The 56,487-nt window shown below is 67.0% G+C and carries 53 protein-coding genes and 1 riboswitch (2 of these 54 cut by a window edge); of the genes, 28 read left to right on the forward strand and 25 right to left on the reverse strand.

Annotation, left to right across the window (positions count from 1 at the left end; all coding sequences use genetic code 11):
- Positions 1–881, reverse strand: partial view of a CaiB/BaiF CoA transferase family protein gene (locus LFT45_RS01035; RefSeq protein ID WP_236806117.1) — the 5' portion only. Its footprint begins 355 nt before the window's first position; 881 of the gene's 1,236 nt are visible here — the first part of the coding sequence; it begins with the start codon at positions 879–881; the stop codon falls past the left edge of the window.
- Positions 882–1,062: 181 nt separating this feature from the next.
- Here LFT45_RS01035 and LFT45_RS01040 point away from each other — a divergent pair, with 181 nt between their 5' ends.
- Positions 1,063–1,830 carry a lytic transglycosylase domain-containing protein gene (locus tag LFT45_RS01040; RefSeq protein ID WP_236806118.1) on the forward strand — a complete coding sequence of 256 codons (768 nt, stop codon included), beginning with the start codon at positions 1,063–1,065 and terminating at the stop codon, positions 1,828–1,830.
- 35 nt (positions 1,831–1,865) lie between these two features.
- Here LFT45_RS01040 and LFT45_RS01045 read toward each other — a convergent pair whose 3' ends face one another.
- Entirely contained in the window at positions 1,866–2,543 is a 678-nt protein-coding gene (locus LFT45_RS01045; RefSeq protein ID WP_236806119.1) for a DNA alkylation repair protein, read from the reverse strand.
- Between the two features lie 179 nt (positions 2,544–2,722).
- On the opposite strand from LFT45_RS01045, the gene LFT45_RS01050 reads away from it, so the two are divergent.
- Positions 2,723–4,855 carry an amylo-alpha-1,6-glucosidase gene (locus LFT45_RS01050; protein WP_236806120.1) on the forward strand — a complete coding sequence of 711 codons (2,133 nt, stop codon included), beginning with the start codon at positions 2,723–2,725 and terminating at the stop codon, positions 4,853–4,855.
- Between the two features lie 27 nt (positions 4,856–4,882).
- Here LFT45_RS01050 and LFT45_RS01055 read toward each other — a convergent pair whose 3' ends face one another.
- Both LFT45_RS01055 and LFT45_RS01060 read right to left on the reverse strand, forming a co-directional pair.
- Entirely contained in the window at positions 4,883–5,575 is a 693-nt protein-coding gene (locus tag LFT45_RS01055; protein ID WP_236806121.1) for a DUF4386 domain-containing protein, read from the reverse strand.
- Complete coding sequence (locus tag LFT45_RS01060; RefSeq protein WP_236806122.1) at positions 5,572–6,162, reverse strand: hypothetical protein; 591 nt, start codon at positions 6,160–6,162, stop codon at positions 5,572–5,574. Before LFT45_RS01060 ends, LFT45_RS01055 begins: the two co-directional genes overlap by 4 nt.
- Before the next feature lie 89 nt (positions 6,163–6,251).
- Here LFT45_RS01060 and LFT45_RS01065 point away from each other — a divergent pair, with 89 nt between their 5' ends.
- The 3 genes from LFT45_RS01065 (at position 6,252) to LFT45_RS01075 (ending at position 9,410) form a co-directional block, all read left to right on the forward strand.
- Positions 6,252–6,902 carry a TetR/AcrR family transcriptional regulator gene (locus tag LFT45_RS01065; protein WP_236806123.1) on the forward strand — a complete coding sequence of 217 codons (651 nt, stop codon included), beginning with the start codon at positions 6,252–6,254 and terminating at the stop codon, positions 6,900–6,902.
- A 110-nt stretch (positions 6,903–7,012) separates the two neighbouring features.
- The gene (locus tag LFT45_RS01070) at positions 7,013–8,374 is read left to right on the forward strand and encodes a hemolysin family protein (protein ID WP_236806124.1); all 1,362 of its coding nucleotides are present in this window, start codon (positions 7,013–7,015) and stop codon (positions 8,372–8,374) included.
- Positions 8,367–9,410 (forward strand): hemolysin family protein, encoded by a 1,044-nt coding sequence (locus tag LFT45_RS01075; protein ID WP_236806125.1) that lies wholly within the window; start codon positions 8,367–8,369, stop codon positions 9,408–9,410. Before LFT45_RS01070 ends, LFT45_RS01075 begins: the two co-directional genes overlap by 8 nt.
- Before the next feature lie 88 nt (positions 9,411–9,498).
- Here LFT45_RS01075 and LFT45_RS01080 read toward each other — a convergent pair whose 3' ends face one another.
- Both LFT45_RS01080 and LFT45_RS01085 read right to left on the reverse strand, forming a co-directional pair.
- Positions 9,499–11,793: a fibronectin type III domain-containing protein gene (locus LFT45_RS01080; protein ID WP_236806126.1), complete on the reverse strand. Its 2,295-nt coding sequence runs from the start codon at positions 11,791–11,793 to the stop codon at positions 9,499–9,501.
- A gap of 308 nt (positions 11,794–12,101) precedes the next feature.
- Complete coding sequence (locus LFT45_RS01085; protein WP_236806127.1) at positions 12,102–12,500, reverse strand: DUF5997 family protein; 399 nt, start codon at positions 12,498–12,500, stop codon at positions 12,102–12,104.
- 95 nt (positions 12,501–12,595) lie between these two features.
- On the opposite strand from LFT45_RS01085, the gene LFT45_RS01090 reads away from it, so the two are divergent.
- Positions 12,596–13,342, forward strand: coding sequence for a LysR family transcriptional regulator substrate-binding protein (locus LFT45_RS01090; RefSeq protein WP_236806128.1), 747 nt, complete (start codon positions 12,596–12,598; stop codon positions 13,340–13,342).
- 59 nt (positions 13,343–13,401) lie between these two features.
- On the forward strand, positions 13,402–14,856 hold the full coding sequence (locus tag LFT45_RS01095) for an APC family permease (RefSeq protein WP_236806129.1): 1,455 nt from the start codon (positions 13,402–13,404) through the stop codon (positions 14,854–14,856).
- Positions 14,857–14,858: 2 nt separating this feature from the next.
- On the opposite strand, the gene LFT45_RS01100 is transcribed toward LFT45_RS01095, so the two are convergent.
- Positions 14,859–15,071, reverse strand: a complete 213-nt coding sequence (locus tag LFT45_RS01100) for a hypothetical protein (RefSeq protein WP_236806130.1) — start codon at positions 15,069–15,071, stop codon at positions 14,859–14,861.
- Positions 15,072–15,351: 280 nt separating this feature from the next.
- Here LFT45_RS01100 and LFT45_RS01105 point away from each other — a divergent pair, with 280 nt between their 5' ends.
- The 6 genes from LFT45_RS01105 (at position 15,352) to LFT45_RS01130 (ending at position 22,226) form a co-directional block, all read left to right on the forward strand.
- Complete coding sequence (locus LFT45_RS01105) at positions 15,352–17,067, forward strand: multicopper oxidase family protein (RefSeq protein ID WP_236806131.1); 1,716 nt, start codon at positions 15,352–15,354, stop codon at positions 17,065–17,067.
- A 1-nt stretch (position 17,068) separates the two neighbouring features.
- A complete protein-coding gene (locus LFT45_RS01110; RefSeq protein ID WP_236806132.1) occupies positions 17,069–17,914 on the forward strand; it encodes a hypothetical protein in 846 nt (281 codons plus the stop codon).
- A gap of 61 nt (positions 17,915–17,975) precedes the next feature.
- Positions 17,976–18,605, forward strand: coding sequence for a LacI family DNA-binding transcriptional regulator (locus tag LFT45_RS01115; RefSeq protein ID WP_236809489.1), 630 nt, complete (start codon positions 17,976–17,978; stop codon positions 18,603–18,605).
- 361 nt (positions 18,606–18,966) lie between these two features.
- A complete protein-coding gene (locus tag LFT45_RS01120; RefSeq protein WP_236806133.1) occupies positions 18,967–19,875 on the forward strand; it encodes an ABC transporter ATP-binding protein in 909 nt (302 codons plus the stop codon).
- Positions 19,875–20,792, forward strand: coding sequence for an ABC transporter permease (locus LFT45_RS01125; protein WP_236806134.1), 918 nt, complete (start codon positions 19,875–19,877; stop codon positions 20,790–20,792). The genes LFT45_RS01120 and LFT45_RS01125 overlap by 1 nt, the downstream gene beginning before the upstream one ends.
- 33 nt (positions 20,793–20,825) lie before the next feature.
- On the forward strand, positions 20,826–22,226 hold the full coding sequence (locus LFT45_RS01130; RefSeq protein ID WP_236806135.1) for an LLM class flavin-dependent oxidoreductase: 1,401 nt from the start codon (positions 20,826–20,828) through the stop codon (positions 22,224–22,226).
- Here the strand turns inward: LFT45_RS01130 and LFT45_RS01135 are convergent.
- On the reverse strand, positions 22,223–23,260 hold the full coding sequence (locus LFT45_RS01135; protein WP_236806136.1) for a bile acid:sodium symporter family protein: 1,038 nt from the start codon (positions 23,258–23,260) through the stop codon (positions 22,223–22,225). The genes LFT45_RS01130 and LFT45_RS01135 overlap by 4 nt on opposite strands.
- 153 nt (positions 23,261–23,413) lie before the next feature.
- Between LFT45_RS01135 and LFT45_RS01140 the strand changes: the two genes are divergently transcribed.
- Positions 23,414–24,553 carry a GGDEF domain-containing protein gene (locus LFT45_RS01140; protein ID WP_236806137.1) on the forward strand — a complete coding sequence of 380 codons (1,140 nt, stop codon included), beginning with the start codon at positions 23,414–23,416 and terminating at the stop codon, positions 24,551–24,553.
- 192 nt (positions 24,554–24,745) lie between these two features.
- Here LFT45_RS01140 and LFT45_RS01145 read toward each other — a convergent pair whose 3' ends face one another.
- From LFT45_RS01145 to LFT45_RS01155, 3 genes are all read right to left on the reverse strand, one after another.
- Positions 24,746–25,480, reverse strand: coding sequence for an NlpC/P60 family protein (locus tag LFT45_RS01145; RefSeq protein ID WP_236806138.1), 735 nt, complete (start codon positions 25,478–25,480; stop codon positions 24,746–24,748).
- 3 nt (positions 25,481–25,483) lie between these two features.
- Positions 25,484–25,649: riboswitch (cyclic di-AMP (ydaO/yuaA leader) on the reverse strand.
- 180 nt (positions 25,650–25,829) lie between these two features.
- On the reverse strand, positions 25,830–27,332 hold the full coding sequence (locus LFT45_RS01150) for a SulP family inorganic anion transporter (protein WP_236806139.1): 1,503 nt from the start codon (positions 27,330–27,332) through the stop codon (positions 25,830–25,832).
- Between the two features lie 7 nt (positions 27,333–27,339).
- Positions 27,340–28,446 carry a GTP pyrophosphokinase gene (locus LFT45_RS01155; protein WP_236806140.1) on the reverse strand — a complete coding sequence of 369 codons (1,107 nt, stop codon included), beginning with the start codon at positions 28,444–28,446 and terminating at the stop codon, positions 27,340–27,342.
- Positions 28,447–28,649: 203 nt separating this feature from the next.
- Between LFT45_RS01155 and LFT45_RS01160 the strand changes: the two genes are divergently transcribed.
- From LFT45_RS01160 to LFT45_RS01185, 6 genes are all read left to right on the forward strand, one after another.
- Positions 28,650–29,471, forward strand: a complete 822-nt coding sequence (locus tag LFT45_RS01160; RefSeq protein ID WP_236806141.1) for an alpha/beta hydrolase — start codon at positions 28,650–28,652, stop codon at positions 29,469–29,471.
- A gap of 317 nt (positions 29,472–29,788) precedes the next feature.
- Positions 29,789–30,907, forward strand: coding sequence for a ferredoxin reductase (locus LFT45_RS01165; RefSeq protein ID WP_236806142.1), 1,119 nt, complete (start codon positions 29,789–29,791; stop codon positions 30,905–30,907).
- Between the two features lie 14 nt (positions 30,908–30,921).
- Complete coding sequence (locus LFT45_RS01170; protein ID WP_236806143.1) at positions 30,922–32,115, forward strand: fatty acid desaturase family protein; 1,194 nt, start codon at positions 30,922–30,924, stop codon at positions 32,113–32,115.
- 64 nt (positions 32,116–32,179) lie between these two features.
- On the forward strand, positions 32,180–33,145 hold the full coding sequence (locus LFT45_RS01175) for a carbohydrate kinase family protein (RefSeq protein WP_236806144.1): 966 nt from the start codon (positions 32,180–32,182) through the stop codon (positions 33,143–33,145).
- 9 nt (positions 33,146–33,154) lie between these two features.
- Positions 33,155–33,685 (forward strand): YbhB/YbcL family Raf kinase inhibitor-like protein, encoded by a 531-nt coding sequence (locus LFT45_RS01180; protein ID WP_236806145.1) that lies wholly within the window; start codon positions 33,155–33,157, stop codon positions 33,683–33,685.
- A 173-nt stretch (positions 33,686–33,858) separates the two neighbouring features.
- Entirely contained in the window at positions 33,859–34,854 is a 996-nt protein-coding gene (locus tag LFT45_RS01185; protein WP_236806146.1) for a substrate-binding domain-containing protein, read from the forward strand.
- Between the two features lie 33 nt (positions 34,855–34,887).
- Here LFT45_RS01185 and LFT45_RS01190 read toward each other — a convergent pair whose 3' ends face one another.
- The 4 genes from LFT45_RS01190 to LFT45_RS01205 form a co-directional block, all read right to left on the reverse strand.
- Complete coding sequence (locus LFT45_RS01190; RefSeq protein ID WP_236806147.1) at positions 34,888–35,592, reverse strand: cache domain-containing protein; 705 nt, start codon at positions 35,590–35,592, stop codon at positions 34,888–34,890.
- Entirely contained in the window at positions 35,589–36,383 is a 795-nt protein-coding gene (locus LFT45_RS01195) for a FadR/GntR family transcriptional regulator (RefSeq protein WP_236806148.1), read from the reverse strand. The genes LFT45_RS01190 and LFT45_RS01195 overlap by 4 nt, the downstream gene beginning before the upstream one ends.
- A gap of 175 nt (positions 36,384–36,558) precedes the next feature.
- Positions 36,559–37,575: a sugar phosphate isomerase/epimerase family protein gene (locus tag LFT45_RS01200; RefSeq protein ID WP_236806149.1), complete on the reverse strand. Its 1,017-nt coding sequence runs from the start codon at positions 37,573–37,575 to the stop codon at positions 36,559–36,561.
- Positions 37,572–38,750, reverse strand: a complete 1,179-nt coding sequence (locus LFT45_RS01205; protein WP_236806150.1) for a Gfo/Idh/MocA family protein — start codon at positions 38,748–38,750, stop codon at positions 37,572–37,574. The genes LFT45_RS01200 and LFT45_RS01205 overlap by 4 nt, the downstream gene beginning before the upstream one ends.
- Positions 38,751–38,894: 144 nt before the next feature.
- Here LFT45_RS01205 and LFT45_RS01210 point away from each other — a divergent pair, with 144 nt between their 5' ends.
- Positions 38,895–39,899 carry a LacI family DNA-binding transcriptional regulator gene (locus LFT45_RS01210; protein ID WP_236806151.1) on the forward strand — a complete coding sequence of 335 codons (1,005 nt, stop codon included), beginning with the start codon at positions 38,895–38,897 and terminating at the stop codon, positions 39,897–39,899.
- Positions 39,900–39,950: 51 nt separating this feature from the next.
- On the opposite strand, the gene LFT45_RS01215 is transcribed toward LFT45_RS01210, so the two are convergent.
- Both LFT45_RS01215 and LFT45_RS01220 read right to left on the reverse strand, forming a co-directional pair.
- The gene (locus tag LFT45_RS01215; RefSeq protein ID WP_236806152.1) at positions 39,951–40,262 is read right to left on the reverse strand and encodes a putative quinol monooxygenase; all 312 of its coding nucleotides are present in this window, start codon (positions 40,260–40,262) and stop codon (positions 39,951–39,953) included.
- Positions 40,263–40,277: 15 nt separating this feature from the next.
- The gene (locus LFT45_RS01220; protein WP_236806153.1) at positions 40,278–41,327 is read right to left on the reverse strand and encodes a LacI family DNA-binding transcriptional regulator; all 1,050 of its coding nucleotides are present in this window, start codon (positions 41,325–41,327) and stop codon (positions 40,278–40,280) included.
- 184 nt (positions 41,328–41,511) lie between these two features.
- On the opposite strand from LFT45_RS01220, the gene LFT45_RS01225 reads away from it, so the two are divergent.
- From LFT45_RS01225 to LFT45_RS01240, 4 genes are all read left to right on the forward strand, one after another.
- Complete coding sequence (locus tag LFT45_RS01225; protein WP_236806154.1) at positions 41,512–42,864, forward strand: NAD(P)H-dependent oxidoreductase; 1,353 nt, start codon at positions 41,512–41,514, stop codon at positions 42,862–42,864.
- A gap of 47 nt (positions 42,865–42,911) precedes the next feature.
- The gene (locus tag LFT45_RS01230; RefSeq protein WP_236806155.1) at positions 42,912–43,934 is read left to right on the forward strand and encodes a DctP family TRAP transporter solute-binding subunit; all 1,023 of its coding nucleotides are present in this window, start codon (positions 42,912–42,914) and stop codon (positions 43,932–43,934) included.
- 111 nt (positions 43,935–44,045) lie between these two features.
- Positions 44,046–45,965 carry a TRAP transporter large permease gene (locus LFT45_RS01235; protein WP_236806156.1) on the forward strand — a complete coding sequence of 640 codons (1,920 nt, stop codon included), beginning with the start codon at positions 44,046–44,048 and terminating at the stop codon, positions 45,963–45,965.
- Positions 45,966–45,993: 28 nt separating this feature from the next.
- A complete protein-coding gene (locus LFT45_RS01240) occupies positions 45,994–46,905 on the forward strand; it encodes an NAD(P)-dependent oxidoreductase (protein ID WP_236806157.1) in 912 nt (303 codons plus the stop codon).
- A 32-nt stretch (positions 46,906–46,937) separates the two neighbouring features.
- Here LFT45_RS01240 and LFT45_RS01245 read toward each other — a convergent pair whose 3' ends face one another.
- Positions 46,938–47,324 (reverse strand): hypothetical protein, encoded by a 387-nt coding sequence (locus LFT45_RS01245; RefSeq protein ID WP_236806158.1) that lies wholly within the window; start codon positions 47,322–47,324, stop codon positions 46,938–46,940.
- On the reverse strand, positions 47,321–47,788 hold the full coding sequence (locus tag LFT45_RS01250; RefSeq protein ID WP_236806159.1) for an NUDIX domain-containing protein: 468 nt from the start codon (positions 47,786–47,788) through the stop codon (positions 47,321–47,323). Before LFT45_RS01250 ends, LFT45_RS01245 begins: the two co-directional genes overlap by 4 nt.
- 174 nt (positions 47,789–47,962) lie before the next feature.
- Between LFT45_RS01250 and LFT45_RS01255 the strand changes: the two genes are divergently transcribed.
- Complete coding sequence (locus LFT45_RS01255; protein ID WP_236806160.1) at positions 47,963–48,289, forward strand: PepSY domain-containing protein; 327 nt, start codon at positions 47,963–47,965, stop codon at positions 48,287–48,289.
- A 30-nt stretch (positions 48,290–48,319) separates the two neighbouring features.
- Here the strand turns inward: LFT45_RS01255 and nagA are convergent, their stop codons facing one another.
- From nagA to LFT45_RS01275, 4 genes are read right to left on the reverse strand one after another with little or no spacing between them, the layout of a single operon-like run.
- The gene (gene nagA, locus LFT45_RS01260; protein WP_236806161.1) at positions 48,320–49,483 is read right to left on the reverse strand and encodes an N-acetylglucosamine-6-phosphate deacetylase; all 1,164 of its coding nucleotides are present in this window, start codon (positions 49,481–49,483) and stop codon (positions 48,320–48,322) included.
- Complete coding sequence (locus tag LFT45_RS01265) at positions 49,480–50,547, reverse strand: SIS domain-containing protein (protein ID WP_236806162.1); 1,068 nt, start codon at positions 50,545–50,547, stop codon at positions 49,480–49,482. Before LFT45_RS01265 ends, nagA begins: the two co-directional genes overlap by 4 nt.
- Positions 50,548–50,598: 51 nt before the next feature.
- The gene (locus LFT45_RS01270) at positions 50,599–51,618 is read right to left on the reverse strand and encodes an N-acetylglucosamine kinase (RefSeq protein ID WP_236808770.1); all 1,020 of its coding nucleotides are present in this window, start codon (positions 51,616–51,618) and stop codon (positions 50,599–50,601) included.
- Positions 51,618–53,036: a sugar porter family MFS transporter gene (locus LFT45_RS01275; RefSeq protein ID WP_236806163.1), complete on the reverse strand. Its 1,419-nt coding sequence runs from the start codon at positions 53,034–53,036 to the stop codon at positions 51,618–51,620. Before LFT45_RS01275 ends, LFT45_RS01270 begins: the two co-directional genes overlap by 1 nt.
- 128 nt (positions 53,037–53,164) lie before the next feature.
- Between LFT45_RS01275 and LFT45_RS01280 the strand changes: the two genes are divergently transcribed.
- Both LFT45_RS01280 and LFT45_RS01285 read left to right on the forward strand, forming a co-directional pair.
- Entirely contained in the window at positions 53,165–53,881 is a 717-nt protein-coding gene (locus tag LFT45_RS01280; RefSeq protein WP_236806164.1) for a GntR family transcriptional regulator, read from the forward strand.
- Between the two features lie 181 nt (positions 53,882–54,062).
- Positions 54,063–54,542 carry a hypothetical protein gene (locus LFT45_RS01285; protein ID WP_236806165.1) on the forward strand — a complete coding sequence of 160 codons (480 nt, stop codon included), beginning with the start codon at positions 54,063–54,065 and terminating at the stop codon, positions 54,540–54,542.
- Positions 54,543–54,649: 107 nt separating this feature from the next.
- Here LFT45_RS01285 and LFT45_RS01290 read toward each other — a convergent pair whose 3' ends face one another.
- Together LFT45_RS01290 and LFT45_RS01295 are read right to left on the reverse strand one after the other, a co-directional pair.
- Positions 54,650–55,813 (reverse strand): ABC transporter substrate-binding protein, encoded by a 1,164-nt coding sequence (locus LFT45_RS01290; protein WP_236806166.1) that lies wholly within the window; start codon positions 55,811–55,813, stop codon positions 54,650–54,652.
- A gap of 180 nt (positions 55,814–55,993) precedes the next feature.
- Positions 55,994–56,487, reverse strand: the 3' portion of a protein-coding gene (locus LFT45_RS01295; protein WP_236806167.1) for a DUF6919 domain-containing protein. 121 nt of this gene lie beyond the right edge of the window; the window shows 494 of its 615 coding nt (coding positions 122–615); its start codon lies off the right edge, out of view — the gene reads right to left on this strand; the stop codon is at positions 55,994–55,996.

The following is a 56,487-nucleotide window of genomic DNA, read 5'->3' on the forward strand; positions in this document are numbered from 1 at the left end:
CGGGCGCCGCGCGCCTCCGTGGTGAGCAGGGTGGAGTCCTCGGCGAGGTCGTCGCGGCCGATGGCCCGCATGAGCCGGACGAAGACGGAGTTGGAGTTGCCGCCGATGACCACCTCGAGTTCGTCCTGGCAGAGATAGGAGCCGGTAGGTACGACGCCGGGCAGCGCGCCGCCGGTGCGCTGCCGGATCATGCCGTAGGCGTCATAGTCCGGGACCAGCGATTCGAGCAGGCTGAAGACCCCTTCATAGAGGGCGACGTCGACAACCTGGGAAGTTCCCGCCTCCAGTCCGCGGGCTTTCTGGAGCATGAGCATCAGGGCCCCGATGACGCCGTAGAGCCCGGCGACGGTGTCGCCCATGCTGGCCGCCGCACGGCCGGCCGGGCGGTCCGGCTCACCCGTGATGTAGCGCAGGCCGGCAAACGACTCAGCGGAGCTGCCGAATCCGGCGCGGTTTTTGTACGGTCCGGTCTGGCCGTAGCCGGAGATCCGGACCATGACCACCTCCGGGTTGAGTTCCTGCAGCACGTCCGGGCCGAGGCCCCACTTCTCGAGGGTGCCGGGGCGGAAGTTCTCGATGACCACGTCGCACTGGGCGGCAATCTTCTTGACAGCCTCGCGGCCCGCCTCGGAACGGAGGTCCAGGGCCACCGACTTCTTGTTGCGGCCAATAGTGCGGAACAGCATGGAGGTGGTGCCGCGGGTCTTGCGCCAGTCGCGCAGTTCGTCGCCGCCCTGGGGCTTTTCGATCTTGATGACCTCCGCGCCGAAGTCACCGAAGAGGCGGGCGGCGAACGGCGCGGCGATAAAGCTGCCCAGTTCGAGCACGCGGATGCCGCGGAGGGGGAGGGCGTTGCCCTCGATGTGTAGTTCGTCAGTCATGTCATTCCTGCCTGCGCTCCTGGCGCAAAGTTTCACGAGTACCGGATTTCCCATTCTGTGGGAGGGGATTGTCATTAGGCGGAGAAACCATAGCAGTAGGGTGTGACCTGCGCAACAGGCTCGTGGCACTTCTGTGTCCCAGGTGTACAAACCACGGGCGGCCGCCGGGTTAGGCTGGTCCGTGCTTCGTCTGAAACGCCTCGCGGTTCTCAGCCTTTTCGCGTTCTGCGCTATAACCGCGGGCGCGTTCTGGCTCTTGGGCATGGCCGATGCAGGCGTGCCCGGCGCGGGAGTGCACGCGGCCCAGCCGGCTCCGCCGCAGGCGGCGGGGAAGTTCGTGCCGCTGGCCGGTGGCAGTACGCATGCCGTGAACATCACCAGGACTGTCGAACCGGGCTGGCTGGCCCGGACCGCGGTGCAAACCGGAATTCCTGCCCGGGCCCTTCGGGCGTACGTTGCCGCGGCCGGCATGGCCAATGCCGATGCGCCGGCATGCGGGATCGGCTGGAACACGGTAGCCGCCGTCGGGTTTGTTGAATCCGCGCACGGCGCCCTCGGCGGAGGCCACCTCACGGCTTCGGGAGACGTAAGCGGTCCGATCGTCGGCCCCGGCCTCAACGGGGACGGCTTCGCCGCCATTGCCGACACCGATGGCGGCGCGCTCGACGGCGACGCCCTCTGGGACCGCGCCGTGGGACCCATGCAGTTCATTCCCTCCACGTGGAAGCTGGCAGGAACGGACGCGAACGGAGACGGGGTGGCCGATCCGCACAACATCGACGACGCCGCCCTCAGTGCTGCCCGCTACCTGTGTGCCGGCGGCCGGGACCTCGCCTCGGACCAGGGCTGGACCGAGGCCATCTGGTCCTACAACCAGTCCGAGGCCTACCTGAAGCAAGTGGGCGAGCAGGCTGTTGGGTATGCGGAGCAGGCGGGTCCTACCAAGTAGGCCCGGCGCGCCTAACGGTGCATCAGCAGGGGGCCTCAGGCGCCCCGCCGGCTCACCATCTCATTGATCCAGATCGGGGCGAAAGGCGAGGTGCAGTTCGGCGGGGTGGGGTAATCCTTCAGGACTTCCAGCCGTTCACCGATGTCAATGGCCCGGGCCCGGTGGTCTGCGTGCTCGATGCCGATCTGCGCCAGGGTATGGTTCATCGCCCACTGCAATCGATCAGGGGCGTCTTTCATCTCCGCCTCGATGGTGTCCAGTAGCGCTGGCAGGTCCAGGCCCTCGGGCTTCTTCGCGACCCGCTCGGTGGTCAGTGCCCAGCCGGCGCTCGCGACCACCGGGTCCGGGTCGTCAGTCCAGGCGGCCCGCAGCTCTTCGGCGTGCGGGCTCTTCTTCACCACGTAGTTCACCAGCCAGTCATGCACCTTGGGTGCGCGTGCCTGACGCAGCATGGCATCCAGTTCCTGCTGCTCGAAGGCCTTCGGCCGGCAGAGCAGCAGTGACAGCAACCGCGCGGCGGTGTCATCCGTGGCCCACAGTTCACGGGCCAGCTCGTGTTGCGTCTTCAGCCGCTTCGCGACCGCGCGCAACGCGGACAGGTTCACACCGTGGTCGTCGCCGCGCCTCTGGTTCGCCTCGCGCATCTTTGGATCCTCGAGTTCGGCCAGTTCGGCCAGTTCGGCCATCACGGCGTCTTTTGCTGCCTCGGCCATCACTACCCCTGCTCGCTGCCTGCTTTTGCTCGTATTGTAGGACGGCGGCGGGCGAGGGCTGGAATCACGCGGCCCAGCGGCGTAGCGTCATTGAACGAGGGCCGGCCGTCGCATCCGAGCGGTTCCATGCGCGGGCAGCCCTTCGATGTGGCGTTCAGGTCAATTCTGAAGGAGCCCGGATGGCTGGATGGAATGCGGACACTGCTGCAGGGTCGCCGGGGCCGGGCTCGGTCACTCTTGTGGAGGGCTCATCATTTTGCATCTCTGCGGCTAACGGCGATATCCGCACCGAGTACCCCCACGGCGTTTTTGTCGAGGACACCCGAATACTGTCCTGCTGGCGGGTACTCATTAATGGCGCCCCACTGGAGCCGCTCGGGGCGAAGACGAAGGAACCCTACCGTGCCGTGTTTGTCGGCCGTGTCCCCCGGCCCGACGGACACGCGGACAGCCCGCTGATCGTCGAACGCCTCCGTGAGGTAGGCGCCGGCATCCTGGAGCGGATCACCGTCCAAAGCTACTCGGCAGCCATTGCCGAGTGCGTCCTTACCCTCCGGGTCGAGGCGGACTTCGCGGACCTCTTCGAGGTGAAAGAGGCACGCATCCAGCGCCGCTGGAAAGAGTCCCGCAAAGCGCAGGGCGACTCGTTAACCATCCGCGCCGCCTGGGAGCACGTCCGGAAAGGCGTAGTGGTAACGGCCGAGGGTGCCGACATCGCCCAGGAGGGGCTGGCCTACCACTTCGCGATCCCGCCGCACGCACAGTGGAGCACCACCATCAGCGTCGTCCCTACCGACGGCGGAAGCGACTACGCCGCACGCTTCGTCCGGCCCAATGAAGGCGAAATATCGCCCCGCGACAGGCGCCGCCAGGAGTGGGTGGCCAAGATTCCCGTGCTGAAGATGGGGAACCCTTCCATCGAACGAACCCTCCGGCGAAGCTACGACGACCTGGGTGCGCTGCGCATTGAGGACCCCGACCACCCGGACCGCATCGTCGTCGCCGCTGGCGCCCCATGGTTCATGGCCCTGTTTGGCCGGGACTCGCTCTGGGCGTCCCTCATGGCTCTCCCCGTTGACCCGTCGCTGGCTTTCGGTACCATTCAGACTCTCGCCGATCGTCAGGGGCGAATTGTGGATGAAATGAGCGAGGAGGAACCGGGGAAGATCCTCCATGAGGTCAGGCTCGATGTCTCCAGCGGACTGGCCCTGGGCGGAAAGCAGGCCTACTTCGGCAGCGTCGACGCCACCCCGCTGTTCGTGGCCCTGTTCGGCGAAATCAGCCGCTGGGGATTCGCCGCAGAGACCATCTCCGACCTGCTGCCCCACGTCGACCGGGCGCTGGACTGGATCCGCCATTACGGGGACAAGGACGGCGACGGCTTCGTCGAGTATGAGCGCCTCAACGACCGCGGACTCATCAACCAAGGCTGGAAGGACTCTTGGGACGGCATCAACTTCGCCGACGGCAGGATGGCTGAGCCGCCAATCGCCCTGTGCGAGGTGCAGGCCTACGTCTACAGCGCGTACATGGCCCGCTCCTGGATAGCCCGCGACGCCGGCGACATGAAGCTAGCGGGCGAGTACCGGGATCTCGGGGCGCAGTTAAAGAAGCAGTTCAACGAACAGTTTTGGTTGCCCGACCGCGGCTACTACGCCATCGCCCTCGACGGGCACAAGCAACCGGTCGACGCATGCGCATCCAACATGGGCCAATGCCTGTTGTTCGGCATCGTCGACGCGGATAAAGCTCCTTTGGTGGCCGAACGGCTGATGTCCCCGGAAATGTTCAGCGGCTGGGGCGTAAGAACCCTGGCCAGCGACATGGGCGCCTACAACCCCGCCAGCTACCACAACGGATCCGTGTGGCCCCACGACAATGCGATCATCGCGGCCGGCCTCCTCCGCTACGGCCTCGTCGAGCAGGCCCAGCGCATCTCTACGGCTCTTTTTGAGGCAGCAGAGTACTCCGAGGGCCGGTTGCCCGAGTTGTTCTGCGGATTCAGCCGGGAGCAATTCGACGAACCTATCCCCTATCCCACTGCTTGCTCACCACAGGCCTGGGCCGCAACCACACCCATTCAGCTCGTGAAGAGTCTCATGGGCTATTACGCCGACGTAGCCCGCGGCGGCCTGTGGCTGGATCCCGTGCTCCCTAAATCCTACGGCGACCTGCATATCACCAACGCCCCAATGGCAGACGCCAAAATAACCATAGACATCTTCGGTTCCGTTGCGAGCGTTCAGGGACTGCCCGAGGGCATGCTGTTCCACCACGGAATCCGGCCATGGGCTGCCGACCTGGCGCAATAATTCAGGGATTAGTGCCGCCGCTTTTCGTCAGAGCAGCAGGAACACACCGGCTGCCACCAGCCACAATGACCATGCGATGTAGGTCGCCGGCGTCAGCGCCGCGGCCAGCTTCCAGCCGCCGGGTTCGAACGAGCCCACGAATTCCAGTGAGCACACCGCCAGCACCGCGCCGACAATGATGCCCACGATCCCGAGCCAGGCCGGAACGGCAATGCTTTGGATCATGGCCACGCCGGCCAGGATGCTCCACGCGCCGCTGAGCAGGTAGCCCAGGTGCTCGCCGACGGCCACGCCCAGATAGCGGTTGAAGGACTGGAAGACGACGTCGACAGCTTCTTTGCGGGCTGCGGTGGCGTCAGGTTCCGTGGCCGTGCGGGCAAGGTAGGGCACCAGGAACGGCCAGCGGATGAGCCCCAGGAATTGCACGACGGCGGCCAGCACGCCCACCGCGGAACCCAGCGCCAGCAGCGTCGTATCCGCGCCGGCCAGTGCACCGGACAGCAGGACCGCGGCCGGCGCCAGCAGCACTGCCGTCAGTGCAAACGACCACCAGAGCAGCACCAGACCTGGCCCGCCGTCGCGGAAGCGGAGCAGGACTTCCTGTGTGGGCCTGCGGAGGATGTCCGGATAATCGAACTTTGCGGCCAGGGCGGCGAATGCTGCATTGAAGGCCACCGGAAGGACAATCAGCATGATGCCGGCCGCGACGGTGGCGTTCACCGCTGGGTCCCGGCGGCGGAAGGTCCGTCACTCAATCGTCCGACGGCGGCGCTCACCGCCGGGGTAACCAGCCGGCCGCGTCCGGGGCCGAGAAGCCGGCGGAGGGCAAGACCGGTGATGAGAGTGACCGCCAACGCGCCACTGGAGCCGAACGCGGCGTAACCCCGGTCGGCGTCGACGATGACATGGGAGGTTACAGTCCAGCCGAGCATCCATGAGGCGCCTACGGTCACCGTCCACAGAACGGCGACTCGCCATCCGCGGCGGAACGCAATGCCCTGGCCCAAACCCACAGCAGCTCCGGCGATGAGGCCGGTCACGGCCAGGGCGCCTACCGTCGTGGCAGATCCCGTGACGGCGGCAGCGAGGGCGCCACCGACGCCCATGCCGATGGTGCTCACGACTATCCAGTGCCAGCTGACCGCGGGCCGCAGGGCCAGCCACTGGGCAGTGCCGATGAGGGTGCCGGCAACAGCACCCGCCAGTGCCGCGGTGGGCGGGCTGGTGGCCGAACCTACAAGCTGGAACGCCAGCCAGCCGCCTACAGGAAAACCAAGGAATGAGGGTAACCAGCGAAACCACGACATCGGAATCTCCTAGGGCGAAGCGGACTGTGTACGTTGTACGTTACGCATAGTGTACACTGTACGCAATAGCCCGATAGAAAGCTGGAGCCGTGCCTTCAAGTTCTACATCCCGCAGCCGGCGGGCCCGCAACTCGCTCACGGTCGAGGAGATCCTGGATGTGGCCGAGCGGGTTGCGGCAGGCGGGATCGAGACGCTGACCATCCGTGCAGTTGCCACAGAGCTCGAGTCCTCGCCCATGGCGCTGTACCGCTACTTCAGCACGAAGGACGAGCTGGTGGACGCACTGCTGAACCGGGTGCTGGGGCGTATGGAGCCGCCGTCGGACAGCGCCAGCTGGATCGAGGACCTGGGCGGGTTCGCGCGGAACCACCGGGACATGCTCAGCCGCCACCGGTGGGCAGTGACTGCTCTCTTCGCACATCCGGTGCCGGGACCCAACACCCTCCCGATCGGGGAGTGGGCGCTGCGGATCCTGGCGCGCGGCGGGATCACCGGCGACGCGGCCGTAGCGACCTTCAGCGGCATCCTTGGCCTGAACTACGGCTGGGCGTCGTTCGTCGTGGCGCGGGCCGGCGGTGCGGGGGAGTCGCTTGCCGAGGATCTCGCAGATCCAGGCGTGGCACAGGCGTTCCCCCTCACCGCCTCCGTGGCCGGGCCGATGAGCCGCTACGGCAGCGCGGAGCACTACGAGCTGGTGCTCGGCCAGCTGCTCGCCGGGATCCCGGTAGGCGCCCGCTAAGAAACACCCGATATAGTGGAATGCACTATGGACGACCCTCCTTCACATATGCCCTGGCCCCTCACCCACTTGACCGGCACACCGGTTAGCACGGGAGAGGGGCGCCTCCAATGAATGAATGGATCATGATCGGGATCGGCCTGATCCTGACAGTGGGCACCGGATTCTTCGTTGCATCCGAGTTCGCCCTGGTCAATCTTGACCGCAACGACCTGGAATCGCGCCAGGCCCGGGGCGAGAAACGCCTTGCCCCCACCATCAACGCCCTGAAGATCACCTCGACGCACCTTTCCGGTGCGCAGCTGGGCATCACCCTCACCACCCTCCTAACCGGGTACACCTTTGAACCTGCCATCAGCAAGCTGCTAAGCGGTCCACTGACGGCGGCCGGGTTCCCGGAAGGCCTTGTGCCCGGGGTGGGCGCCGTCGTCGCGATTTTCATCGCCACCATCTTCTCGATGGTGATCGGCGAGCTGGTTCCCAAGAACTTCGCGCTGGCGCTCCCCCTGGCCACCGCGAAGGTGGTGGTTCCGTTCCAGGCCCTGTTCACTGCGGTGTTCAAGCCCGTCATCCTCCTGTTCAACAACACGGCGAACGCAATCATCAGGTCCTTCGGGATCGAGCCAAAAGAGGAACTGTCAGGGGCCCGCAGCGCCGAGGAACTGAGTTCGCTGGTCCGCCGTTCCGCGCTGGAAGGCGTCCTCGACCTGGACCACGCCGCCCTGCTTCACCGGACGCTGCGCTTCTCCGAACACAGCGCCGCCGACGTTCTGACCCCGCGCGTGCGGATGACGGCCGTCAACACTGATGACACGGCCGAGCAGATCATCGCGCTGGCCAGCTCCACCGGCTATTCGAGGTTCCCTGTCATCGGCCGGGACCGCGACGACGTGCTCGGCGTGCTCCACGTTAAGCAGGCCTTCGCCGTCGCCCTTGAGGAACGCGCGAACGTGCTCGCCGCCGACCTGATGATCGAACCGCTTATGGTCCCCGAATCCATGGGCGTCGATTCCCTCCTGGTGCTGCTCCGCAAGCAGGGCCTCCAGGTGGCCATCGTCTCCGACGAGCACGGCGGAACGGCCGGCATCGTCACCCTTGAGGACCTGGTGGAGGAGATCGTCGGCGAACTGGAGGATGAGCACGACCGCGCCCGCGTAGGCGTGGTTCGGACCGGACGGTCCATCACCTTCGATGCCTCGCTGCGTCCGGATGAGCTCCTGGACCGGACAGGCATCGCCGTCCCCGACGGCGAGGACTACGACACCGTGGCCGGTTTCGTCGCGGACCGGCTGGACCGCATCCCGGAGCTCGGCGACGAGGTGGCTGTCGACGGCGGCACGCTCCGTGTGGAGCGGGTGGCCGGCACCCACGTGGGGCGCCTGAAATTCACGCCGGAGGAATCGGCAGAGCCGCCCAGAAGCGCACATGACAAGATCATCGACAGCCTCACACAGGAGCTGACCCATGAGTGAGTACCTTCCGGGCATCATCTGGCTCGCCGTCCTGCTGGTGGTCAACGGCTTTTTTGTCGGCGCAGAGTTCGCCGTCATCTCCGCCCGCCGGTCACAGATCGAGCCGAAGGCGGAGGCGGGAAGCAAGGCCGCGAAAACCACCCTGTGGGCGATGGAGCATGCCACGCTCATGCTGGCCACCAGCCAGTTGGGCATCACCGTCTGCTCGCTAGTGATCCTGAACGTCTCCGAGCCGGCGATCCACCACCTGCTGGAAATCCCGCTGGGCCTGACGTCCCTCTCCGGGGAGGCGATCGGAATCATCGCCTTCGCGGCGGCGCTGCTGCTGGTGACCTTCCTGCACGTGGTCCTCGGCGAGATGGTCCCCAAGAACATCTCGTTCTCGGTCCCGACCCGCGCGGCGCTGATCCTTGCCCCGCCGCTGGTGATGGTGGCGCGCATCTTCAAGCCGGTCATCTGGAGCCTGAACGGCATTGCCAACTCGATCCTCCGCCTGTTCCGGGTGCAGCCCAAGGATGAGGCCACCAGCGCCTACACCTTGGACGAGGTGGCAAACATCGTGGAGCAATCCACCAGGGAAGGCGTCCTGACCGACAACACCGGCGCCCTCACCGCGGCCTTCGAGTTCACCGAAAAGACCGTGGCCGACGTCGAGGTCCCCATCGCCGAGATGGTGCTCCTGCCGGCGTCTGCGACGCCGGCAGACATCCAGCGGGCTGTGGCCGAGCACGGCTATTCCCGGTACATCCTGACCGACGACGACGGTGACCCCTCCGGTTACCTGCACCTGAAGGACGTCATGGACCTCACCACAGCGGAGAAATTCACCCGGCCCGTGCCGGAGAAACGCATCCGCCGGCTGGCCTCGACGTTCCGCGGCAGCGAGCTTGAGGACGCCCTTGCGACGATGCGCCGGACCGGCGCCCACGTTGCCAGGGTCTTCGACGCGCGGGGCAACACCACCGGAGTGCTGTTCCTCGAGGACATCATCGAGGAACTGGTGGGCGAGGTGCAGGACGCCACCAGCAGCTCCTAGAGCACGGAAACAAGCGAACCCGGAACACAACGAAGTCCGGTGGCTGGCGGCTGATGCCGCCGGCCACCGGACTTCGGTGCTTCAGGACTTACTTGTTGGATATCGTGACGGGGCCCGCCGTACCGCCTGCGTTCGACTCAACCCATACCGAACCCGGGTTGGTTGTGCCGGCCGCTGCGTTGCGCAGCCGCAGGGAGAAGATGCCGCCCGTTGCCGGAGCCGCAGCCGCCGTGACGGCTGCCTGGCCGAGGACCGGGCCGGTGGCGCTGCCTGTGCGGACGGTGACGGTGCTGCCGACTACGGAGCCGGTACCCGAGAGCTTGAAGTCACCGCTCTTCCACTGGCCGGTGATGGTCACCCGGTCTGCAACCGGCACAACCTGGACCTCGTCCGTCCGGACGGTCGCGCCGGACGTGACCGTCAGGCGGAAGACCAGCGGTGCGTTGGTCATCGGAGTTTTGAAGACCGGGAGGCTGAACGTCGGCTTGAGCGTGGTGTCGCCGGTCAGCGTCACCTTGTTGGGATCGGTTGCCCCACTCAGGACCTGCACCCACTTGTACGTGGCGCCGGTGGCGGTGGACCCGGTGCCGTCGAGGGTTACCGGGGTGGCCGTGGTGCGGCGGACAACGTTCTGGTCGGGTCCGGCAATGGCAACGACAGCGCCCTGGGCCGTGGCGGCTGCCGTCTTTGCTGATTCAGGGCCCATGCCGTTGGTGTTGGAAGCCCGCACAGTGAACTGGTAGGCGGTGTCGCCGTTGAGCCCACCGTAGACGAGGCTCGTGACGTCACCGGTGGTCGTCTTGGGTGCACCGAATGGTGTGCCGTCTGTGGTGTAGGCCTGGACGGAGTAGCCGGTGATGCTCAGGCCAGCAGCGCCGGGGTTCGGGGCGGTCCAGGACAGGCTTGCCGTGCCCTGGCCTACGACCGGGGCGCTGGCGAACGTCGGGGCTGACGGTACCGGGTCATTGGTCACCGTAAAGAGGACCTCGCTGGTGGTGGAAACGTTGCCGGAAGGGTCGAACGCCGCGAACTTCAGAGTGGAGGTGGAGGCGATGTTCATAGGTCCGGTATAGTGGATCACGTTGGTCCCAAGTACGCCGCCTGAGAGGACCGGCTCGGAACCGTCGACGGTGTAGTAGATATCGCTGCCCGTCTCACTGGCGGTGAGCGTCACCCGCTGTGCCACCGGGGAGGTGCCGCCGCTGGGGGTGGCGGAGACGGTTGGAGCTGTGGTGTCCGTGACCGGGATGGCATGGGCGGCGGGGAAAGTCTCACCGACGCTGCTGATGCCCACGACGTAAACGTCGTATTCCTCGGTGGCGGAAAGACCGGTGATCGTGGTGCTGCTGGCCGCCTGGCCGGAGATGCGCTTGCCGATCTCAACCTGCTCGCCGTTGGTCATGGTCTTGCCGACTGCGACGGCGCGGTAACCGGTGATGGCGGGGGTGCCGGGGATTGCTGTAGCCGGCTTCCAGTTCAGCTTCAGCCCGCCGGCGACCTTGGCGGCGGTGATGTCAGACGGTGCCGGTGGGCCGGACTGCAGCGGACCGTTGGGGCAGCCACCCATGCCGGGGCCGCCGGGCTCACCGTACTCGGCGATGGTCAGGCCCTGCCGGTTGGCGTCGGCATCCTCTGACTGCCAGGCCATGGCACGCTCGCCGAGGCCGGCATCGGCCGCCATCTTTGCTGTCGCCGGATCGAGGAACTCGTAAACGGCCGTGAATTCATTTCCCACGACCTCGAGGCTGGACGAGTAACCGCCCTTAGGGGCCGGAGTCATCACGCCGGGGACAGCGCGGATGTCACGGCGCGCGACGTCGGTGTCCTTCAGCGCCGGCTCAATGATCCGCTGTTCCATCTGCGCCGCGTTGACGCTGCTTCCGATGTGTCCCTTGACCGTGAGGGTGCTGCCAGTGAGCACGGAGTTCCCGGTCACATAGACGTCCTGCACCGTTGTTTCGTCGGCCGGTGCGGCGGCTGCTTTGTCGAACTTAATGGAGACGACGTCGCCGGGGCGGATATCGGGAGTGACATTCAGGCCGGTGCCGGCACCCCAGCAGACGCCGCCGGGGTGGTTGACCTCGAAGGCGACGCCGCCGCCGTCGACCAGGGACCGGGCGGAGCCGATGACCTCGTCTGCCCGCTTGACCTCGAGAGTGGCCATATCGCCGGCGTGTCCCTCGTAGCCCTCAACGGAGACGAAGTCGCGGTCGGGGAAGACAACGATGTTGTCCGGGAAAGCAGGTACGGCCGCATTGGCGGCGGGAATGGCAAGCATGGAGGTTGAGCAGAGAACGGCCGAGACGGTGGCGAAGACTCCGGCCCTGCGGGCACCGGGAAGGCGAGAAGTGTGCGCTCCCGGCTCGCTTTGTGCTGATTTCATGATGACCTCATCGATCCGAGGTGCGCGACCTTCACGCACAATCACAGAATCAGTAAGGCCCCTTGGGGAAACGCTGTGCGTTTTGGCTTGTATGGACGGCCTGCGGCACCGATTTGGGGAACACCTTTTGGGCCCCCACATGGAGGGGGCCGTGACGGGGAAGAAGGTGATCTGCCCATGTCAGGGCGGGCATTCCCCGCCGTCAGTCATGAGCGGGACGCGCACCCCCGCGGAGGGGTGGACACCCCCACCTGCCCCCACAGCAGGGGGTTCACAATTCCGGCTTTCCCCAAGGGGAAGGCCGGAAATCAGCCCTGGCGGGCCTTCTTTGCTGCCTTCTTGGCAGCCTCGTCCTTGACCCGCTGCGCCTCGGTGCGGACGGCGGCCTGCGTGGCGCGCTCGGCGACCAGCCACGCGGGGGGAGCCTGCAGCAGCGCGGTGATTTCCGCCGTCGTCAGCGCGTCTTCGACCCCGCCGCGGGCAAGGCCGCTGATGGAGATGTTCAGCTTCTGGGCGACCACCGGGCGGGGGTGCGGGCCGTTGCGGCGCAGTTCGGCCAGCCACTCCGGCGGGTTGGACTGCAGCTCGGCGAACTCTGCGCGCGTGATGGTTGAATCCTGGAACTCCTGGGGCGTCGCAGGCAGGTAGATGCCAAGCTTCTTGGCAACGGTGGCCGGCTTCATGGACTGGGAGTTAGCGGAGGTCATGTATTAAGGGTATCCGGCTGCGCCGCCTCCCCTGACCAAGGATGCCTGCAGTCAAGGATGTCCGTAGTCACGGATGTCGGCAGTACTGTGAAGGTGTGCCCGCTGAAGATGAACCCACCCTGGACCCGGCTCCGCCGGAGTCCCCGCGAGAGCTCCGCTTTGCCTACGTCCCCGGCGTGACGCCAGGGAAGTGGATCCGCCGCTGGGAGGAACGGATGCCGGACGTTCCGCTGCACTCGTTCATGTCCGACGGCGGCACACAGCTTTCCGTGCTGCGGGACGGTTCGGCGGACCTGAGCTTTGTCCGCCTGCCGGTGGAGCGCGAAGGGTTGAACGTTATCCCCCTTTATGAGGAGCTGCCCGTGGTGGTGGCGCCCAAGGGACACGAAATCACCGTGTTTGAGGACGTGGCGCTGGAGGACCTCGCCGAGGAAAACTTCCTCGACGCCGATGAACTGGGCGGGCCGGAAATGGCCCTGCAAGTGGTGGCGTCCGGCGCGGGCCTGCTGATACTTCCCATGTCCGTCGCGCGTCATTTCAATACCAAGGACACTGTGGCCCGCCGCCTCACGGGGGCGCCGGCCACAGAGATTGCACTCGCCTGGCCCAGCGACGCCACGGACGAGGTCATCGAGGAGTTCATCGGCATTGTCCGCGGCCGCACCGCGCAAAGCTCGCGGCAGCCGTCCGCCCGGCAGGAGAAACCGAAGAAGGCACCCAAGCCGGATCTTCGCGGCAGCGGTACCGGGGCCGGCGCCAGGAAGCCGAAAGTGGCCCAGCGTTACGCACCCAATCCGGACAAGGGCCGCGGCAAGGGCTCGCGGAAGAAGGGCAAGCGGTAACTGCTGCTGCCAAGCCGGCGGTATTGCAAAACTGTGTTGCGCAGGTTCACAGTGAAGCAATGAGCACCACGTCCCATGAAGTGTTCGACGCAACCCCCGAAGGTGACGCACCGGAACTGAAACGGGTCCTCGGGCCAAAGCTCCTGCTCCTCTTCATCGTGGGCGACATCCTCGGCGCGGGCGTGTATGCGGTCACCGGGACCATGGCCGGCACGGTAGGCGGCATTGTCTGGCTGCCGTTCCTGCTGGCTTTCGTCGTCGCGACGCTGACCGCCTTCTCCTATCTGGAGCTGGTCACGCAATACCCTCAGGCGGCAGGTGCAGCGCTGTATACGCACAAGGCATACGGCATCCACTTCGTCACTTTCCTGGTGGCGTTCGCCGTCGTTTGTTCCGGGATCACCAGCGCCTCGACCTCCGCCAACGTGCTCGCGCAGAACTTCTTCGGCGGCCTGGAGATCAACGGCTGGATGGGCGACCCCGGACAGGGAGTGATCACCGCGGTGGCGCTTGGCTTCATGCTGCTGCTGGCGCTGATCAACCTGCGCGGCGTGGGGGAGAGCGTGAAATTCAACGTGGTGCTCACCCTCGTGGAGATGATCGCCCTGTGCATCGTGATCGGCGTCGGCTTCTACGTGATGGCCCAGGGTGGTGGACACATCGAAGAGATCACAGTGTTCACCGACGGCCAGGATAAGGGCCTCTTCCTCGCCGTCACGGCGGCCACCTCGATCGCGTTCTTTGCGATGGTGGGCTTCGAGGACTCCGTGAACATGGTCGAGGAGACCCACCACCCAGAGCGCATCTTCCCGCGGACCATGCTGACCGGGCTGGGCATCGCCGTGATCCTCTACATGCTGGTTGCCGTCTCCGTGGTCAGCGTGCTCTCACCCACGGAACTCGCAGGGATCAGGGAGGCCGAGGGTGCGGCGCTCCTCGAAGTGGTGCACAAGGGCTCGCCGGACTTCCCGATCGACAAAATCTTCCCTTTCCTCGCGGTCTTCGCCGTCGCGAACACTGCGCTGATCAACATGCTGATGGCCAGCCGCCTCATTTACGGCATGGCCCGGCAGGACGTGTTGCCGCGGCCGCTGGGCAAGGTGCTGCCGAGCCGGCGCACGCCGTGGGCCGGCATCGCGTTCTCGACCGTCCTCGCGCTGGGGCTGATCTGGTACGTGACCAGCGATCCGGAGAGCAACATCGTCGCGAACCTGTCCGGTACGACCGCATTCCTGCTGCTGTGCGTGTTCACCGTGGTGAACGTGGCCTGCATTGTCCTCCGCGGTAAGCGGGACCACACCCGGGAGGTGTTCTTCACCTCGCCCGGACCGCTGCCGGTTGTCGCTGCCCTGCTGTGCGCGTTCCTGGCTGGTCCATGGGTGGGCAGGGATGCGGTCCAGTACCAGATCGCCGGCGGCCTGATGGGGATCGGCGTGGTGCTGTGGCTGGTCACCTGGCTGATCAACAGGAGAACCAACCGCACGGCGGGGTCGGCCGCTGACGAGGTCTCATGACGTCAAGCGGGACCTGCAACGACTGATCCCTGATCCGGGCCGGTGCCCGGTCGCTTGCAGTCACGAAGGTGGGCCATCAGGGCCCGTTCCGGGCTTCCGGGATTCTCGCCAAGATGCCGCAGCAGCGCCATCCGGACGTCCATGTCCGTACCCTCGTCACTGAGGACGTGGCTGATCACACCCATGATCTGGCGCCTAAAACCTTCCTCCTGCACAGGACCACGCTCCTTTAGTTCTGGTGGCAGTCTGCCGCCGGGCCGTTGGGAATAACCGGGGACCGGCCGGATCTGCGGCGCCTGCGGCGGCCATACTGAGGGGGTTCCGCGGCCCTCCCACCTATTCAGGTGGGACGGAACCCCGCAGACGCTGATTCCCAAGGTTTTCTGGAGTCCCGCGGCGCACCATGACTGTGTTTCCACACATGGCCAGCGCCAACGCTGTCGCTGAGGCCATCACAACCAGCTGGGAGGACGTCATGGCAGCACACGGAGGGACGTGTTGAAACTAAGCCTGTTGGGCGGCGCCGTCGCCGCCACAGCATCAACCGCAGGGCCGGCCATCGCGGGTGTCCCGGGCAGTGTGCCCGGCCGCCGGGGTGCAGACGACAATGAGACCACGGTTGTCACGCCAAGCAGGCTCGCCCCGGCGAACATGCCGGTCCCCTTCACCACCGTCTTCCGGCGGCCGCCGGAACTGCTTCCCTACGCCACGGGCCGGGACGGCGACGGCACGCCGTTTGCGAAATACGCCCTGAACCAAAAACTGGGCAAGGCCCAGATAGCGCGGGGGCTCAGCACCACCCTGGCGGGGTACAACGGCGTTTTCCCGGGCCCCACCCTCCGGGTGCAGCAGGGCACCCGGACCGAGCTGCGGATCAGCAACCGTCTGCCCGCGACGGGCCTGCTCTACCCGAACACCTTCAACACAGTTACCCACCTGCACGGCTCGGCATCGCTGCCCCAGTACGACGGGTACGCGAACGACCGCACCGCGCCGGGCAGGGTGAAGAACTACCACTATCCAAACTGGCAGGCGGCGCGGACGCTCTGGTACCACGACCACAACCACATGCTGACGGCGCAGGGTGTGTACTCGGGTCTCGCCTCCACGTACGCCATTACCAGCGCGGGTGAGCGGGCGCAGTTGCCGCAGGGCGAGTTCGACGTGCCCATCTTGGTTTCCGACGTGATGCTCAACGCCGACGGTTCCCTCGGCTATAACGACAACGGCCATGCCGGGCTGTGGGGCGACATCATCATGGTCAACGGGGTGCCGTGGCCCACCATGAAGGTCAAGCCACGGATATACCGGTTCCGGTTCCTGGTCGGCTCGATCACCCGCTCCTACCGCTTTGCCCTCTCCAATGGCGACCCGTTCCACGTGGTGGGCACCGACGCCGGGATGACCCCGAAGGTGCAGGCGGTGTCCTCCTGGCGGCAGGGAACGGCCGAACGTTATGAGGTGCTGATCGACTTCCGGAAGTACAAGCCGGGCCAGTCCGTGGAGCTGCGGAACCTGAGCAACAAGAACAACGTGAACTTCGCCAATACCGGCAAGGTCATGAAGTTCCAGGTGGTGGCGGATTCTGCCCCCCAGCCCGGATCCCGCTCCATCTCCTCCATCCCCACGACGCTGGACCCCGGCCCGCACCCCACCAGGGCCACCGGCGGGTTGGACACCATGGCCCTGACCCCGGACATGGCCGTCGCCAAGAGGATCCTCCGGGTTCAGCGGGAGGGCGGGGAATGGACCATCAACGGTGAAACCTGGGACGACGTGGAAAAATCCAACTTCACCCGGTGCTTCGGCAACCCGCAGCGCAACCAGGTGGAGCAGTGGACCATCGTCAACGAGTCCGGCGGCTGGTTCCATCCGGTCCACATCCACTTGATCGACGGCAAGATCATCGGCCGCAACACCAACGGCGGCAAGCCGTTCGCCTGGGAAGGCGGTCCGAAGGACGTCTTCTATGCTGGCGAGAACGAGTCGGTCACGGTCCTCATGCAGTTCGATACCGGCAAGCACGTGGGCGGCCGGTATATGGTCCACTGCCACAACCTCGTCCACGAGGACCACGACATGATGGTCCAGTTCTCCGTGGGTGACCTGCGGAACAACGACCCCATCAACGCTGACAAGCCCGTGCTGGAAACCCGGCCCGAGGGGTACTACGCGTCGAAGTACAAGCTGGCCTACCCGGCGGGGACGTGACATGAGACGGTCGCTACTGATCGCACCGGCGGTGCTGCTGGCCTTCTCCCTGGCCGGCTGCACCGGCGGCGGCCAGGCCAGTCCGGCAGCCAACCCGGCACCCGCCCCGCCCGCAAGCACTCCCGCCCCGCCCGCAAGCAGTCCCGCCGACGCTGCGGACCGGGTCCTCGCACAGGCCGAGGAAGGGCAGGACCTGGGCAACGGCCGGCCCACCGTCAACTACGACGGCCTCATGGTCCGGCGCAGGGTGGTGATCGCTGTGCACACCGCACTGGACGCCGACGTCGCCGGTATCCGCAAGCGGCTGGACTCCGCCGCCGCGGCACGGGGCACCGCCCTGTCCGCAGTCTCGCCCGATGTCCTCGAACCCGCCGTGCTGCAGCAGATGGTCCCCGAAGTCATTGTGGCCCTGCCGTCAACTGCCACTCCCGACGACGGACGCACCATCGTGCGGGCAGTCACCGAGGAGGACACCGGCAAGCTCGGCGTGAAGAACTTCTATGTCCTGCCCGTCCTGGTGCATGACCTGCGCTTCAACGTTGCCACGGCGGACCCCAGCTCAGTGTCGGCCGCGGTGGACCGGGAGGGCATCGTCTCCGACGCGCTCGGGAACTACAGCACTCAGGTGCGGGGCGGACAGCTCAGCATCAGCTACACGGGCCCCCTGCTCGGCGACGAAACTGTCGATAGTGTCCGCGAGGGCATCAGCCGCCCGGCGCACATTCCCGCCGCCAACGTAAGCGTCGGGCCCAGGTCCGCGTCCGGAACAGGCGTGGACATGGCCGCTGAACCGCCGTGGGACCCGGAGCAGCTCGAAGGCCAGGCAATACACCCGCATACGGAGTGATGCACCACTTCCAAACCGGAAACGTCGCGGAGCGCAACGACAGGAGGAGGCAGTGAGAAGCATGTCCGGCCCCACCATCCGGGACGTTGCCGAACGGGCCGGGGTCTCACTGACGACGGTGTCCTACGTGCTGTCCGGCAGGAGCGGAGGCACCACGCGGATCAGCAGGCCCACGCAGGAGCGCGTCATGGCCGCCGTCGACGATCTTGGCTATGTGCCCAATCAGGCAGCGCGGGGCATGCGCCGCGGCCGGACGGATCTGGTGGCCATCGCCATTGAGGACCTGGAATGGCCGCCGGACCGCGCCCTCGCCGCGGCCGCCGCCGCGATACTTCCGCGGCACGGCTACCAGCCGGTCATCCTGCTCGGCCAGTCGTGGCGGCAATTCATGCTGGCCGGCGGTGCGGACGGCGTCATCGTGGGCGTCCTGCCCGTCTCCGAGGAAGAGGACCTGACCATCGCCGAACTGGCCAGGCGCGGCATCGCGCAGGTGGTCATCTCAGAATCGGTGAAGGCCGAACAGGCGGTCGCGCTGCTCATCGACCGGATCGCCGGGTACGCCCAGGCGGCCGGGCAGACAGCCCCGTGGAAGAGACTCAGCGGGCATGCCCTGTTTGGCTACGGTGCACTGCTGCTGAACGAGGTGTTGTCCGCCGCCGGCATTTTTGCCGAGCAGATCCCCGTCCTCTAGGAGCCGGGTGATCCAGAACCGGGTGCATGCAGCCGCGTAACAATCGGTCCTTGCCACTGACCGCCTGCCGTGCAAGGTACGGACGGGGCCGGTACGTCACGGTCCGTAGCCGGGCGCAACATTGGCCGCAGCGGCCGTCCGTTCCTGCCGTCATGCGTCATCCGATGTCACCGTAAGACGCACGCCGTTACGCACTGTTTCCCTACGCGTCCCCACGCGTCCCGGAGCCGCCACGCGCGGCCCCGGGCGGCGGGTTACGCCCCGTTTCCCCTCGTGACCGTGCCCTTCAGGGCGATGGTCTATCTCTGCTCTCATGGTGGACAACAAACGCCTTGAAGGACCTGCTGAAGGGAAGCACACCATGACCTCCGGAACCGGGCCGATACCGAAAATCAGCCTTCAAAACATCACCAAGAAGTTCACGGTGCGGCCCAGCAAGGACAACCCGGAAGGGGCCGTCCTGACCGCCCTGGACGGAATCTCCCTTGACGTCTCCGCAGGCGAATTCATCACACTGGTGGGACCCAGCGGTTCCGGCAAGACCACCCTCCTGGACCTCCTGGCCGGCCTCACCAAGCCAGACACCGGCCAAGTGCTGGTGGACGGACGGGAAGTGGCAGGCCCGGGCCGGGACCGCGCCGTCGTTTTCCAGCAGTATGCGCTGTTCCCCTGGCGCACGGCCGCTGCCAACGTGTCCTTTGGACTGGAAGGCGTGGGCAGCGACGGGAAGCGCTACAGCCGCAAGGAACGGGCCGAGAAGGCCCGCGAATACCTTGAGCTCGTGGGCCTCGGCGGATTTGAAGACCGTTACCCCCACGAGCTGTCCGGCGGCATGAAGCAGCGCGTGGCCATCGCCCGGAGCCTGGCCTACGAGCCGGATATCCTGCTGATGGATGAACCGTTCGCGGCATTGGATGCCCAAACGCGCGAGCAACTCCAGGCCGAACTGCTCCGGATCTGGGCCACCACGGGCAAGACCATCATCTTCATCACGCACGGCATCGACGAAGCCGTGTACCTGGGCCAGCGGGTGGCCGTGCTCAGCTCCCGGCCGGGACGGCTGAAGGAAATCGTGGACATCGACCTCGGAGACCGCTCCGGCGACGAGGACGTCCGCTCCAACCCTGCCTTCGTGGAACACCGGCACAAGGTTTGGTCGCTGCTGCATGAGGAGGTACGCCGTGCCCAGGAGGCCGGCCACGCGAAGATCCAGCCTGACGGAACGGCGCCGGACGAGACCAGGACCATCACCACCGGAAAGGCAGCCTGATGAGCGCGCCAACACTGACCAAGGAAACTGAAACGCAGACCGGTCCGGCGGCGGCGGCCGGGAAGGCAACGACGCAGCGAAATCCGGCGCTGAGTCCGGGGCCCGGCAAAACCCCCGCGGCCACGCTGCGCCGGTACGCCCTGCAGGGCGGCAAGGCGGTGTGGGGTGCGGGTGCGATCATCCTGTTCCTGCTGCTCTGGGAACTGGGACCCACCTACCTTGCTCCGGCATCGACGAGGGTTTTCCTTCCGCCCCTTCACGAAGTGCTCGAGGCGCTGGGCACACTCATCGGAAACGGCCAGCTGCAAAACCACCTCGCAGCCAGCCTGAGCCGGTCGGCCAGCGGCTTCGGCATCGCAGTCGTCACCGCCGTGGCCCTCGGGCTGCTCGTGGCCTGGTACGGCGCCCTCGACCGCTTCCTCAACCCGCTGCTGGAAGTTTTCAGGAACACGGCCGCCCTGGCCCTGCTCCCCGTGTTCACGCTGCTGCTCGGTATCGGGGAGACCTCGAAGATCAGCATCGTGGCCTACGCGGCATTCTTCCCGGTGCTGCTGAACACCATCGCCGGCGTCCGGACCGTTGACCCGCTGCTGATCCGCGCCGCCCGCTCACTGGGGCTGTCCAACTTCCAGCTGTTCCAGAAAGTGATCCTTCCGTCTGCCGTGCCCACCATCTTCACGGGCATCCGGATGGCCGGCACATCCTCCATCCTCGTCCTGATCGCCGCCGAGATGGTAGGTGCCAAGGCCGGCCTCGGCTACCTGATCGTCAATTCCCAGATGAGCTTCCTCATCCCGGACATGTACGCGGGCATCCTGACCGTGTCCCTGCTCGGCCTGCTGGTCAACTACCTGCTGGTCGGCGTCGAACGCCATTTCTCTCGGTGGCGGACCGCCGTCGGATCCCGGACCCCCTGAACCGTCCGCCCTCCCAACCCAAGGAACCAGATCATGCCTGAACGCACCACTGCCAAAGCCGGCGGCGCACGCCAGCTCCACCTGAATGCCTTCCTGATGAGCACCGGACACCATGAGGCGTCGTGGCGGCTGCCCGAAAGCGACAGTTTTGCCGGAACCCAGGTGGCACATTTCCAGCAGCTCGCCCGAACGGCGGAGCGCGGCACCTTCGACTCGATCTTCTTCGCCGACTCGCCCGTGCTGCACGGCGACGTGCGCCAGCGCCCCTACGGGACCCTCGAGCCGACTGTCCTGCTCAGTGCCATCGCCGCCGTGACCAAGCGGATCGGGCTGATCGGCACCGCCTCCACCACTTACAACGATCCCTACAACCTGGCGCGCAGGTTCGCCTCGCTGGACCACATCAGCGGCGGCCGGGCCGGCTGGAACGTGGTGACAACGGCCGGCGAGGCCGCAGCGCGGAACTTCTCGCTGGAGGATCAGCCCGCACACTGGCGCCGTTACGAGCGCGCCGCAGAGTTCCTGGACGCCGCCAGGAAGCTCTGGGACAGCTGGGAAGACGACGCCGCGGTGGGGGACAAGGTGGCCGGGATCTGGGGTGACAGCTCACGCGTCCATGCCGTCAACCACACCGGCCGCTACTTCCGGATCCAGGGTCCCCTGGACGTGCCGCGATCACCCCAGGGCCATCCGGTGATCGTGCAGGCAGGCTCTTCCGAAGACGGCAAGGACTTCGCCGCCCGCTACGCCGAGGCCGTGTTCACCGCGCAGCAGACACTGGCCGAGGCGCAGCGCTTCTATGCCGACCTGAAGCGGAAGACCGCCGCCGTGGGCCGCAACCCGGAACACATCAAGATTCTGCCGGGCATTGTTCCGGTCATCGGCTCCACCGAGCACGAGGCGCGGCGGCTGGAGAAGCAGCTCGATGAGCTCATCCATCCTGAGCATGCACGGAAGCAGTTGGCCGGAGTCCTCCGGGTTTCACCCGAATCCCTGCCGCTTGATGCGCAACTGCCCGAGGACCTCCCGTCGGAGGATGCCATTGAGGGGGCCAAGAGCCGGTACACCTTGATCGTGGAGCTCGCCCGGCGCGAGCGGCTCACTGTCCGGCAGCTCATCGGCAGGCTCGGCGGCGGCCGCGGGCACCGCACCTTCTCCGGGACGCCCGAGCAGGTGGCGGATGCCATTCAGGAGTGGTTCGTGAAGGGCGCGGCGGACGGCTTCAACATCATGCCGCCGGTGCTGCCCTCGGGCCTGGACGCCTTCGTGGACCACGTCATCCCGATCCTGCGGGCCCGCGGGCTGTTCCGCCAGCAGTACACGGGGCACACGCTGCGCGAGCACTACGGGCTGCCGCGGCCCGCGAGCGGATTTGCCCCTGCTGACTCCGCTGAACCGGCCGCCAGGGAACTCGCGGTTAACACCGCGGTTTAGGCTTCCTGCTTCTCCTGGAGAGGCTTCTGTTCCTGCAGGGGCTTCCGGGCCAGCCAGGCGGCGACAATTGCGCCCGAGATGTTGTGCCAGAGCGAGAAAACTGCTGAGGGCAGGGCCGCCAGCGGGGTGAAGTGGGCGGTGGCGAGCGTTGCCGCCAGGCCCGAGTTCTGCATGCCGACCTCGAACGCGAGGGCCCTGCGTGCCTTGTCGTCGAGGCGGCCGAGCTTGCCGGCCAGGTAGCCGAGGCCAAGGCCGAATCCGTTGTGCAGCACCACAGCCAGGAACACGATGCCGCCGGCCGCCAGGATCTTGCTGGCGCTTCCCGCCACCACTACCGCCACGATGAGGGAAATAACGACGGCGGATGCCCAGGGGAGCGCCGGCAGCGCCTTCGCGACGAGCTTCTTGAGGAACAGCCGGGCCAGCAGGCCCGCGATCACCGGCAGCAGCACGGTCTTGACGATGTCCAGCACCATGCCGCCGGCGTCGATGGTGAGGAAGGAACCGGCCAGGAACAGCACCAGGACGGGGGTGACCACCGGGGCGATGAGCGTGGATACGCTGGCGACGGCGACGGACAGGGCCACATCGCCCTTGGCCAGGAAGGCCATCACGTTGGAGGCCGTGCCGGAGGGCGCGCAGCCCACTAGGATCAGGCCAACTGCCAGTGAGGGCTCCAGGTGGAGGAGGGTGGCGATCGCCCAGCCGGCCCCGGGCATGATCACGTAGTGGGCCACGATGCCCAGCACCACGGCCCACGGCCTGCGGGCAACCGCGGTGAAGTCTGGTGGCGTCAGCGTCAGGCCCATGCAGAACATGATGATTCCCAGCAGGTACGGGACCGCCGGGCCAAGGGGCTTGAAGGCGCCGGGAAGCAGGAACCCGGCGATGCCGGCTGCGAGCACCAGAAGGGGAAAGACGGTCACCGCGACGCGCGCAATTTTCGCTTCCGCAGCGAGGGCCGGGTTCAGGGGGGCAGCGCCGGCCTCCGTGGCCGAGGGAGCGGTTTTGGGGTCTTTTGTTGCCTCAAGCATTCAATAATGCTGGCACCGGACCGCCGTGACGGCCAATTCATGACTGATGTCAGACAAATGTGTCGTACTGGCAAAATTCTCTGCCGCACAGCGCGACCCCGGGCGCTCCCGGTGCGATACTGGATTGCACTGGATCGGATTCAAGGGGACGGAATGATCCTAGACACGGCAACACTGCGGATTGCCTTCGCGGCGATGGCCCTGGTTCTGGCGCTGCTGTTCTACTTTTCCACCTTCCGCAGCACCCGCTCGCCCTACAGTGCCTGGTGGTGCGCGGCCCTGCTCCTGTTCCTTTCCGGCTCGGCGGCCTTCCTCCTGAACGGCACGGCGCAGCAGGTCTGGGCCAATCCGCTGGGCGACTTCCTGCTGGTGTCCGGCGCGGCAGGGGTCTGGGCCGGCGCGCGTTCCCTCCGGAACCTGAAGCACAACATCTGGCTGTCCGTCGCGCTGCCGGTCATCACCGCCGCCGCCGCCGCGGTCGACAATCCGGGATCCAATACGTGGGCCGGTGGTGCTGTCTTCCTCGCGTCCATGGCTGTGCTGATTGGCTTGGCCTCGCATGAACTGTGGCGGCTGGAACCGGGGTACTCCCGGGTCAGGATCCCCATGGCCATCGCGGCAGGCGGAGTGGCATTCTTCTATTTTTGCCGCCTGGTGGTGTTCCTCATCGAAGGGCCAAGCGGTCCCGTCTTTGCAACCTACTTCGGGTCCGCGGTGACCACGATGGTCACGATGGTGCTGCTGGTGGTGGTTTCCTTCAGCATGGCGGGGCTGAGCACCGAGCAGCAGACCCGGGCGCTGCGCACGGTCGCCACCCAGGACGGGCTGACGGGCCTCCTGAACCGCGGTGCCTTCGTGGAGGCGGCGGCCGAGGAGCTGGAACGCAGCAAGGCTGCAAACAGCGGCGGGTCGCTGATCCTGGCAGACCTCGATCACTTCAAGTCAGTCAACGACACCTTCGGCCACGCGGCGGGCGACCTTGCACTGCGGGCCTTTGCCCAGGCGTGCAGCGCATCGGTCCGGTCTACGGACCTTGCCGGGCGGTACGGCGGCGAGGAGTTCATCCTCCTGCTTCCTGGCGCAGGCCCCAAGAGCGCTGAAATCATTGCGAGGGAAATCAGCAGGAGGCTGGCAGAGCAGCACATCCCCGAACTGCTGCGGATGCCGACCGTCAGTTACGGCATTTCCACCTACAACGCGGCAACCGCCGACCTCGACGAGGTCATCGCGGCTGCCGACGTCGCTCTCTATGAAGCCAAGTCACAGGGGCGGAACCGCACGGTCAGGGGCTGAGCCGGCACCGGATCCGGAATGCATGGGGGACAATCCGGACCCGGCGATCCTGACTCGCAGCCGGAGCCTGCGGTCTTTCATCAGGCATAGACAGTGTGTTCCCTACTCCTTGTAGAAAGGTGGGAGCACCTTGGGGGGTGGCCGTGTTCCGCCGCCCCCAAGGCAGCGGAACACGGCGGTTTCTCAGCTCTGCTAGCCCGCGCGCACGAACGTGACGGGACCGGTGGCCGTGAGCCAGGACAGCGGGTGGGCCATGGTGGCGTTGATACCGTTCATGCCGCCGCTGATGACCTTGCCGCCGCCCGCGTAGATGGCCACGTGGCCGGACTGCACAATCATGTCGCCGGGCTGCGGGGTGGAGACGACCCGGCCGTGGCTCAGGAACTGCATCGGCGCGAGGTCACCCACACGGATGCCGGCGGCGCCGAGGGCCTTCTCTACCATGGCGGTGCAGTCCTGCGTGATGCCGATCTGCGCGTAAGCGGAGGCCAGCATGGTGGCGTTGACGCCTGCGGCGGCCTTGACGGGGGCCTTGGCCGCGGGAGCCGCAGCCTGGACGGTGACCTTCGGTGCGGGCGCAGGTGCGGCCGGCGCGGTTGCAACCTTGGCTGGCGCAGCGGCCGGGGCTGCCGTGACGGGGGCGACAGGCGCCGCAGCCTTCTTCACAACCGGCTTTTCGACGACGGGCGCTGCCACTACCGGAGCGGGAGCCGACTTAACCGCGGGGCGCTCAAAAGCAATCTTGACGCTGGAGGCGGCGGTGAGGGGAGCCTGGAACTGTCCAGCCGTCGCGGGGGCGGCGGCGGGAGCCTTGGCCTGCTGGGCCGGAGCGTTGGCCGCGTTGGCTGCGACGCTGCCGGTGAAGGCCAGGCCGGATGCTGCAAGGATGACCGCAGCACGGCGGCCAGAAATAAAGCGGAACGACATGAAGAAGCCTCTCCCGATGCCTGCGAGGTGAGCTGTCGGATTCGGATGGGAGGCACCCGGCCGCGGTCCTGAGCGTGGTCAGGAACTGTGCGGCTTCACCCCAAGGCCCACTTCAAGCGGGCCGAAAAGTGGTTTCCCCGTCTCTGCCGGACATGGGTATTCGAATGGTTCCTCGGGCTGCGGCAGAGTTAGGCAATCAGCGCGGGAGTGCCTCGTCGGTGAAGGAGGCACGTTTTCCACCGTACGGGAGGCTTTTCCGAATGTCACATTAAGGTAACGGGGCCGTGTCGCTTCCCGCCATGCTGATCCGCGTCAAGTAAAGGGAATGGGCGCCATGAAGTGATAATGCTCACTCTGCGGCGTTAAGCTTCCCCGCCAGACGTTCCCGCATCTGGATGCTGGCTGAATTGAGGCCGATGAGTTCCACCTCCCGGCCATGCCTGCGGTACTTCTCCGTGACCGCGTCCAGCACGGCGATAGTGGAGGCATCCCAAAGGTGTGAGGCGTGCAGATCGATGACCACTTTGTCGATGTCAGGTTCGGCGTCGCGGGCGTAGTTGAACTGCGTGTAAAGGTCGTTGGAGGAGGCGAAGAACAGTTCGCCGTCCACCGTGTAGGTGGCTGCAGTCCGGCCGTTGAGCTCCACTTCTGTCCGCTCCACGGTGGCGAAATGGGCCACCCGGCGGGCGAACATCGCCATCGCCGCTAGCACCCCGACGCCGACGCCGATCGCCAGGTTGTGAGTGACCACCACCGTGCCCACCGTGATGAGCATGACGGCGGTTTCCGACTTGGGCATCCGCTTCAGGGTGGCGGGCGCAACCGAGTGCCATTCGAAAGTGATGGCGGAGATGAAGATCATCACGGCTACGAGGGCGGCCATGGGGATGAGGCCCACGATGTCGCCCAAGGTGACTACCAGCACCAGCAGGAAGACACCGGCGAGGAACGTGGACACCCGGCTCCGTGCGCCGGAGCCCTTGACATTGATCATGGTCTGCCCGATCACGGCGCAGCCGCCCATGCCGCCCAGGAACCCGGTGATGATATTGGCCACGCCCTGGCCCCAGGATTCGCGGGTCTTGTTGGAGTGCGTGTCGGTGATATCGTCCACCAGCTTGGAAGTCAGCAGGGATTCCAGCAGCCCTACGAGCGCCATGGACAGCGAGAACGGGGCGATGGTCTGGAAGGTTTCCCACGTCAGAGGCACCTGGGGGATGAACAGCGTGGGCAGGCTTTCCGGGAGCCGGCCCTTGTCCTGGACAGTGGGGACGTCGATGCCGGCGAGCACGGCGAGGACCGTCAGGAGGACGATGGCCACCAAAGGTGACGGCACCGCCGTCGTAATCCGGCGGAAGCCAATCACGATCAGCAGGCCCGCGGCGACCAGCGGATACACCGCCCAGGGAACCCCGATCAGTTCCGGCAGTTGGGCCATGAACACGAGGATGGCCAGCGCGTTCACGAAGCCCACCATCACCGAGCGAGGGATGAAGCGCATGAGCCGGGTGACGCCCAGGACGGCGAGCAGGATCTGGAAGATCCCGGCGAGGATCACCGCGGCGATCAGGTGGTCCAGCCCATGGCTGCGCATCAGCGGCGCGATTACCAGCGCGACGGCGCCTGTCGCGGCCGAGATCATGGCGGGCCGGCCGCCAACGAAGGAGATGGTCACCGCCATGGTGAAGGAGGCGAACAGTCCGATCCGGGGGTCCACTCCGGCGATCACGGAAAATGCGATGGCTTCCGGAATGAGGGCGAGGGCCACCACCAGTCCGGCGAGGGCCTCGGTCTTGAGGCGCCGCGGGGAACGGAGCGTGGCCCGGACGGACTGGAGCTGTTCGGGCTTCATGAAAACTCTATTTCTTCGTCTGGCGATAGCGCTCGATCTGCTTCAGCCGCCGCAGGAGGCTGTCGCGCCGCGGGTGGGGGACGGCGTCGGGCGCCTCGGCGGTGAGGTCGATGTGTTTGGTGCCGTACTGCCACAGCAGGAGGTCATCCAGCAGGCGGTCCGGGCCGGGGGAGTAGCGGTGGTCCAGGGCCCTGCGGACCTCGGTGATCCGGTTGGCGCTGAGCAGCCCGGCAAGCTGGACGGTCTGCTTGAGTCCGTGGGCCGCCAAGAGTTCGGCTGCCCATCCCCAGTCGTCATCCACTTTACGGTCAACGTGCGGGAGCAGGGTACGCCACACGTCGCGGATGCGGTTGGGGGTGAGCTGCGCCGCGCCCTCTCCGTCCAGGTCCCAGTAGCTGCGGACCTCCTCGTAGCGTTCGTGCAGGTCGGCGAAGGCCGTCTCCACCGTCTCCAGCATGGCGGCGGTGGCGGTGAACTGGCGGTCGAAGTGCGGCGTCCACGCCCGCGGGTCCTCGGCCTTGAACCGGATGTCGTGCTCGATCTCGCTCCAAGCATGCGCGAACACCGTGCGGATCTGGCATTCGAAGAAGTAGCTGCCGTTCGGCGGGACGTCGGCGTTGAAGCCCTGCTGGTAGTTCTTCACGACATCGTTCTGGATGGTGCGCAGGATCAGGTGCCGGCTGGAGTAGCCGTAGGTTCCGGACTCGATCGAGCCGATGTCCTTTTCCCTGTCGCCGCGGCAGTCGAAGAGGTGCCGCTGGCGCTTTATCAGGTTGGCCACCAGTGCGTTCTCCGCCGGCAGCTTGGTGATGACGCGCACGCCCACCATGTCGTTGAGGGTGCGGAATGGGTCCGGGAACTTCAGCAGCCGCTGCCCGCCCTCTTCCAGCGGTTCCTCGGTCCGGGAGATCTTTTCCCGGAAGGAGTCCACCGACTTGGTCCGGCCGGTCACGAACAGCGGTGTGACCTCGGTGTCCTTGAGCATGGTCCGCAGTATCTGCAGGACTTCCCGGGTGACAAGCTTCAGGGCAGGCCGGACGCGCTCGTAGAGCTCCACGTTTTCCTGCACGGAGTCGCGCTGAGTGACGTCCAGGCGATCCCAGTTGCTTGCCATGGATCCAAACTATCAAGGCGATGCGACAGCAGCCGGGTGACACCCTCGCCACTGCAGCCCCTTCTGCCCCACGGGAGCGGCGTCCATGTAGGCTCGGGGCATGGCTGTTGTGCGCCGCTGTGCCCTGCAACCCCGGACCCCGGGCGCGCGGGAGGCGGCAAGGAGGGGCCGGCGCCCCGTTCGGAGGATCCTAGGAGGATGCAGTGAAGCGGCAGAAGTACCACTACGGTGACCACCCCAGCCAGTGGGGCGAGCTCTTCCTGCCGGAAACACCCGCCTCGCGCAACGGCAAGCAGCCATCCACGCGAGGCATCGTTGTGGTGATCCACGGCGGCTACTGGCGCTCACAGTACGGCGCTGAACTGGGCGAACCGCTGGCGAAAGACCTCGCGGCGCACGGCCTCGTGGCCTGGAACCTGGAGTACCGCCGGGCCGGCAACGGCGGCGGGTGGCCGCGGACGTTCGAGGATGTCCTCGCCGGGATCGACAAGCTCCGTGAGGTGGCCGGTGAGCACGACCTCGACCTGAACCGCGTGGTGGCGCTGGGGCACTCCGCCGGCGGGCACCTGGCCGTCTGGGCGGCGGGCCGGGACCGGCTTGCGGGACTCGGCGCGGCCGACGCCGACCGGCAGGTCGACCGGAACCTCAACGGTGAGGCCGTCCACCTGGCTGGCGTGGTCAGCCAGTCCGGGCTGCTCAACCTCGCGCAGGCGGAGTGGCTCGACCTCAGCAACGGCGCCGTCAGCAACTTACTGGGCGGCTCCGCCGAAAGGTACCCCAAGCGCCACAAGTACGCGGACCCGATGAGCGCCGTGCCGCTCTCCATCCCGGTGTACGCGGTCCACGGGCTTGACGATGACACCGTGCCAGTGAGCCAGTCCGAGGCCTACGCCACCGCCGCCCGCGCAGCCGGGGCGCCGGTCCAGGTGGTTAAGGTCCCGGGCGACCACTTCTCGCTCATCGACCCGAAGGCGCCGTCCTACCGCAAGTGCCGCGAGCTGGTGCAGGAGCTGCTGCAGCTGTAGGCGCTCCGGCGTTAGCGGGGGAACTCCTCCGACGCCCGTTCGTTGCATTGACGTGGGCGCAGGGGGTGCATGCGCTCCGGCGGTAAGTATGCTTATCATCTACCGCAAAAGCCCGCAGGCGTCACAACGGAGGAATATTGCACATGGCCCGCAACGCGCCACGCCTTTCTCGCGTGGTCCAGTGCCCCGCGATGCGGACGCCGGTTGCTAGTGGCACCGGCATGGGGGACTCTTGTAGTTGGGGGACAGTCAACATATTTCGATCATGGGTTTCACTAGGAGATACACATGGGTGAGCCCGGCAGGAAGCGGACAGCATGATCCGGCTCCGCAAATTGGCGCGCGCGGCGTCTGTTCTGACCACACCCCTTGCGCCGGAGGACATCCTCGCGCTCTTTGACCCGGTGTTTTCTGCCCGGCAGCTGCGCGGGGTGGTCACCAAAGTTATCCCCGAAACGCCGGATTCGGCCACCATTTATTTCCGGCCCGGCCGCGGCTGGAAGGCCCATAAAGCCGGCCAGTGGGCACGGATCGGCGTGGAGCTCGACGGCGTCCGGCACTGGCGGTCCTATTCGCTCAGCGCTCCGGCAGGGGAGGATCCCGCCATCACCGTGAGCGACATGGGTGCCGTGTCCGGCGTTCTTGTCCGCAACACCCGGCCCGGGGACGTCCTGTTCCTGGCGCCGCCGCAGGGCGACTTCGTCCTCCCCGAACATCCGCGGCCTCTCCTGATGCTCACCGCCGGCAGTGGGATCACCCCCGTGATGTCCATGGTCCGCACGCTGGTGCCGCACCGCCCCGACGCCGATGTGGTGCTGATCCATTCCGCCCGCAGGCCGGAGGACAGCATTTTCCGTGAGGAACTTTCCGAGCTCGCGGACCAGTTCCCCAACTTCCGTGTCACTCACTGGTTTACCGGCGAGCGTGGCCGGATGGACTTCGGCTCGGCCGACGGACTGGACAGCCTGTGCCCGGACTGGCGTCGCCGCGCTGCCTACGCCTGCGGCCCGGAAGGGTTCCTCGATGATGCAGAAGCCCTGTGGGCCGCCGAAGCGGCCGCCCATCCCAAGGACTCCAAGTCAGCCCGCGCAGAAGGGGCCACGGGCCCCTTCGCGGCGGACCCGGTAAACCTCATCATCGAACGCTTCAACACGAGCCTGCTGGCGGGCGTTGGGCACGACGGCGGCCTGGTCACCTTTGAGGCCTCCGACCGCGAGGTTGAGGCCGACGGCGATACCCCCCTCCTTGACGTCGGCGAAGACGCCGGGGTCCTCATGCCCAGCGGCTGCCGCATGGGCATCTGCCACAGCTGCCTGCTGCCCCTGCGTGCAGGGCAGGTCCGGGACCTGCGCACCGGCGAAGTCCACGGTGATCCGGGCCAACTAATCCAGACGTGCGTTTCGGCAGCCGCCGGGCCCGTTAACCTCGACATCTGAGGAGCATCACAAGCATGACTGCAATATCCGATCGCACAGCCGCGACTACAAAGTCCACCGCCGGCGTCTCCACGGACAAGCCGGTTGCCAAGCCGCGGCCGGGGGCACTGGCCGCCTCCGGCCGGCCCACCGTGCGCCCGCCCGCCGCCGCACACCTGTCCGACGAGCAGGTGGCAGAGCTCGGCCGCGAGCTGGATGCCATCAAGGATGAGATCCTTGCCAAGCGCGGAGCCTCCGACGCCGCTTACATCCGGCGGGTGATCAAGATCCAGCGCGGGCTGGAGATCGCGGGACGCGCCACGCTGCTGGTGAGCCGGAACAAGGCCGCCTGGGTCACGGGAACCAGCCTGCTCAGCCTCGCCAAGATCCTGGAAAACATGGAGATCGGCCACAACATCCTGCACGGCCAGTGGGACTGGATGCGCGATCCGGACATCCACTCCACCACGTGGGAATGGGACTTCGTGACCCCGGCGCGTTCGTGGCAGCACACCCACAACGACCTGCACCACCGCTGGACCAACGTGGTGGGCAAGGACAATGACGTCGGATACAACCTGCTGCGCATGGACGAGGACCAGCCGTGGACCCCGCGCAACCTGGGCAATCCGCTGTACAACGCGATCCTGGCCCCGATCTTCGAATGGGGCATCGCGGTCTACGACCTCGAGCTCGTCGAATACAAGGAGGGCAAGAAGTCCAAGGAGGCCATGGTCCGTGACCTCAAAGCGCTCGGCGTCAAGGCCCTGAAGCAGTTCACCAAGGACTATGCCGCCACCCCGGCCGTCGCCATGCTCACCGGCTCGGGCAAGCAGGCGCTCATGGGAACGCTCACCGCCAACGCGGTCCGCAACGTGTGGGCCCACGCCGTGATCTTCTGCGGACACTTCCCCGAAGGGACGGACACCTTCACCGAGGAAATGGTCGAAGGCGAAACCCGCGGCGACTGGTACGTCCGCCAGATGATCGGCTCGGCCAACATCTCCGGCTCCAAGTTCATGCACATCATGACCGGGAACCTGTCCCACCAGATCGAACACCACCTGTTCCCGGACCTGCCGTCCAACCGGTACGGGGAAGTGGCGCCGAAGGTGCAGGAAATCTGCCAGCGCTACGGCCTCCCGTACACCACCGGGCCCCTGCTGAAGCAGGTGGGATCTTCCTGGGCGAAGGTCTTCAAGCTCGCGCTGCCGGGAAAGAAGGCATAGCTTCCGGGCAACCTTCTTTGGAAGGACCCGGGCGCCGGGCGGCGTTCTCTGGCAGAGTATGACCATGCTCACTGTTATCGGCGAGGGCCTCGTTGACGTGGTCCAGCGCAGCTCCGGAATCGAAGCCCATGTGGGCGGCAGCCCGCTCAACGTCGCCGTCGGGCTCGCCCGCCTCGGGCACCCGGTGCAGTTCGTCGGCCGGTACGGCCGGGACGCCTACGGTGAGTCGGTTGCCGCCCACCTGCGGGCGAGTTCCGTCATGCTCCCGCAGGCCCCGGACGGGCTGCCCACCAGCGTGGCCACCGCGCTGGTGGACGACGACGGCGCCGCCACCTACACGTTCGACCTCGCCTGGGAGCTCCCCGGCCTGGCGGAACGGCTGCCGTTCATGCTGCAGGGGACCACGCTGCTGCACACCGGCTCCATCGCCACCATGCTGGCGCCCGGCGCCGCGGAGGTGCTGGCCGCCGTCGAACATGCCCATCCGGCGGCGACCATCAGTTTCGACCCCAACTGCCGCCCCAGCATCATCACGGACGCCGAATATGCCCGCCGGCAGGCGGAAAAGTTCGTGACCCTCTCGGACATCGTCAAGGCCTCCGACGAGGACCTCGCCTGGCTCTACCCCGGGGTGGACCCGCTGGAGTCCGCGCGGCGCTGGCTGCAGCTTGGCGGCGCTGAGGGGCCGGCCATGGTGGTGGTGACGCGCGGTGCTGCCGGGCCGTGGGGTATCGCCGCCGCGGGCGAGGCCGAGTTCGCGGCGCCCCGCGTGGAGGTGGCGGACACCGTTGGCGCAGGGGATTCCTTCATGGCCGCGCTGCTTTCCGGCGTGGTGGACCGCGGCCTGGCTGGCGCCCAGAACCGGGCGGACCTGCGGGCCCTCCCGGCCGCGGGGCTCACCGCCCTGCTGGCCCACGCCTCCCGCGCGGCAGCGGTGACTGTGTCCCGTGCAGGCGCCAATCCGCCCACCCGGGCGGAGCTCAACCACATCGAATCCGCAGCAGAGGAAGCCGAAGTTCCCACCATCTGAGGAGCAGCCATGACATCGCCGGGCCCGTTTTCCAACCTGCCGGACGTCCCCGCGTTCGGACTCACCAGCCGCTCCTTCGAGGACGGCGGAATCCTGCCGCCGCCGCAGCGCAGCGGCAGGATGCATGCGGGCGGCGCCGACGAATCCCCACAGCTGAGCTGGAGCGGGGCGCCCGATGGGACCAGGAGCTACGCCGTGACCGTGTTTGACCCGGACGCGCCGGGCGCGGGCGGGTTCTGGCACTGGGCGGTCCTCAATATCCCGGCGAATGTTACGTCGCTGGCGGAGGGGGCCGGGGCCGAGGGCGGCCCGCAGCTCCCGCCCGGCGCGGTGCAACTGAAGAACGACGGCGGCTTCCGCGGCTACCTGGGGGCGGCCCCGCCGCCGGGGCACGGCCCGCACCGCTACATCGTGACGGTCTACGCGCTGGATGTCGAGGAGCTGCCGGGAGGGGCGGGGGCGAAGCCTGCCGGGCTGGGCTCCGAGTTCACCCGGCACGTGCTGGGCACGGCCACACTGACCGGCGTCTTCCAGCGGTAAGGCTGCCAGTGCCCCTGCCGGCCAAATAGAGCTATTGACAGGACAAACTCCTGCTTCTATTCTCGATTACTGGAGCGCTCCAAGTGCGCTCGGTCACACTGCTCTTCCCCGGCCGGGAAGATTCGGGGGTGTGGCTTCCCTGATCATCTGGACGCGATCGAAGGAGATCACCAGTGAAGAAGTTTTTTTGGCGCCGCGCAGCGGTGGCCGCGGTTGCAATCCCGATGCTGGCTTTGACGGCATGCTCCAGCCAGGGCGGGCGGGCGCCGGAAGCCAACAGCGGGGGCGGCGGGGGCCAGGCTGCCTCGACTCCGCGCATGAAGATTGCGCTGATCACGCACGCTCCGGCGGGCGACACCTTCTGGGACACCGTGCGGAAGGGGGCCGAGGAAGCTGCGGCAAAGGACAACGTGGAGCTCCTCTACACGAACGATCCCGAGGCAGGCCGGCAGGCGCAGCTGATCCAGCAGGCCGTGGACCAGAAGGTGGACGGGATCGCCGTCACCCTGGCCACGCCCGGTGCGCTGAAAGATTCGCTCAAGAAGGCCTCTGACGCCGGCATCCCCATCGTGAGCCTGAACGCCGGTGAGGAAGTCTCCAAGGAGCTCGGGGCCTTCACGCACTTCGGCTCCAACGAGCAACTGGCCGGGCAGGCGGTGGGTGAGAAGCTGGCGGCGGAGAACTTCAAGCACCCTGTCTGTGTGATCCAGGCCCAGGGGCACGTGGGGCTGGAAGCGCGCTGCGCCGGCGTGAAGTCCAAGGTCCCGGGAACCGAGATCCTGTACGTGAACGGCGCCGACATGACGTCCGTGGAATCAACGGCAACGGCCAAGCTGCAGGCGGCCAAGGACGCCGACGTCATCATCGGCCTGGGGGCACCCGTCACGCTCACCCTGCTGAAGTCCGTCGCCACTGCGGGCAGCTCGGCGAAGGTTGCCTCCTTCGACCTGAACAAGGAACTCGCCCAGAAGATCGCGGACGGCACCGTGCTGTTCACGGTGGACCAGCAGCCGTGGCTCCAAGGCTACGGTTCCGTGGACGCCCTGTGGCAGGTCAAGCGGGGCGGCTTCAAGCTCGGCGGCGGGCAGCCCGTGCTCACCGGGCCCACCATCGTCGACAAGTCCAACGCGGCGGACGTGGTGAAGTTCTCGGACCAAGGCATCCGATAGGCCCCGCAGGTTACGCCTGCCGACGCCCCAGGTTCACTCGTCGGCGACGAGGCGCCACGGGGGTGCTGCGAGGTCCGCCACTGGCACGGAAACTGACCCGGGGCCGCTGCGGGGGCCTTCGAAGCGTGTGCCGGGGGCGAACCGGGCGCTGTTGGACGCCACCACCTTGCCGGATTCCGTGATCAAGGCAACGTGTTCGTCCCGGCGCCCGAGGTTCAGCAGGAAGGTGCGCTCGATGGACTCCATTGAGAGGTCTGCTCCCGCCACCGCCACGGGCCGCTGTTCGTGCAGCACCGGGCGTGAAGCGGTGACGATTTTCATGTCCGCGCCGCCGAAATCAATATAGGGGCCGATGAGCTCGGGCCTGCCGGACGCCAGGGGCCGCTCGTACCAGGTCATTTCCGTGTAGTCGTAGTAGTTGATGGACGCGGGGTTGAGATTGTGGGGGATGAACACCAGTTTCCCCCCGACGAGGCTCCACCACTGGTGCCACGCGTCGGCGTCGGTGAACAGCCCCGAGGTGACGGACACCCCGGCGCTGTCCACGAGGCCCGCCTGCTTGAGGACAATGTCCTCGACGACGGGCCTGAGGGACTCGAGCTTGGTCCTCGATGTCCCCGGCGACGCAAGAATGTCCGTGGTGGCATCGGCCAGGACTGCCAGGTCGGCGAACACGCTCGCGAGGCTCTGGCCCAGGGCCTGGGCCGTCGACTGCAGGATCTCATTGATGGGGTTCACCGCTGGTCCGCCAGGTCCGAGGTGAGGATGGCCAGGCGCTGGTTGATGATGAAGGCACCTTCCCGTTCGAAGTGTGAGATGGCGATGTTCTCTGCTTTGCCGGGGTCCTCCTCGGCGATGGCGTCGAGGAGTGCCTCGTGCTCCGCGACGGCGGTGGTGTGCCCGTCCAGCCACGCCTGGCCCCACGTCAGCGGGGACAGCTCGGCGTGGATCTGGATCAGCAGGGCGGTAAGGCGGCGGGACTGCGCCGCGACGCCCAGTCCGATGTGGAGCCGGGCATCAGCCTGCCGCAGCATGTGCGGCTCCGAGCTGGACGCGAACCGCTGGGCAAGTTTGCGGAGGCGCCGCACGTCCTGCTCATCGGAGCGCCTGGATGCCAGCCGTGCCGCTGAGCCGGCTGTGGCGGCCGCCAGGTCAATGAGGTCCCGCAGGTCGTCGCTCTTGTGCCGGCGCAGTTGCTGGGCGATCTCCGCCTCCCGGACCGGGAGCACGCCTGCGACGTAGCTTCCGCCGCCGCGCCCCCGGCGGGTGCCGAGGAGTCCCTTGCTCCGCAGCACCGCGAGGGACTGGCGGAGGGTGAGCGGCGATACGCCCAGGTGCTCGGCCATGACCGATTCCGGCGGAAGCCGCTCGCCCGGGTTGAGCAGTCCCATCCCGATGGCGCTCTCAAGCTGAAGCGTCACCTGCTCGGCGCGGCCGGAGATGACCTGCCCCTGGGGCCGGACCTGGGCAGCCATTTCCAGGGCGCGGAGGGACACGGAACCGCCGTCGTCCCGCACTTCATTCGGCATATGCCCGGCCCGCTCCTCGTCGCGCGAATTCAACAGATAACAATAAGTTTTAGACTATCGACTTCTGGCCGCAGCCTCGACCGTCCTCCGCCGGCCGGGAAAGACGAAGGCGTGCCGCCCAGTCGAGATCTCAGAGAGAACTCGCGCTGGGCGGCACGCCCATGTTGTGCCCCGGTTAGTGGAAGACCTGCGAGGCAGCCAAGGCTGCGTCCGCATCCTTCAGGACCGTAGCGGCGACCTCGAGCCCTTCGATGCGGCCCAGTTCGACGTCTTCATGTTCGATATTGACGAGCATGTTCGGGTCCACCTCGTGGAGGGCGCGCAGGAACTCGGTCCAGTAGGCGGTGTCGTGGCCCTTGCCGAGGGCGACGAAGTCCCAGGCGGCGGGCTTGGGCCATTCGTTGGCCCACTCGTCGCCGCCGAGGTTGGTCCGGTTTTCCTCGGGGGAGAGCCGGCGGAAGCGGTTGTCGAGGACACCGTAGATGGCGGCGGTGTCCTTGTTGACGCGCACGTCCTTGGCGGCTGCGTGGAAGACCAGTGGGCCGAGTTCGCGGACCACGGCCACCGGATCCATCTGCTGCCAGAACAGGTGGGAGGCGTCGAGCTCGACGCCTACGTGGGTGGCGCCGGTCAGTTCGACCAGCTTGTACACGTCGGCGGGGTTGAAGACGAGGTTCTGCGGGTGCAGTTCCAGGGCCACCTTGACGTCGAGGTCGGCGGCGAGCCGGTCGGTCTCCTTCCAGAACTTGGCGGCGACGCCCCACTGGTAGTCGAGGACGTCCAGCGCCGCGGAGTTCCAGGCGTTGACGATCCAGTTCGGCACGGTGGCGCCGGGTTCCCCGCCGGGGAGGCCGGACATGGTGACCACGCGGTTCTGTCCGAGGCGGTGGGCCAGGCGGATGGAGCGGCGGATGTCCTCGGCGTGCTTGTCGCCGATGGCGCGGTTGGGGTGCAGCGGGTTGCCGTTGCAGTTCAGCCCCGCGATGGAGACGCCGGTGCCCTCGAAGATCGCCAGGTAGTCATCGCGCGCGGCGTCGCTTTCGAGGATGTCGTCGAAGGTGGGAACGTGCACCGCCGGCAGGAATCCGCCGGAGTTGATTTCGATGCCGGTCAGGCCCAGGCCGGCGACGACCTTCAGGGCCTCGGGCAGCGGGCGGTCGTGCAGGATCGCGTTGTAGACGCCGAGCTTCATAGCGTGATCATCTTTCCGTTGTTCAGGGCTGATTCGGTGACGGCGGCGAGCAGTTCCATGTTGCGGACGCCTTCGTCAAAGGTGGCGCAGCGCGGCAGGGATTCCGCTTCGCTGAGGCCGGCGACCTCTTCGAGGAACGCACGCGACTGGTAGGCGAACGCGTCGTTCTGGCCGAAGCCGACCTCGGGGGCGTCCATGGCAAGGCCGCCGGCGATGTAGGGGTGGCCCGGGCCGAGGATGACCTGGCGGTAGCCGCTTTCGTGGCCGGAGCCGTCGTTGAGGAAGAGCTGGATCTCACCGGGGCGGCGCTGGTCGAACTTCGCGGAGCCGTTCTCGCAGAAGACCTCGAAGTTGAGGCTGTTCGCGTGGCCGGCTGCCACGCGGGAGACCTCGAAGCTGCCGGCGCCGTTTTCGAACTCGGCGGAAAAGGCTGCGTAGTCGTCGTTCTCCACGGCCTCATAGGTGTCGCTGACGGCGGCGTGGTCGTGTCCGATGACGGCGCCCAGCGGCAGGGGCCGCTTGTCGATGGCCGTGCTGAGGCGGCCGCCGCTAATGGATTTGATGTCGCCGCAGAGGAACTCCGAAACGTACGCCAGGTGGCTTCCGACGTCGGCCAGCGCGCCGGAGCCGGGGCCGCCCTTGTAGCGCCAGCTCATCGGCGCCTCCGGGCTGAAACCGTAGTCGGTCCAGTAGCGGCCGCTGAAGTGCAGCACCCGGCCCAGGGTCCCGTTCCGGATGAGGTCGCGGATGTAGGCGATGCCCGGGGTACGGCGGAACGTGAAGCCGATGCGCGCGATCGAGGATGCGCTGCGGGCGGCGTCGGCCATGGCCCGGGCGTCCTCCAGGGTGTCGCTCAGCGGTTTCTCGCACAATACGTGCTTGCCGGCGGCAAGGAGGCCCTCAACGACTTCCCGGTGCAGCGAGTTGGCGATGACAACGCTGACGACGTCGATGTCCTCGGCCTCGGCGATTGCCTGCCATGAGGTGTCGTTGCGCTCGTAGCCGAAGCGCCGTGCTGCAAGGGAACCGAACTCCGGGTTAATGTCGCCGATGGAAACGAGCCGGATCGGCGGCAAGACGGGGTTGTACAGGGCGGATGCGGTGCGGAAGGCGGCGGCGTGGGCCTTGCCGGCCATGCCCGCCCCGATGACGGCTACGCCGAGATCTTTGGGCATTGGTTTTCTCCTTTGAAACGGGCTTTGCGGGACTCGGCCGCTGTAACGTGGGACGCAAAATGGAGCGCTCCATAAACACGATAGGGGCGGAACTTTGTCCTGTCAATATCCCTAAAAGGTCAGCGCATGGGCGACAATTGCAGAGTGACCCAGGAGACCGGAAAACGCCCGAACATTTACGACGTTGCCTCCGCGGCCGGGGTATCGAAATCCCTGGTCTCGCTGGTCCTGCGCGGCGCCCCGGGCGTATCCGCCGCCCGCCGGGCCGCCGTCGAGGAGGCCATCGAAAGGCTGAACTACCGCCCGAGCCGGGCGGCAGCGACCCTGGCCGGCAATCGGTCCCGGACCATCGGCGTCGTTCTGGACGACTACCGGAACCTCTGGTTCGTCAGCCTGCTGGGCGGGCTGCACGACGAGCTTGCCCCGCTCGGCTTCCGGGTGGCCGTCGCCGACCCGTCGTTCAACGCCCGCCTGGACCGGACGCCGGTGGACGGACTCATGTCCTTGCGGGTGGACGGCATAGTGATCGCGACCGAGCCCACGGAGGAGATGTTCGCCGCCGTCGACGTTCCTGCGGTGGTGGCGGGTAACCGGGACGTCGTGGTCCCGGGGGCGGATATCATCGCCAACGACGACGAAGCCGGCGGCCGCCTGGCCACCGAGCACCTGATCGGGCTCGGGCACCGGGAAATCGGCCATGTGACCGGCGGGGGCGGCGCCGCCCGGCTGCGGGCGCAGGGGTTTGAGGCCGCGATGCGCAGTCACGGGCTTCGGCCACACACAGCGCAGGGCCTCGGGCAGACGATGGAGCCGGACGGCTACGAGGGTGCGCTGAGGCTCCTGGACCAGAACCCCGCGATCACGGCGATTTTTGCGGCCAACGATGTGATGGCAATGGGTGTGGCGGCCGCGGCGCGGGACCGGGGGCGGCGGATTCCGGAGGATCTTTCCCTGATCGGCTATGACAATTCGCCGCTCGCATCGGCGAATCTGCTGCGCCTGACCACCATCGACGGCCGCAACGGCGAGGTGGGCGCCGGGGCCGCAAAGGCCCTGCTGGGCCGCATGAACGATCCGGAACTCCCGGTCCAAACGAATCTGGTGGACCCCGAGTTGGTGGTCAGACGTTCGACGGCGGCCCCCGCCTGACCTGCGCAGGCAAGGGGCCGCCGTCGTTTTCTTCAGGCCTGAGCCTTCAGGTCAGAGTGCGCCCTGCGCGCTGGTGCCGGCGGGGATTGCGGTCAGTCGCGTGACCTCCACCGGTTCCGCCAGGAGTCCCTCAAGGGAGGCGTTCAGGCGCTTGACGGGCTCGCCGGCGCCGTGTGCATCGAGGAGCTCGGCGCTTTCCCACTTTTCGATCATGACAATCTGGCCGTTCGGGGCTTCGTGGATGGCGTACAGTTCGCAGCCCGGCTCCTCGTGGACCTCCGCGATGGCGGGGGACAGGGCGGCCACGACGTCGTCGAAGGCGCCTTCCTTGGGTGTGAACATGGCGGTGACAACTACGGTCATGGGTTTTCCTTTTCCTTATCTGGTTGCGGACTTGCTGGCGACGAGGCGGGCCGGTGCAACGCAGCTGCTGCGCGGCACAAAATCCGCCTTGACTTCGATGGTCCTGGCACCCGCGGGGAGCCGGCCCTGCATCCGGCCGAGGACGAGTTCGAGGGAATGCACCGCCAGCATGCCGATCGGCTGCCGGATCACGCTGAGCGGAGGGCTTGTCAGTTCGGTCCACGGGTTGTCGTCAAAAACGATAACCGAGAGGTCGTCGGGTATCCGCACGCCCATCTGGACGAGGCGCCGGACTGAGCTCTGCACCTGGGCGGTATTGGCGACGATCAGCCCGGTGGGGGCGTCCGGGGATGCCAGGAGGGACCCGACGGCGTCGCCCCCGCCGTCTCCGCGGAAGGGGACGTCCCGGACCAGCATGGGGTCGGGGCTTATTGAGGCGCTTTCGAGGGCGGCCCGATAACCGCCGATCCGGGAACGCCCGGTGGACGTGCTGGCGGGGCCGGTGATGAGGGCGATCCGCTCGTGGCCCAGGGCGATGAGGTGATCGGTTGCGCGCCGGGCCGAGTCGGAGTTTTCGATGCTGACGACGTCGACGTCGCTGAGTTCGGCGATGGCGCGGTCCACGAAGACCACGTTTACCCCGAGGTCCCGCAGGCGCTCCCATTTCTCGATGTTTCCGCCGGTTGGCGTGGCGATGACGCCGCCCACCGAACGGTCCAGGAGCGTGTCCAGGGATTCCGCCTCAAGGTGCGGGTCCTCCTGCGTGGTCATGACCACCACCTGTACACCGTGGCTGCGGGCCTCCCATACAACGCGGTCCGCCAGTTGGGCGAAGAACGGGTTGGCGAGGTCCGTGACCACCAGGCCGACGGTGAGGGCATGGCCCGCGCTGAGTTCGCGCGCCGCGGCGCGGGGACGGTACCCGAGTTCACTGATGACACTCAGGACTTGTTCGCGCTTGGCCGGGGCGACCGGGCCGGAGTCCGGGTTCAGCACCCGCGACACCACGGACACGGAGACCCCCGCCGCTGCCGCCACATCGCGGATAGTGGGCGCCTTCTTCAATGCTCCTCCTTGCAACCGGTGGTCTTCACCGACATCTGTTGACACAGCCTAACACTGACTGGTACAAAAGTGGAACCGGTTCCACTCGGTAGCCCAAATCACAGCAGCAACGACGAAGAGCTGCTCCACCGCCCCCACGGTGGAGGTCGTCTCTCTTTGTCAGACATCAATCAGAGAGATCCCCATGAACCTTCACAAGCTTCTTAGCGACCGCGAGAACCAGGGCCGTCCCATTCGAGTGGGCCTCATCGGGGCCGGACGGTACGGCACCATGTACCTGGCCCAGGCAAACAACATCCCGGGCATCCACGTAGTGGCTATCGCTGACATCAATGTGAAGCGGGCTGAGGGCGCTTTCGAGCTGGTCGGCTGGCCACAGAACCAGATCGCTCCGGACATCGCCACCGCGCTGGAGAACCGCTCCACCACCATCGTGGCAAACGCCGATGAGCTGTTCGACGTCGACATCGACGTCATCGTTGAAGCCACGGGCAACCCGATCGTCGGCGTAAAGCACGCGCTGCGGGCGATCGAAACCAAGAAGCACATCATCATGGTCACGGTCGAGGCCGACGCCCTCGCCGGTCCAGCCCTCGCCAAGCGCGCGGAAGAGGCCGGCGTCGTCTATTCCATGGCGTACGGCGACCAGCCCGCCCTCATCATGGAACTGGTGGACTGGGCGCGGACCAGCGGCTTCGACGTCGTATGTGCCGGCAAGGGCGCCAAGTACCTCGAGCACTACCACGAGATGAACCCGGACAACGTCTGGGAAAACTGGGAGTTCTCCAAGGAGCTCACCGACTCCGGCCAGCTCAACCCGTACATGCACACCTCCTTCCGTGACGGCACCAAGGCATCCATCGAGATGGCAGCCGTCGCCAACGGCGCCGGCCTCACGCCGTCGGACAACGGGCTGAGCTTCACCCCGGGCGACGTGGAAGAGATCGCCACCATCTGCCGCCCGGCCGACGTCGGGGGTGCCTTGGCGCACGAGGGAAGCGTGGACGTCATGTCCAGCGTCAACCGCGACGGCAGCTGGATCAGCCACAACACCCAGGAAGGCGTCTTCGTGGTGGTCAAGGCCACCAACGGCTACGTCTCCGGCTGCTTCAACGAATACCCGTGGCACCCGGACCCCACCGGCCAGTACGCCGCCCTGTACCGCCCGTACCACTACGTGGGCCTCGAGCTGAACATGTCCATCGCCAACGCAGCCCTCCGCGGCATTGCCACCGGCTCGCCGATCGGCTTCTTCGGTGACGTCGTCGCCACCGCCAAGAAGGACCTGAAGGCCGGCGAATTCCTCGACGGCGAGGGCGGCTTCACGGTCTGGGGCAAGCTTGTCTCTGCCAAGCACTCGGTCGAAATCGGCGCCCTGCCGGTAGCCCTGGCGCACCACGTCGAGCTCCGTGCCGACGTCGCCAAGGGTGCCACCGTCCGCTGGGAAGACGTCATCATGGACGACTCGCTCGCCCAGGCACTCGAGCTGCGCCGCGAAACCGAGGCGCTTGTTACCGAAGCCGCGCTGACCTCCTAATTCATCCAGCAACCCACAAGACTCCTTCCAATGAAGAAAGGCATCACATGAAATCGAAGACCCGCGCCCTCACCGGAGTGCTGGCATGCACCCTCGCCGCTTCCGTCCTCGCCGGCTGCGCCTCCGGTGCGCCCGGCGGCGGCTCGCCGGTGGCCAAGATCCAGCTGTCCATCCCGGATCCACTGACCTCCTCGGTGGGTGTCTCTGCCCAGCACTTCGCAGACCAGGTGAAGAAGACCTCCAACGGTTCGGTGGTTGTCACGGTGGTGCCGAACGGTACGAGTTTCAGCGGTGACCAGAACGCCGCTGTTACGAGGCTGCAGGGCGGGTCGCTGGACGCGCTGATCCTGTCGACGTCGGTGTACGCGTCGGTGGTGCCGGAAATGAACGCGATCAGCATTCCCTACCTCTTCGATGACACGAAGGAAGAAGCTGCGTTCCTGGCGGGCAAGCCGGGCGACGTACTGAAGGAAAAGCTCAAGGAAAAGAACACCGTTGCCCTGTCCTTCCTCACCCGGACCGGCCGCCAGATCACCAACTCCGAACGCCCCATCGAGCAGCCCTCGGACCTGAAGGGCCTGAAGATCCGCGTGCCTGGCAACCCGCTGTGGACGGACTTCTTCGGCAAGCTGGGCGCCAGCCCCACCACCATGGCGTTCTCCGAGGTCTTCACCGGCCTGCAGACCGGCACGATCGACGGCCAAGAAAACCCGATCGAGGTGCCGTGGACCAACAAGTTCTCCGAGGTCCAGAAGTACGTCTCGCTGACGCACCACATCAACGACGCCTGGGTCCTGGCCCTGTCCTCCAAGAAGTGGGACTCGCTGAACGAGGACCAGAAGAAGATCCTGACGGACGCCTCGGCTGAGACCGCCACCTTCAAGACCGGTTACGACGAGGAGCAGTCCAAAAAGCAGCTCGACGAGCTCACCGCCAAGGGCATGAAGGCCAACGAGCCCACCGCCGCGGGAATCGAGCAGTTCAAGGCCGTCTCCAAGAGCCTCTACCCGGACTTCTCGAAGCTGATCGGCAAGGAATTCTTCGACCAGGCGATCGCCGCAGCCAAGTAACCCCCTTCGAGGGCCGGAGCGCCCTCCGGCGCCCCGGCCCTCGAACACCATCCCCTAAACAACATCCCCGCACTCAGCATCCCGCTCTCAACGATGACAGTCTGGAAAAACATGGAACATACACTCGCCCCCAAGGAACTCGAAGAGGTCCTTCCGTCTGATGCGGAAGAGATCCTTCACCACGGGCACGTCGCGCCGCGCTGGAGCGGAGCGGTCTGGCTGGACAAGGCCCTGAAATGGACCGTAGGCGCGGCGATCCTCGCCGAGCTCGTCGTGATCCTGCTGAACATCGCGGTCAGGGTCGCCACGGGTGACTCTGTGCTCTGGACCCAGGAAGTGTCTGAAATTGCGCTGCTGACCATCGCCTTCATCGGTGGCGCGATCGCCTATCCCAAGGGTGCGCACATGGCCGTCCAGGCCCTGATCATGCGGCTTCCGGCACACTGGAAGCCGTACCTGGCGGCCCTCGTCGACTGCCTCGTCTTCGTCATGAGTGCGGGCGCCTTTGCGCTCTTCGTTCCCACCCTGGTCCAGCAGCTCGAGGAAAAGACCCCGATCCTCCAGCTGCCGGTGTTCTGGGTTTCGCTGCCCTTCTCCATCGGCATGGTGCTCATTGCCTGGTTCGCCGTCCTGAAGCTCTGGCGCCAGCCGCGCCGCGCCGTCCTGGTGGCAGCGGGCATCACCGCCGCCCTGGCCGCCGTCGTTATCCTGTCCCAGCCGCTGTTCTACTACGCGTCGCCCAACCTCCTCCTCGGCGTGGTTCTGGTTGCACTGTTCGCACTGCTGTTCCTTGGCCTGCCCATCGCATTCGTCCTCGCACTGGCGTCCGGCATCTACCTCTACCTGGGCGGGATCTCTGAAGTCAGCGCCATCCCGATCGGCATGGCGTCGGGGGCCAAGGGCTTCGTGCTGCTGGCCATTCCGTTCTTCATCCTCGCGGGAACCGTCATGAACTCCGCCGGCCTGACCCTGCCGCTCGCCAAGCTGGTGGATGCGCTCATCGGGCACCTGCGGGGCGGCCTGCTGCAGGTTGTTGTCGTGACCATGTACATCTTCTCCGGCATTTCCGGCTCCAAGGTTGCGGACGTCGCCGCCGTGGGCACCACCATGCGCGGCATGCTTGAGGAACGGAAGTACCCGCGCGGCGAGGTGGTGGCGGTGCTGTCCGCCTCGGCCATCATGGGTGAGACCATCCCGCCGAGCATCGTCCTGCTCATCATGGGCTCCATCACCACGATCTCCACCACCACGCTGTTCCTCGCCGGCTTCGTTCCGGCCGCCTTCCTGGCCCTCGTGGTCATGGCGCTCGTCTTCCTCCGCGCAAAGAAGCAAGGCGGCGTCGCCAGCCCGAAGGCCACCTGGCGTGCGCGCGGCTCGGCCACGTTCTTCGCCATCCCTACGCTGCTGCTTCCGGTCGGCATGGTGGTGGGCATCCTCAGCGGCTTCGCCACCCCCACTGAGGTGTCCTCCGTCGCCGTCGCCTACGCTTTCGTGCTCGCCGCCGCCTACCGCCGCGGCAGCAAGCGGCTGCTGGGCGATACCCTCCGGGAAACCACGACGACGGCGGGCATGGTTTTGTTCATCATCGCGGCAGCCTCACCGCTCGCCCAGACCCTTGCCCTGGCCGGGGTATCCCAGCAGATCCATGACCTCATGTCCGGCCTGGGCGACTCACCGCTGCTCTTCATGCTGTTCACCATCGTGCTGCTGATCATCATGGGCCAGCTGCTCGAAGGCCTGCCCGCCGTCCTGATCTTCGCGCCGCTGCTCCTGCCCATCGCCACCGAATTCGGCGTCAACCCGGTGCAGTACGCCATGGTGCTGATCATCTCCATGGGCATCGGTTCATTCGCTCCGCCGGCCGGTGTCGGCTTCTACGTCGCCTGCGCAACCGGCCTCGAGACCGTGGAAAAGAGCCTCAAGCACTTCTGGCCGTACCTCATCGCGGTGTTCATCGGGCTGCTGGTGCTTGCCGCCGTTCCGTGGTTCAGCACCTTCCTGCCCGCCATGGCCGGCCTGATCCCCTTCTAACGACGTGAGCACAGTGACACACAAAGCAGTGACAGACACCGAAAATCAGGCGACGCCCGAAGTTCCACCGTCCGTCGCCCTGCTGGGCACCGGCCCGATGGGCGCCCCGATCGCCCGCAACATCCTGGCCGCCGGCGTTCCCCTGACGCTCTGGAACCGCACCGCGGAAAAGGCCAGGGCCATCGGCGGGGGACAGGTGGCCGGCACCCCGGCGGAGGCTGCGGCCGGCGTCGTCCTGACCGTCCTGCCGGACTTGCCGCAGGTCGCCGACCTACTGCCTGGTCCGGACGGGCTGCTGACCGGGTGGAAGGCGGCCGGCATCGAGGACCCTGTCCTGGTCATACACGGGACAGTGTCCCCGGTGGCCGTGGCCCGGTTCGCCGAGGACTGCCGGAGCCGGTACGGGGTGACGGTGGTGGACGCGCCGCTCAGCGGCGGCACCATCGGAGCCGAGGAGGGCCGGCTGAGCACCATGGCCGGAGGACCGCGCGACACCGTGCGGCGCCTCCTGCCGCTCTTCGAGCTCTACAGTTCCACGGTGGTCTGGTTTGGTGAGGCCGGTGCGGGGTCCACGGTCAAGGCCTGCAACCAGATCGTCGTGTCCGCCACCGTTACGGCGCTGGCCGAGGCAATGGCCGTGGCGACCGCCACCGGGCTGGATCTTGGAAAGGTGCAGTCCATCCTGGCCGGCGGCCTGGCGAATTCTGAAGTCCTCCGGCAGAAGGGGCAGCGCTGGATCGACGGGGACTTCGAGGGCGGCGGGTCTGCGAAAAACCAGCTGAAGGACCTGAACTTCATCGCCGAGATCGCCAAGGACAGCGGGCTGAAGCTTCCTCTCTCCGCCAGCGTCCGCAACGCCTTCGAGCTTATGGTGGACGCAGGCGACGGCGACCTGGACCACACCGGGATCTACCGGACTGTCCTGGGGCAGGCAGGATAGGCCAGTCAGGATAACGGCAGGTGAGCGGCGTCTCAGGAATCGGTAAGGCGCCGGGCGTGCTCGGTCTCGGAAGGGTCGAGCATGCCGGGGCCGCCGCCCAGTAACGCCCAATGGCTGGTACGCCCATCCGGGCCGGTAAGGCTTCCCCGGCGTAGGGCGCCGTCAATGCGGCTGCGGACCAGGGCCTCATTCGCCGGTTCGGTGGCGAAGATGATCCGCAGCGTGACGATGTCACCGTTTTGCTCAGGCCGGGTATGGTGCGGCGCAAGCGGGCAGGGCGGCGGGTGGTCCCAGCTTCCGCACAGCTCGAGGGTAACCGCCGCGCTGAGGGCGGCAGTATCGGGCGCTGGCATGCCGTCCTGGGCCGCGTCCATGGTGACCGTGGCCAGATGCACGTATGCCGATCTCAGCGGCGTCATGCCCCGAGGTGCTCGAGCAGCGCGTCGAGGATTGGCAGCTGGCCCTTGACGAGCTTCACTCGTGCTTCGGATTCACTGATCCACTCGGCACGATCGATCTCGGGGAAGTGCTGGACCGTTCCTGAGCCCTTGGGCCACTCCAGCGGAAATGTGTTGCTCAGGATTTTCTCGGGCTTGAAGGCGGACTCGGCCGTGAATGCCGTGATGAGCTTGCCCGAGGGCTGCCGGAAGGTGCCGAGCAGCACGTACTCCGCGGCGGGCGCCGGGACCCCCATTTCCTCGGCGAACTCGCGCTGTGCCGCCGCCAGTGGATCCTCCCCTTCGGGGTACTCGCCCTTGGGAATCGACCAGGCGCGCTCATCCTTGCGCTCCCAGAAGGGGCCGCCCATGTGGGCGATCCACACTTCCACTTCCGCCCCGCTGTTCTGCCGGTACAGCAGAAGGCCTGCACTCCTGACCGCCATGTTGCCCTCCTGCCCCAAGGCTACCCCCGGGCGCCGGCAAAGAGCGTCGCCCTCTAGGGCCGGCTCCTGCAGGCCTGGCTCGGCAGGCATACGCCGACGGCGGCTAAAGAACGCTCCTTGTCCCGTTCCCTTCGCAGGGGGACACTGGAGAAAACGATGAGAAAGGAGTCTGCCGTGCGCAAGAGAACAGCGTGGATCATCGGAGCAGCGGTCGCTGCGGCGGCGTTGGGGGGCGCGTCGGTGGCTGCGGCTTCCGTGAATCCCTTCGATGATGACACAACGGGCAACGGCGGCACCCAGCAGCCGCTGAACCAGACCGACCGCGACAAAGCCGTCGACGCCGCAATGGCCAAAGTCGGCCCCGGACAGGTCACCGAGGTCGAACGGGGCGACGACGCCGGTTCCTCCTACGAGGTAGAAATCCGCAAGAGCGACGGGTCCGAGGTGGAAGTTAACATCGGTCCCAACTTCCAGGTTCTGAGCCAGAGCCTGGACGACTAGCGACCAGCGCCGCTCAACCAGCAGCAGGGCTCAGCCAGCGAGCCATTCGCCTGCCTTCATCACGGCGGCCACCTCAAGATCCGCCGTGAGAACCACCAGGTCCGCCTTCCGGCCGGCCTCAATGCGTCCGACGTCGGACAGCCCCAGCATGTCCGCCGGATTCTGGCTGGCCGCGCGGACGGCATCGGCGAGCGGGATGCCAGCGTCGTGGACAGCGTGCCGCACCGCCGCATCCAGCGTGAGGATGCTGCCGGCGATGGTGCCGTCGCTGACCAGGCGCGCCTCGCCGTCGGACACCTGGACGTCCAGCCCTCCCAGCCGGTACCTGCCGTCCTGCGCGCAGGCCGCCGCCATGGCGTCGGTGACGAGGACGGCCCGCGCCGGGCTGGCGGCAATGAAGCGGACCAGCGACGGGTGGAGGTGCACGCCGTCGGCTATCACCTCGGCAAACACCGTGGGGTCCTCCAGCAGCGCCAGTGCGGGGCCGGGCTCCCGGTGGTGCAGCGGCCGCATTGCGTTGAACACGTGCGTCCCGGCGGTGGCCCCGGCCGCAATCGCCTGGCGCGCCAGGTCGTAGCCGGCACCCGTGTGGCCGATGGCCGCGACGGCGCCGTAGCCGGTGATCTGCCGTACGGCGGCCAGGCCGCCTTCCAGTTCCGGCGCGATGGTGACCATTCGGACGGTGCCCCGCCCGGCCAGCATCAGCCGGTCGATGGCCGCCGGTTCCGGGGCGAGCAGAAGATCCTCAGCGTGGGCGCCCCGGTGGTCGGGGCTGAGCCAGGGGCCCTCCAAATGGATCCCGGCCAGAACGCCCTCCTCCACCAGGGGGGCCAGTACGGCCACCGCCTTCTCAAGCTGGGTGAGCGGGGCCGTGACCAGGCTGGCCATCAGGGTGGTGGTGCCGTGGGAGCGGTGCACCCCGGCAATGCGGACCGCGGCGGCAGCGGGGTCGGCGTCGTTGAAGCTGGAGCCGCCGCCACCGTGGATGTGGGCGTCCACGAAGCCCGGGGCGAGGGTGGCATCCGGAAAATCGGCGTCGGGCTCCCGCGGCGGCAGCCCGGGACCGGCCGCGGTGATCCGGCCGCCGTCGGTCTCCACCCAGCCGGGCTCCAGCACGGCGCTGGTTTTAGCGTCACCCGTTTTAGTGTCACTGGGCAGGATGACCCGGGAAGCAGAAATGAGCGTCGGACTCACCAGGTTTCCGTGATCTTGCGCAGGCCTCGGGGAGCGTCCGGGTCCAGGTGGCGGGCTGACGCCATCGCATGCGCCAGCCGCTGCAGGGGCATGATCTCCAGGATCGGCGAGAGCTGCTCGTGGACTGCCGGCAACGGCACCACGTGGTTCAGCGGACGGGCCGCTCCTGCGTCGCCCACGAGGCAGACATCCGCGCCCCGTTCGGCCAGCCGGTCCAGCACGGGGTGCAGGGCGCGGCCGCCGGCGCCGGGGGAAGCGACGGCGATGACCGGCCGGTCGGCGTCGATCATGGCAAAGGGGCCATGCAGCAGGTCCGCGCCGGAGAAGGCGTGGGCGGCCAGGTAGGACGTTTCCATCAGTTTCAGTGCCGCCTCCCGTGCGGTGGGGTAGGAGAAGCCGCGTCCCGTGGTGACAATGTGGTTCACGAAGCGGTAGCGGTCTGCAACCTCCAGTATCTCCGGCCGGGCCAGCACATCCGCGCCGAGACGCGGCAGGTCCGCCGCTTCCGCGCCGTTTCCTCCGGCCCACGCGTCAACCAGCAGCCACAGCGCCAGCAGTTGCGACGTGTAGCTCTTGGTTGCGGCCACGGCGCCCTCCGGCCCGGCAAGGATGTCCAGGTGGTGCCGGGCGGCAGCCGCCAGCGGTGAGGACGGCGCATTTGTGACGGCCACGGTGAGGGCACCGCCCCGGGCGGCAGCGGCGGTGGAGTCCACCAGGTCCGGGGAGCCGCCGGACTGGCTGACCGCCAGCCACAGCACCCCGTCCATCCGCGGTTCCGCGCCGTACACCGTGAGGCTCGACGGCGATGCCAGCCCGGCCGGCAGCCCCAGCACCGTCTCGATGAGGTACTTCGCGTACAGGGCCGCGTGGTCGCTGGTGCCGCGCGCGGCCAGGAGCACGTACTTGATGTCTGCGTCCCGGAGGGTGGCGGCCAGCCGGGTGATGGCGGGGCGCCCGTGCTCAAGCTGCCGGGCGAGCGCCTCCGGCTGTTCCAGGATTTCGGCGGCCATCAGGGAACCGGGACGGGGTGAGATGGCGGTGGTTTCGGTGCGCTGGGCGGTCATGGGTCTCCTTGGGGATCAATGGGTTAGGGGTTATGGGGAAAGTGAAAGGGGTCAGGCGCGGATCGGGCTGGCAGGCCGGCTTGGTGCGTCGGCAAGCTGGCTGGCCAACTCCACGGCGCCCCAGGCGGGGGAGCGGTCGAGTACGCGGACGTGGGTGAGGCCGTTGTCTGCCAGCAGCTCGCGCACCCGGGTGGCCAACGACGGCTGGTTGACCAGCATCCCGCCGGCCAGCAGCACCGGGGCATTTTCCGGCATGGTGCCCAGCCTCCGGTTCACGGTCAGGGCCAAGCGGGCGAGATGCCGGGCGGCGTCGTCGGCGATGGCGGCGCTCGCGGGGTCCGTGGCGGCGAGGCCGAACACGGTCCCGGCCAACCCGGCCCAGTACCGGCGCTCCGGCCGGCTGTAGAACAGATCCAGGAGCCCAGCGGGTTCCGCGGCTCCGGTCTGAGCCAGAAGCTGGGACGTCAAGGGCCCGGCGGGCAGGCCGGCGTCGGATTCCTGCAGGGCGTTGCGGACCGCGCTGCGGGCCACGGCGTAGCCGCTGCCTTCGTCGCCGAGCAGGTAACCCCAGCCTCCGGCCCGGGCTTCCCGGCCGTCGGCGGCCTTTGCCCACGCGGCGGAGCCGGTGCCGGAGATCAGGACGGTGCCCGAGGTCAGGCCACCGGCGGCGAGGATGATGCGGGTGTCGTGGTCCACCCGGATCCGGGCTCCCGGGAAGCGCCGGGAGAGGAGGCCGGTCAGCCGTTCCCGGGCGGCGGGCGTGTCCGCTCCAGCGGCCCCGGCAAACACGGTGTGTACTCCGTGGTTCACAGGGTCACCGATGCCGAGCCGGGCGGCGAGGTCGTCCAGCGCTGCGGCGGCTTCCTCTTCCCCGACGGAGGCGATGTTCGCACTGCCCACCGTGCACTCGGCGACGCTCTGAACGAGCGGTGCGCCGCCGCCGTCGTCCGTTGGTACGGTGCCTGCCGCAACAGCGTCCGCCAGAATGGCGTGCGTCTTGGAGCCGCCGATATCCAAACCAAGGACACGGTCCAAACCAAGGACACGGTCCGGGCCGAGGACGCGCCGCATCACTTGGCCGCCGGCGTGCTGCTGCTGTCATTGTTGCCGGTGGCTTCCGGCCAGCGGGCACCGTTTTCCCAGTAGTGGCGGATTTCCTCGAGGTTCCGGCCCTTGGTTTCGGGGGCCAGGCGGTGGACGAAGACGAAGCCCGCGATGGCCAGGGCACCGAACACCGCGAACGTGCCGGCACCGCCGAGCCGCTGCAGCATGGTCAGGAAGAACGCCGCGACGATCACGTTGGCCACGAGGTCCGAGGTCAGCATGGCGCTGGCGCCCAGGGAACGCAGCCGGGCGGGGAACGACTCACCTGCGTAGACCCACACCAGCGCGCCGAAGCCGAACGTGAAGCCCACGGTGAACAGCAGAACCCCGAGGAAGCCGACCACGGTCAGTATTCCGCCGAAGTCGCGTCCTGCCATAAAGACGCCCACCAGGATGGCGTTGGCCACGATCATCATGCCGATGCCGCCGAGCAGGATGGGGCGCCGGCCCACCCGGTCCACCAGGGACAGCGAGACGAACACCGCCACCAGGGAAGCGGCCTGCACCAGCGCGGGCAGCAGCAGGAGGGCGGCGTTGCCCGTGAAGCCCATGGCCTCGAAGATCCGGGGGCTGTAATAGACCACGGCGTTGATGCCGGTGATCTGGATGAAGAAGCCGAGGCCGACGACGAACACTGTCGCCTTCAGGTACGGCGAGCGGAGCATCTCGCGCAGGCCGCCGCCGCGCTCTTCGCTGATGGCCTGGCGCATGTCCGCCAGTTCGGCGTCGACGTCGGCATCCGGCTCGATCGAGCTGAGGGTGCGGCGGGCCTCTTCGGTGCGTCCGCGCATCATGTACCAGCGGGCGGTGTCGGGGAGGCGGAAGGTGACGGCGAGGACCGCGAGGGCCGGGACGGCGGCGAGGCCCAGCATCAGCCGCCAGTTTTCGGTGGCGGACAGGACGTAGGCGGCCAGGTACCCGATGATGATGCCGATCACAGTGGCCACCTGGTAGGCGACGAGGAGGGCGCCGCGCACTTTCGGCGGCGCTGACTCCGCCACGAAGACGGGGACCACCACCACGGATATGCCGATGGTCAGGCCCAGGAGCAGGCGGGCCACGAGCAGCATGGGCACATCAGCGGCAAGGGCGCTGAGCACGGCGAACGCCGCATAGGCCCCGGCCACGCCCACCATGCAGGCCTTGCGGCCCACCTTGTTGGCGAGCCAGCCGCCCAGGACGGCACCCAGGACCTCACCGACGACGACGGCGGTGGTCACCAGCTCCTGTTGGCTGGTGGAGAGCTGGAACTCCTTGGTGATGAACAGCAGGGCGCCGGCGATATTCGACAGATCGTAGCCGTAGATTATGCCGATGGTGGCGGCGGTGCCGCCGACCAGGAGGCCGAGGCGCGGTGTCTGGCGCAGGTCTTGCAGGAACGACATCTTTGGGTCCTTGGAAGTGGGTTGGGGGAGTTGGCGGTCCGGAACGGATGCTAACCGGAATTGGTGTAAACCAATTTCCACTATTTTGGCCTAGACCAATTTTCGTGTCAATAGGTACCATCAGATTCATGGAATCCTCCGCGGCCGCTGCCCTGCCCAAGTACTACGTACTCAAGGAGCAGATCCTCACCCTCATCGAGGACGCGGCGCCCGGAACGCTGATCCCCACCGAACGCGCGCTCGCCGAGCAGTACGGGACTTCCCGCACCACCGTCCGGCAGGCCATCGGCGAGCTGGTGGCAGAGGGCCGCCTGGACCGGACGCAGGGGCGGGGGACGTACGTGGCACCGCCGAAGGTGACGCACGTCCGCCAGCTCACGTCCTTTTCCGACGACGCCGCGAGCCAGGGCCTCACGGCTGCGGCCCGGATCGTGGACGTGAGCGTACTCCCGGCCGACCCGGCCACGGCACGGCGCCTGGCGGTGGAGCCGGGAACGGACATTCACCGGGTGGAGCGCATCAGGCTGGTTGACGGCGAGCCGCTGGCGCATGAGGTTGCGTTCCTTGCGGGGCCGCTGCCGGATCTGGCGCGGACAGTGGCGGAGCGCGGCTCCTTGTACGCCGCCCTCCGCGAGGACTACGGAATCCGGATCGCCGAGGTGGAGGACACCGTGGAGACGAAGCTGGCCGGACCGGCCGATGTGCAGCTCCTCGACGTCGAAATGGGCGCCCCCATGCTGTTGGTCCACCGGCTCGGCTTCACCCCGGACGGGCAGCCCGTGGAGTGGACCGAGTCGGTGTTCCGGGGGGACAGGTTCCGCTTCGTGGCGCGGATGCACGTCTAACGGGGGCGGGTCTCCTGCGCTCGGCGCTTCCCTTTATTACGCCCCACTGCGGAAAGTGAAGCACTGTTGCCTTGCACGACGGCGGGTGTCGCCAGGCGTTGTGAAGCAAGTTACCCGGTGGTTGTGTAAGTCCATAATCAGCGACGGGGCGGCGCAACGCCCTCCCTGGATCGAGGGGGACATGATCACAGCTTTGGTTCACAGGATCAGGACGCAGTGCAGCGCGGAACTGAGCACTTTCCGCAGCCAGATGCACGCACTGGCGCGGCAGGACATCGGTTCCGGCCTGGACGCGGCAGCCACCACCATGGCCCGGCGGGCGTGCCTTGCCACCCCGGGAGTTTCCGTGGACATCGTCGGCTTCACCTGCCCGCGGTCCTCCGGCGGCGCACCTTCGGTGCGGGTTGCCGTGTCCCTTAGCGTGCAGCCCGGCCGGGTGGCCTCCGCCGTCCACTGGGAGGAGGCCCATGCCTGGGCAGGGGCGGTGGCCAGCGGGGAATGGGCTGCCGCCGAGTACGTCGGAAGCCAGGAGAGCCCGGCCGGGATGGTCTTTCACTACGCCCTGAAAAATGCGGAGGACCCTGACGCCGTGCCCGAGTATTCGGCGGTGCCGGAGTACTCGGCACCTGAGTATTCGGCGGACTATTCCACGGCGCTGTAACTAGGACCGACGCTGCCGCGGGCTCGCGCTGTCTAGGGCTACGACTTAAAACCAAGAGGATCCGGCGGGAATGTTCCCGCCGGATCCTCTTGGTCTGTCTTGCCGGGTTACTCCTTGCCCAGCCCTGAGGCAGAGGTCTTGTCGCCGGTGACCTCGTTCAGTTTGGTCAGGTCGAAGATGCCGTTGATGTCGGCCTGCTTGGTGGTGCCTGCGTCCACACCGTCCTGCAGCAGCTTCTTGAACGCTCCGGCCAGCGGGTCCACCGTGAACACGATGTTCTTCAGGGAGCGGTCGATGACCTCCTGAGGGAGTGCCTTGCCGGCAGCTTCCTTCAGGGCGGCGTTCACTTCCGTGGCCTTTTCCGCGGCCGGGGTGTCGTTGAGCCACTTCACGGCCTCGACGTGGCCCTTGAGCAGGGCCTCGACCGTCTGCGGGTGCTCGGCGGCGAACTTCTTGTTCACGATGAGGATGGTGGTGGGGAACTCGCCGGGCTTTCCGGTCAGCGACCCGTCCCACAGGTCCTTCTCGTCCACCAGGACCTTCGCCCCGGCCTGGAGCACCAGACGGGAGGCCCACGGCTCGGGCAGCCACGCGCCGTCGAGCTTGCCGTTCTGGAACAGTTTCAGCGTCTGGGCGTTCTCGGTCGGGTTGATGGTAACGTCCCCGCCGCCGTCGGTGTTGGTCTTGTAACCCTGCTTGCCGAGCCAGGCGCGGAGCGCCACATCCTGGGTGCCGCCGAGCTGCGGGGAGGCCAGGGTCTTGCCTTTGAGGTCAGCGGCGGTCGTGATCTCCGGCTTGACCACCAGCTGGGCGCCGCCGGAGGCTGCCCCGGCGATGATGTTGATGGATTCACCCTTGCTCTTGACGAACGAGTTGATGGCCGGGTTCGGGCCGATGTAGGTGGCGTCGATCGCGCCGGCGTTCAGCGCCTCGATGGCGGCCGGGCCGGCGTTGAATACCTGCGTGGTCAACTTGGTGCCGCCGAGCTCCTTCCCGATGAAGCCCTTCTGGACGCCCACCAGCGCGGTGGCGTGGGTGATGTTCCCGAAGTACCCCAGTTTCAGTTCGGTAGCAGGGCTGGTGGCTGCGGCCGCGGTGGCGGAACCCGGGGCGGAGCTGTTGGCCGCCGTAGTGGCGACGGCGACGCCTGCGCCGAGCACCGCAAGGATGCCGGCGGCGATACCGATCTTGAGCCCGCTGGGGCGCTTCCGGCCGGCGGGCTGGCCCGCGGCGATCCGGGTGGAGCCCGGGTTTTCGTTAGACGAAGACATGACGTTTTCCTTTTGGATGATGGAGCGGAGGGGATGGCGCTGCGCGTTGGATTGAGATTACGGAGGCGCCTCCGGCGGCCACAATGGCTACCGACGCAGGCGTTCACCCGGCGTCGTAATCGTTCATGCTGGGCGTCTTAGAGCTTCATCAGGAGTCGCGGAACGTCAAAAACCGGGGGCTTACAGCTCGTCCGGGGCGGACTTCAGGGTTTCCAGGACGGCGGGCAAAAGGTGCCGCTGCCGGCCCCAGACCGGGTCGAGGAGCTCGACGTACCAGGAATCGGACAGCAGGAGGGCGAGGGTTTCGTTGCTCTCGCGAGCCCAGTCCTGGATCTGCTCCGATTCGACCGGACTTTCGCTGCTTCCCAAAACAGTGACCACTTCGCCGTCGTGCAGCGTGACCGGCACGGAGGCCTGGCTGACCTCCCCCGGGGCGTGGACGATGGCAATGAGTTCCGTCTCGGCGGACAGCCGCAGCAGGAGGGCCGCCGACTCCGCGGAGCAGAAACCGGTGACGTACTCGCGCTGGGCATGGCCCGCCTCGGGGCCGAGGCCAGGCTGGGATTCCTTCGTGAACAGTCCGTTGCGGTTGAGCTCAGCCAGCCGGCCGGCGATGGGCAGGGTCTCGTCATCGAAGCGCGGGGCCAGGGTTCCGGGCTGGTATTCGCTGGTGC

The organism is Arthrobacter sp. FW305-BF8, assembly GCF_021789315.1.
Lineage (GTDB): Bacteria > Actinomycetota > Actinomycetes > Actinomycetales > Micrococcaceae > Arthrobacter.

Coding starts and splice junctions, on each gene's coding strand:
- LFT45_RS01045 (WP_236806119.1), bottom strand. CDS start 2,543: ATGGCCGAGGCAGCAAAAGACGCCGTGATGGCCGAACTGGCCGAACTG.
- LFT45_RS01125 (WP_236806134.1), top strand. CDS start 19,875: ATGAGCGCGCCAACACTGACCAAGGAAACTGAAACGCAGACCGGTCCG.
- LFT45_RS01070 (WP_236806124.1), top strand. CDS start 7,013: ATGAATGAATGGATCATGATCGGGATCGGCCTGATCCTGACAGTGGGC.
- LFT45_RS01225 (WP_236806154.1), top strand. CDS start 41,512: ATGAACCTTCACAAGCTTCTTAGCGACCGCGAGAACCAGGGCCGTCCC.
- LFT45_RS01285 (WP_236806165.1), top strand. CDS start 54,063: ATGATCACAGCTTTGGTTCACAGGATCAGGACGCAGTGCAGCGCGGAA.
- LFT45_RS01245 (WP_236806158.1), bottom strand. CDS start 47,324: ATGACGCCGCTGAGATCGGCATACGTGCATCTGGCCACGGTCACCATG.
- LFT45_RS01150 (WP_236806139.1), bottom strand. CDS start 27,332: ATGAAGCCCGAACAGCTCCAGTCCGTCCGGGCCACGCTCCGTTCCCCG.
- LFT45_RS01110 (WP_236806132.1), top strand. CDS start 17,069: ATGAGACGGTCGCTACTGATCGCACCGGCGGTGCTGCTGGCCTTCTCC.
- LFT45_RS01145 (WP_236806138.1), bottom strand. CDS start 25,480: ATGTCGTTCCGCTTTATTTCTGGCCGCCGTGCTGCGGTCATCCTTGCA.
- LFT45_RS01165 (WP_236806142.1), top strand. CDS start 29,789: ATGATCCGGCTCCGCAAATTGGCGCGCGCGGCGTCTGTTCTGACCACA.
- LFT45_RS01050 (WP_236806120.1), top strand. CDS start 2,723: ATGGCTGGATGGAATGCGGACACTGCTGCAGGGTCGCCGGGGCCGGGC.
- LFT45_RS01265 (WP_236806162.1), bottom strand. CDS start 50,547: ATGACCGCCCAGCGCACCGAAACCACCGCCATCTCACCCCGTCCCGGT.
- LFT45_RS01140 (WP_236806137.1), top strand. CDS start 23,414: ATGATCCTAGACACGGCAACACTGCGGATTGCCTTCGCGGCGATGGCC.
- LFT45_RS01095 (WP_236806129.1), top strand. CDS start 13,402: ATGAGCACCACGTCCCATGAAGTGTTCGACGCAACCCCCGAAGGTGAC.
- LFT45_RS01115 (WP_236809489.1), top strand. CDS start 17,976: ATGTCCGGCCCCACCATCCGGGACGTTGCCGAACGGGCCGGGGTCTCA.
- LFT45_RS01085 (WP_236806127.1), bottom strand. CDS start 12,500: ATGACCTCCGCTAACTCCCAGTCCATGAAGCCGGCCACCGTTGCCAAG.
- LFT45_RS01200 (WP_236806149.1), bottom strand. CDS start 37,575: ATGAAGCTCGGCGTCTACAACGCGATCCTGCACGACCGCCCGCTGCCC.
- LFT45_RS01250 (WP_236806159.1), bottom strand. CDS start 47,788: ATGGCGGTCAGGAGTGCAGGCCTTCTGCTGTACCGGCAGAACAGCGGG.
- LFT45_RS01080 (WP_236806126.1), bottom strand. CDS start 11,793: ATGAAATCAGCACAAAGCGAGCCGGGAGCGCACACTTCTCGCCTTCCC.
- LFT45_RS01235 (WP_236806156.1), top strand. CDS start 44,046: ATGGAACATACACTCGCCCCCAAGGAACTCGAAGAGGTCCTTCCGTCT.
- LFT45_RS01270 (WP_236808770.1), bottom strand. CDS start 51,618: ATGCGGCGCGTCCTCGGCCCGGACCGTGTCCTTGGTTTGGACCGTGTC.
- LFT45_RS01135 (WP_236806136.1), bottom strand. CDS start 23,260: ATGCTTGAGGCAACAAAAGACCCCAAAACCGCTCCCTCGGCCACGGAG.
- LFT45_RS01170 (WP_236806143.1), top strand. CDS start 30,922: ATGACTGCAATATCCGATCGCACAGCCGCGACTACAAAGTCCACCGCC.
- LFT45_RS01175 (WP_236806144.1), top strand. CDS start 32,180: ATGCTCACTGTTATCGGCGAGGGCCTCGTTGACGTGGTCCAGCGCAGC.
- LFT45_RS01120 (WP_236806133.1), top strand. CDS start 18,967: ATGACCTCCGGAACCGGGCCGATACCGAAAATCAGCCTTCAAAACATC.
- LFT45_RS01155 (WP_236806140.1), bottom strand. CDS start 28,446: ATGGCAAGCAACTGGGATCGCCTGGACGTCACTCAGCGCGACTCCGTG.
- LFT45_RS01195 (WP_236806148.1), bottom strand. CDS start 36,383: ATGCCGAATGAAGTGCGGGACGACGGCGGTTCCGTGTCCCTCCGCGCC.
- LFT45_RS01060 (WP_236806122.1), bottom strand. CDS start 6,162: ATGTCGTGGTTTCGCTGGTTACCCTCATTCCTTGGTTTTCCTGTAGGC.
- LFT45_RS01230 (WP_236806155.1), top strand. CDS start 42,912: ATGAAATCGAAGACCCGCGCCCTCACCGGAGTGCTGGCATGCACCCTC.
- LFT45_RS01180 (WP_236806145.1), top strand. CDS start 33,155: ATGACATCGCCGGGCCCGTTTTCCAACCTGCCGGACGTCCCCGCGTTC.
- LFT45_RS01275 (WP_236806163.1), bottom strand. CDS start 53,036: ATGTCGTTCCTGCAAGACCTGCGCCAGACACCGCGCCTCGGCCTCCTG.
- LFT45_RS01130 (WP_236806135.1), top strand. CDS start 20,826: ATGCCTGAACGCACCACTGCCAAAGCCGGCGGCGCACGCCAGCTCCAC.
- LFT45_RS01290 (WP_236806166.1), bottom strand. CDS start 55,813: ATGTCTTCGTCTAACGAAAACCCGGGCTCCACCCGGATCGCCGCGGGC.
- LFT45_RS01215 (WP_236806152.1), bottom strand. CDS start 40,262: ATGACCGTAGTTGTCACCGCCATGTTCACACCCAAGGAAGGCGCCTTC.
- LFT45_RS01280 (WP_236806164.1), top strand. CDS start 53,165: ATGGAATCCTCCGCGGCCGCTGCCCTGCCCAAGTACTACGTACTCAAG.
- LFT45_RS01205 (WP_236806150.1), bottom strand. CDS start 38,750: ATGCCCAAAGATCTCGGCGTAGCCGTCATCGGGGCGGGCATGGCCGGC.
- LFT45_RS01075 (WP_236806125.1), top strand. CDS start 8,367: ATGAGTGAGTACCTTCCGGGCATCATCTGGCTCGCCGTCCTGCTGGTG.